Origin of the sequence: Pseudomonas sp. CFII68 (assembly GCF_000416195.1) — a bacterium.
Lineage (GTDB): Bacteria > Pseudomonadota > Gammaproteobacteria > Pseudomonadales > Pseudomonadaceae > Aquipseudomonas > Aquipseudomonas kilonensis.
Genome location: NZ_ATLN01000119.1, coordinates 1 through 48,986, shown reverse-complemented (window position 1 = coordinate 48,986; position 48,986 = coordinate 1). Strand labels below are relative to the sequence as shown.

Below are 48,986 nucleotides of genomic sequence, written 5' to 3'. Positions count from 1 at the left end.
GTGGGAGCGGGCTTGCTCGCGAAGAGGCCTGCTGCCCCACCATAAACCGCATCAGTTACTTAGATTGATCAGGCACCTCTTCCCCCTCTTTCACTTCCTCCAGCAACCGCCGCGGCAACACCACCTGCTGTGGATAAGTCTGCGCAAAATGCACCGCCGGGTGGTTATCCACAAGCTTCTTCAACTGCTGGTTGAACGCCCGGCTCACCGCATACTGCCCACCCGACACCGTACGAAACTGCGCCGTGAGCACCACGCCGTTGAGGTCCATCTTGTCCACGCCAAACACATCCAGCGGTCCTTGCAGGTTGAATTTCAGGAATGGGTCTTCGGCAATCGAACGCCCGGCCTCGCGAATCAGTTCGATGGCCTGGTCCACGTCGGTGTCATAGGTGAACTGCACAGAGAAGAACGCAAAGGCAAATTGCCGGGACTGGTTGGTCACGGCCTTGATCTGGCCGAACGGCACCGAATGCACGAAGCCCTTGCCGTCGCGCAGGCGCAGGGTGCGGATGGTCAGGCCTTCGACGGTGCCGGCGTGGCCGGAGCTGAGCACCACCCAGTCGCCGATGGACAGCGTGTCTTCGATGATGATGAACAGCCCGGTGATCACGTCCTGCACCAGTTGCTGGGAACCGAAACCGATCGCCAGCCCCACCACACCGGCACCGGCCAGCAACGGCGCGACGTTGATGCCCAGGTTGGCCATGGTGGTGATTGCGCAAATCACCACCAGGATGATTTTCGCCGCGTTGCGCAACAGCGGCAGGATGGTTTTGACCCGGGTGCTGGGTTGGCGCGCCCCGCGCTTGTTCAGCGGCGGTTTCAAGGCTTCCTGGATCGCCGTGTCGAGCACCACCCATGTGAGCCAGGTCATCAGGAAGATCAGGCCGATGCGGCTCAGGGAGTCGCTGATCGCCCGGCCGATGGCATTGCGCGAGGCGAACTCGAACAGGGAAATGCCCCAGATCCGCCCGAGGATCTCAATGAACGCCACCGCCACGACGATGCGCAGCAACGCGTGCAGCAAGCTCAGCAAACGGCCCTTGTAGGCGCTGTGGCGCTGGATGGCTTCGGCCTTGGGCGACTTGAAGACGTGCTGGAACACGGTGCTGAGGAACACCGTGGCGATCAGCAGGATGGTGGTGAACAACGCACAACGCAGGGCTTTCTGGTTGTCCTCGCCGACACCGATCAGGCTCACCGCCGACACCAGCACCATCAACAGGATCGGCCAATACCAGAGCCCGGAGAAAATCCGCAGCGACTCCTGCAAAGCCGGTTGCTTCAAGCGCTGGGCCAGCGGGCGGTTGCGGATCAGGTGCGCCACGGGCCGGCGCATGCGAATCACCAGCCAGCCAAAGATCACCGAGGCGAACAGGCCGGTGAACACTGCGATGCTGCTGGTGATGTTGCCGCCCAGTTGCCGGGCGATCTGCGGGCTGGTCAGGGCATCGCTGAGGGCGGCGAGAAAGCCGATCATGAACAATGGCCGGGGGCTGAAGCGCCGGATCATCGCCACCGCCCGGCGTTTGTGGCCAGCGTTGAACATCACGATCACGCACAGCAACACCGAAGTGGAGAAAATGCCGCTGCTGGTGGCGTAGGCGAAACACAGCGCCAGGGCGCGACCGACCGACACCTGCAGGAAGTGGCTGCCGTACAGGGTCAGCGGCAGGCAGACCAACGCCGCAGCGGTGTACGGCAGCAGATAACCGAGCAGGTCGCGCAGGCGCTGGCGGCTGCGCAACCAGCGGCGCCGGCCCAGATGGCGCAGCAGCAGCCGCGCGCCCGACCAGATCAGTGCGAAAGCGCCGATCCAGACGCTCGACAACAACAGGAAATCCCCCGCCACGCGCCAGGACGAACGGGACGTCTGGTCCACCAGCCGGTCCACCTCATCCACCGCCCGGTCCGCCCGCAGGCGCCAGGCATCCACCAGGCTCTGGTTGAGGTCGAGCTTGTCCTGGCGGCGCGGGTTCGGCGGGCGGTTCATCGGGCTTGGCAGTGCCAGGGACAGCGGCGGTCCCGTAGGCGCTGGTGCCGGTCATCGCCAGCAGGAACAGCAGCAATACAGTGCTCAATCGAGACAAAACGCGAGGCTCCTTCACACGGGATCGGTAAGGAACTGATCAATAACGAGCCGGCAAGTTCGCTCAGAAGGTCAATACACCCCCTTGTGGCAGGGATTTATGTGGGAGCAAGGCTTGCCCGCGATGGAGGCGCCGCGGTCTTTCAGAAATCGAGGCGCCTGTTCGCGGGCAAGCCTTGCTCCCACATAAATCCGCTCGCCACAGTGCTTCACCGTCGGTAAGACCATCGAAACTTTCCGGGCCGCGCAACAGTCATCACAAGACACAGGCAGTACGAGGTCATTGGCACGGGAGGGATACATGACGGCGATCCACATTGGCATTTGCGGCTGGCGCTACACGCCTTGGCGGGGGGATTGCTACCCCAAGGGGCTGACCCAGAAACGGCAATTGCAATTCGCCCCGCGAGCGGTCAACAGCATCGAAATCAATGGATCGTTCTACGCCCTGCAACGCCCCGAACGGTATGCCCAGTGGTATGCCGAGACCCTGCCCGGCGAGCGCCCGGCCGAAGGGGTGTTGCCATGAACCCTCCAGAAACCACCGAAGCGACCCACGAGCCGACCCGGCAACAGCCCCAGGATCTCGACCGGGTCAGCCACTTCACCGTGCTGACGGTCAACACCCACAAGGGCTTCACCGCCCTGAACCGGCGCTTCATCCTGCCGGAGCTGCGCGAGGCGGTGCGCAGTGTGTCCGCCGATGTGGTGTTCTTGCAGGAAGTCCACGGCACCCACGAACACCACCCCCAGCGCTACAGCAACTGGCCGAGCATGCCGCAGTACGAGTTCCTGGCCGACAGCCTCTGGCCGCAGTTCGCCTACGGGCGCAACGCGGTGTACCCGGCGGGCGACCATGGCAATGCGTTGCTGTCGAAATTCCAGATCATTCGCCACGACAACCTGGACATGTCCATCAGCGGCCATGAAAACCGCGGCATGCTCCACAGCGTGCTGCGCCTGCCGGGCGATGGACAGGATCTGCATGCCATATGCGTCCACCTGGGGTTGCGGGAGGGGCATCGTGTCGAGCAACTCAAGCTGCTTTGCCAGCGTTTGAGCGAACTGCCGCCCGACGCGCCCGTGATCGTCGCGGGCGACTTCAACGACTGGCGCGGCAAGGCCAGTGAACTGCTCGAACCCTGCGGCCTGCGGGAAGTGTTCGCCGAACAGTGGGGCAAACCGGCCCGCAGCTTTCCGGCACGCCTGCCGATCCTGCGCCTGGACCGCATCTACGTGCGCAACCTCAAGGCCCGTCATCCCAAGGTGTTGAGCGTACGACCCTGGTCGCACCTCTCCGACCACGCACCGCTGTCGGTGGAGATCGAATTATGAGCGCGACGATGAACAAGGCGACGGTTGAGCAGGTCGAGGCGCCACCCACCGAGCGCAATCCGGCGCTGACGGATATCGAATACGGCTGGCACGGCAACAATCGCGTCAAGCTGCTGGAGAACGGCGAGGAGTTTTTCCCCAGGGTCTTCGAGGCCATTCGCCGGGCCGAGACAGAAATCCTTATTGAGACCTTCATCCTGTTCGAGGATAAGGTCGGCATTGAACTGCGGGATCTGTTGGTCGAAGCCGCCGAGCGTGGGGTGCGGATCACTGTCAGCCTCGATGGCTTCGGCTGCGGTGAGTTGACCATCGATTTCCTGGCCTCATTGAGCGACGCCGGGGTGCGCTTGCAGATGTTCGACCCGGCGCCCCGGCGTCTGGGGATCCGCACCAACTGGTTCCGCCGCCTGCACCGCAAGATCGTGGTGGTGGACGGGGTGATTGCGTTTATCGGCGGGATCAATTTTTCCGCCGACCACTTGGGGGATTTCGGCGCCGAGGCCAAGCAGGACTATTCCGTGGAGGTCAAAGGCCCGGCGGTGGTGGATATCCACCACTTCGCGCTGTTGCAGAGTGGCCGGCCCGCCCGGGCCAAATACTGGTGGCAACGCCGCCGCAGCCGCCGCCACGCGCTGGCGTTCAACGACCATGACGGCCAGGTGCGCCTGATCTACCGGGATAACCACGAACACCAGACCGACATCGAAGAGGTCTACCTGCAAGTGCTGCGCAGTGCCCAGCGGCGGGTGGTGATCGCCAACGCCTATTTCTTCCCTGGCTACCGGTTGCTGCGCGAGATCCGCAACGCGGCACGGCGCGGCGTGGAAGTACGGCTGATCCTGCAGGGCCAGCCGGACATGATGATCGCCAAGCTCGCCGCGCGCATGCTCTACAGCTACCTGCTCAAGGCCGGCGTGGTGATCTACGAATACTGCGAGCGGCCGCTGCACGGCAAGGTCGCCTTGGTGGATGAGGACTGGAGCACGGTGGGTTCGAGCAACCTCGACCCGCTGAGCCTGTCGCTGAACCTGGAAGCCAATGTGCTGATCCGCGACCGGGCATTCAACCGCGAGTTGTTCGAGCGCCTCGACTACCTGAGCCGCAACCATTGCACCGCGATGCCCAAGGACCACGCCCCCCGGGGGCTGTTGTGGCGCATGACCATCGGTTTCATGGTGTTCCACTGTTTGCGCCATTTCCCGGCCTGGGCCGGCTGGTTGCCGGCTCATAAACCGCGTCTGAAACCTTTTTCGCCGCCGACGGCGGTCCGGAGCGAACCCCATGAACCCCTCTGAAGCGCACACCGCGCCGACAGATGCCCATGCGCCGGAGCAGGCCACGCCAAAATCTCGCTGGAGCCGCTGGAAAAGACCGCTGACCCTGGCGTTTTTCCTGCTGTTGATCGTGCTGTTCACCACCCTGGCCCGACGCATCGATTGGTCCGAGGTGTTAGCCACCTTGGCCGATTTCAAGGCGCGCACCTTGATCATTGCCGCCGCACTGACCGTCACCAGCTTCATTACCTATGCCTGTTTCGACCTGATCGGTCGCACCTACATCCGCCAGAAACTGGGTTGGCGGCAGATCTTGCCGGTGGGGGTGATCAGTTACGCGTTCAACCTCAACCTCAGCGCCTGGGTCGGTGGCATCGCCATGCGTTATCGGCTGTATTCGCGGCTGGGGGTCAGCAGCGGGAACATTGCCAAGATCCTCGGCCTGAGCCTGGCCACCAACTGGTTCGGCTACATGACCCTGGCCGGAGTGGTGTTCAGCAGCGGCCTGGTGACCATGCCACCGGGCTGGAAACTCAGCAGCGATGCGCTGCAAGGCGTCGGCGCGCTGTTGCTGTTGGTGAGCGCGGGTTACCTGGTGGCCTGTCGATTTTCCAAGCGCCGGGCGTGGACGATTCGCGGCATGGAAATCAACCTGCCATCGCTGCGCATGGCGGTGCTGCAACTGGCGTTGGGCGCGCTGAACTGGTCGTTGATGGCGGCGGTGATCTTCACGTTGCTGCCCGGCAAACTGGATTATCCGGTGGTGCTCGGGGTATTGCTGATCAGCAGCATCGCCGGGGTCATCACCCACATTCCGGCGGGGCTCGGGGTGTTGGAGGCGGTGTTCGTTGCGCTGCTGCAACATGAAGTGTCGCGGGGCAGCCTGCTGGCGGGGTTGATCGCCTACCGGGCGATCTACTTCATCTTGCCGTTGCTGATTACCGTGGTGATGTACCTGGTGATCGAGGCGAAGGCCAAGGCGTTGCGGGTCAAGCCTGGGCCCAAGTGATGGGTTGCCTGAATGATGAGTTGCTTGTGCTGACCCCTTCGCGAGCAAGCCCGCTCCCACAGGGATCTGTGCTGAATACGAATTCTGTGTTCGCCATAGATCCATTGTGGGAGCGGGCTTGCTCGCGAAGAGGCCCGCACAGACGATACAAAATCCAGATCACCGCTCCTGGATAATGCTCAACCGCTCTCCCACCACCATTTCCGTGATCCAGCCCACCAGGATCGAGGTGTAGGCCTGCTGTGACACGGGGTCGCTCAAGGCATGGTCGGCGCCGTCGATGATCCGGTGCGTCAGCGAATGGGTCTGCTGGCACGCCGCCCGGTAGCTCATGATGGTGGCATGGGGCACGTAGGCATCGGTCTCGGACTCCACCAGCAATACATCGCCGGTGAACTGCGAACACGCATGCAAGGCGCGATTGGTTCCGGCGTGCACCAGCGTGCTGCGGTAATCCAGCAGATCGGTCTTGTCCAGGTCGCGCTTGGGCGTGTGCCATTGCTCGTCGCGGTACAGCGCCGGCACCCGCAGGGCCAGCCAGCGCACCGGGCGCAGCGAAGTCAGGATCGAAGCCAGGTAGCCGCCATAACTGGTGCCCACCACGGCAATCGCCGAGGTATCCAAGGCCGGGTGCGCGAGCAGGCGGTCGTAGGCCGCCAACAGGTCTCGCAGGTTGTCCTCGCGGGTGACTCGCGCCAAGGGGATCCCCGCCCCGCCGGTGTGCCCACGCAAGTCGAAGGTCAGGCACACGCAACCCAGGCCGGCGATGCCTTTGGCCCGTTCCAGGTCCCGCTCCTGGCTGCCACCCCAGCCGTGCACGAACAGCACGCCAGGGACCTTCGACTTGGGACTCAGGAACGTCCCGTTCATGCGTTCATCGTCAATCTCGATCTGAATGGTTTCACTTCTAGCCGTCATAGGATTGAACCGTTACGTATTTGAGAAGGAAGTCGCCGTTGTGCGCCGCGCCGCGATAGACCTCCCTGGCGCCGGTTGGCGGTGGTTGGTCGAGGTAGGTTTCCACCGAGCAGACCCGCACCGCGCCGGTTTGCGGCGCTTCGACGAACACCTGCAACGCCGCCAGCTCGGCACTGCTGGCGCCGCCCATGCGCCACGACTGTTCCAACACGCCGCCACGGGGCTGGCCGGCGGTATCCAGGCCCTGGGCAATGTCGTAATTGCGCCGCGATGCAAAAAAGCTCGGGTAGGCCTGGTTGGCGGCGTCATCGAACACTTGCGCCAGCCGCACCGCCTCGCGCACATCATCGGGCAATTCGAGCCTGAGCAACTCGATATAGCCGCCCTGCACCACCAGCAGGTCCGACCCGCCGTACACCTCCAACCCTTCGCTGTCGTGGGTCAGGTGTTGCACACCGCAATAGCTCAGGACCTTGCCATTGATGAAGCTCTGGCCGACGCTCTGGGTCTTGACCTCGTTGAGGTGCTGTTCCAGCACCACCCCTTCGCGAAACAACGCCTGGGCGTCAGGCCCGGCGACAATTTCATCGAACTGCGCCAGGCTCTTGATCAGCCGTTGGCCACGTCCGGCACAGGCATGGATCGGCTTGAGGCGAATCGGCCCGGTGTACAGCAAGTGCTCGGCGGACGGGCGCGCATCCTTGAGCGAAAAGACCGTCACGCCATCGAGTACGGCGCCTCGCGTGAGCTTGGCAAACAGCGGCGACCAGCCTTTGGGCGCCACGGCGTCCTTATTCAACAGACCGTGGGTAATCGCCTTGGTGCAGATAAAATCATGCTCGACATACCCGCCCCACACGTCCTCCGGTCCTTTGACACCCAGGCGCATCGCGGCTTCGGCGCCGATCAGGGTTTGCGTGGGCAACAGATAAAGATCATGACCGGCCTGAGGGTCATGACTGTCGCCGTACTCCCATCCCAGGATCTGTGCCAGCCACTGGGCCAGTGCACGGTTGGTCTCGACCTCATGGCGCGGCGCTTGTGGATTGACCGAATAGGCCACTACCCGCTTGTTGCGATTGACTGGTGTCATGCGTTGCCCTTTTTCCTGCGCTCGATGGCTTTAGATAAGGGAAGGTGCAGAGATCAGGCCAACGAGGTGATGGCGATGAGGGTCAGCCAAGCGGGCACGTCGGGAGCAATTGATAGCACCGGGCCTGTTTCATTCTGCACGAGAGACGGCAGGCATCCGGCAAATTGCACGATCTCCAGCAGCATACGCCCCCTCCTGTGGCGAGGGAGTCTATGTGGGAGCAAGGCTTGCCCGCGATGAAGGCGCTGCGGTCTTTCAGAAATCGAGGCGCCTCCATCGCGGGCAAGCCTTGCTCCCACAAATCCCCTCGCCACAAAGGATCAGCGTCAGCCTTTGGGAACGCTCGACGGGCTTGCTCCAAACCGCGCCCGGTAATCGCTCGGCACCAACCCGGTGATTTTCTTGAACGTCGCGCGAAAGGCGCTCGGGTCCTGGTAACCGACGGTCCAGGCAATGTGGTCGATGGTGCCATTGGTGAACTCCAGCATTTCCCGGGCCTTGCCGACGCGCAGGTGCTGGCAGTATTCGGTGGGCTTGAGCCCGGTGGCGGCGCGAAACCTGCGCAGGAAAGTACGTTCTTCCAGACCGGCGCGTTCGGCCATCGCACCGAGGGAAACCTCCACCGCGCCGCTGCTTTGCAACCAATGCTGGACCTTGAGAATCGCCGGGTCGCCATGGCCGAGGATGGGCGCAAAGTTACTGCCGCACTGGCTCGCGCTGTCGCTGTGCTCGATCACCAGAAATTGCGCCGTACGCGTGGCGATGCTGGGCCCGAGCAGACGGTCTACCAGGCGCAGCCCCAGTTCCGACCAGGCCATCAGCCCGGCGGTGGTGATCAGGTCACCGTCGTCGACGATGGGTTTGTCGGCGTTGAGCTTGATCTTCGGGTAACGCGCGGCAAAGGTCTTGGCCGAAGTCCAGTGGGTGGTGGCGCTGCGCCCGTCAAGCAGGCCGCTTTCGGCCAGCAGGATCGAGCCCACGCAAACCCCGCCCAGCACTGTGCCGTCGGCATGCTGCGCCCGCAGCCAATCCATCAGCGCCTGAGAGACCAAGCCTGCACTGAAACCGGCAAGGGACGGTGGAATCAACAACGCCACCAGCTTGCCCGCCGGGCCGGTTTCGCTGTCGAACACCCGCAGCGGAGCCTCGCCCTCCTCTGCCCGCCAGTGACTCACCCGCAGCGTTGGCAACTGCACGCTGGCATGCTCGGCCGCGATCCGCTGCGCCACGGCAAACAGATCGGTCAAGCCATGCACCGCCGCCAGTTGCGCGCCAGGGTAAATGAGCACCCCAAGCTCGGCGACTGCCCTTTGCTGCGTCATTGTCAGTTTTCCCTCGCTTATTGTCGTTGTGGCCAATCCTCGAAGCGACGGCAAAAGCCAATACTGGCTTCACACCCAATCTGATCAAGGAAGCCCCCATGTCCAAGCAAGCGCTCATCGTAGTCGATATCCAGAACGACTACTTCCCCCAGGGCAAATGGCCGTTGGTCGGCGCCCACGCCGCCGCCGATAACGCCGCACGCTTGATCGAAGCCTTTCGCCAGGCCGGCGACAGTGTGGTGCATATCCGCCACGAATCCACCTCCGACGACGCCCCCTTCTTCACCCCAGGCTCCGAAGGCGCACAGTTGCACCCCAAGGTGCTCAACCGCGCCGACGAACCGGTGGTGCTCAAGCACTTCGTCAATTCGTTTCGCGAAACCGAACTGCAAGCCATCCTCGACCAGCATGGCGTCGAGCAACTGGTGGTGGTCGGCAGCATGAGCCACATGTGCGTTCACGGCGTGGTGCGGGCGGCGGCGGACCTGGGCTACGGCGTCACGGTGATTCATGATGCCTGCGCCACCCTCGACCTGGAATTCAACGGCGTCGTCGTGCCGGCTGCCCAGGTGCATGCGGCGTTCATGGCCGCGCTGGGTTTTGCCTACGCGAGTGTGGTGAGCACCGAGCAATTCCTGAGCGAAAAACAGGCGTAGGCGCAGCCATAAACAGCAAGCGAAAATGACTAGGCGTGTGTGAGCAGTTACGACGAGAATGGCCGGGTATTTTTCCCAAGAGCCAGCCGCATGAAACGCAAACGCCCGCCGCGCCTGGTCGAATCCCCGTTCCCGACCGCTACATCAGCGCCACGGCACCCGCCCACGTGGGATTGCCCAAGCGACGTATCCAGGCAGGGATTCCTGGGCACCATGATTTACGCTGCGGGGATGTTACTGGCCCTGCCCGTCTACGGGCTGGCAGTGTTTACCATGATGCTGTTCAAGGTCGAAGGTCTGTCGTCCATTCACATGAGAATGATCGAAGATCCGCTGATTCTAGCGCTCATGTTCATCAGCGCATTCGCGGCCGTCTGCGTGATCAACTGGCTCGTCTCCGGGCCCAAGGTGCTTGGCTTCTGCTTCGACGAACGCCAGCAACGCCTCACCTTCACCCAGCGCCGCCCTGCCCGGCAAACCACCGAAGAATGCGTGCCCTACAGCGATATCCATTCCATCAGGCCCTACATAACGACCGCTTCCGCCCACTTTTGTCACTTTGTGGTGTGCTTCGCCGGGGCCAATGGCAAGCCGATCGAACTTCGGTTTTCGGATGTAACGGTGCGGGACATGGCGTTCCATGCCGAGTGGTTGAGGCAGTCGATTGGCGAGAAGATGCAGGAAGTATTGGATCTGGATTTGTGAGCAAGACCTGGATCGCGCGGTGTCCTCGATCCACGAACCAGGCCTGCGCCAATCAATAAAAAGCCCCAAGGGCAAAGTGCGCTTGGGGCCTTTTTCAAACTATTGGCTGAGTAGTCTCAACCCGTCATCAGAACGGAATATCGTCATCAAAGCTGTCGAAATCCGGAGCTGGTTGCGGCGCGGCCTGTTGTGGGGCCGGGCGTTCGCGTTGTGGCTGTGGCGCCGACTGCGGACGAGGTGCCTGCTGACGCGGGGCCGGAGCCGACTGCTGGTAGTTGTTGCCACCTTGCTGCTGGTCGCCCTGTGGACGACCGCCCAGCAGTTGCATGGTGCCTTGCATGTCGACCACGATTTCGGTGGTGTAACGCTTGATACCGTCCTTTTCCCACTCGCGAGTCTGCAACTTGCCCTCGATGTACACCTGCGAACCCTTGCGCAGGTATTCGCCGGCGATCTCAGCCACCTTGCCGAACATCGACACGCGGTGCCATTCGGTCTTCTCGACCTTCTGGCCGGTCTGCTTGTCGGTCCACTGTTCGCTGGTCGCCAGACTCAGGTTGGTCACGGCGTTGCCGTTCGGCAGGTAGCGAACTTCGGGATCCTGGCCGCAAGTACCGACCAATATGACTTTGTTAACCCCACGGGCCATAACGTTCTCCTAGGCTTCGCACGTAGTCGGGGCCGGGTTGTTCACCAGGCGCTCGAGCGTCGCGCGATCCAATAATTCGGTGTCGAGTTTGATATACACGGCCGCTTCGTCGGCGACCACCACTGCATCGGTTACTCCAACGACGGCCTTCAGACGCTCGGTCAGGCCAGCCTCACGAATCGCCTCGGGCGATAAGGGCAAGCGCAGGCTCGTCACATAGGGAGGTTCGCGCATGGTAACAGCAAAGGCGAACCAAAGTGCAGCCAGCGCGGCACAACCCAGGAACACAACCGACAAACCGCCATGCTGGAACAGCCAGCCGCCGAGGATCCCGCCCAACGCCGAACCCAGGAACTGGCTGGTGGAATAGACCCCCATCGCCGTGCCCTTGCCGCCCGCCGGTGAAACCTTGCTGATCAGCGATGGCAGCGATGCTTCCAGCAGATTGAACGCGGTGAAGAACACCACCGTGCCGATCACCAGGGCCCGCAAGCTATCGCCGAACTGCCAGAAGAATAGCTCAGTGAGCATCAGCGTCATGACGGCGCCGAGCAAAACTCGTTTCATTTTGCGTCGTTTCTCGCCATAGATGATGAACGGAATCATGGCGAAGAACGAAATCAGCAGCGCCGTCAGGTAGACCCACCAGTGCTGCTCCTTGGGCAGGCCGGCCTTCTCGACCAGCGCCAGCGGCAAGGCTACGAAGCTGGACATCAGCATGGCGTGGAGCACGAAAATGCCCAGGTCCAGGCGCAACAGGTCCGGGTGCTTGAGCGTCGGGATCAAGGCTTGACGCGCCACCCCGGATTCCCGGTGCTGCAACGGGCCAGTGGCGTGCGGCACCATGAACGCCACGATCAGGATCCCCACCAATGCCATGGCACCGGTTGCCAGGAACAGGCCCGACAAACCAAAGGCGCGGGTCAGCAAGGGGCCCACGACCATGGCGACGGCGAACGACAGACCGATGGTCATGCCGATCATGGCCATGGCCTTGGTCCGATGCTGTTCGCGGGTCAAGTCTGACAACAGCGCCATGACAGCCGCGGAAATAGCCCCGGCGCCCTGTAGGATCCGTCCGGCGATCACGCCCCAGATCGAGTCGGCATTGGCCGCCAGCACACTGCCAAGGGCGAAGACGATCAACCCCAGGTAGATGACCGGACGCCGGCCGATGCGGTCGGAAATGACCCCGAACGGGATCTGGAAGATCGCCTGGGTCAGGCCATAGGCGCCAATCGCCAACCCGATGAGGGCCGGGGTCGCGCCAGCCAGGTCCATGCCATAGGTCGCCAGCACCGGCAACACCATGAACATGCCCAGCATACGGAAGGCGAACACCAGGGCCAGACCGCTTGCTGCGCGTGTCTCGCCACTACTCATGCGTTCGCTGTGGGGATCTTGCATGGAAAAACCTCATGTGAACCGGCGGCGATTCTACCAGTCCCATCGATTGAGAGGGTATATGGCGACCGTTTGCCGCGCAGTCTTCATGTATGGCTGCAATCGCACCTTCAATAGTGTGCATCCATCCAGTATTTGCCCGTATACTCCTACGTTTTCGACGCCCGCCGAGCGAGGCCACTTTGGACAAGATCCTGATTCGTGGGGCCCGTACCCACAACCTGAAGAACATCGACCTGACCCTGCCACGGGACAAGCTGATCGTCATCACCGGCCTGTCCGGATCCGGCAAATCATCCCTGGCCTTCGACACGTTGTACGCTGAAGGCCAGCGGCGCTATGTCGAATCGCTGTCGGCCTACGCCCGGCAGTTCCTGTCGATGATGGAAAAACCCGACGTCGACACCATCGAAGGCCTGTCGCCGGCGATTTCCATCGAACAGAAGTCGACCTCCCATAACCCCCGGTCGACGGTCGGCACCATCACCGAGATCTACGACTACCTGCGCTTGCTGTATGCGCGGGTCGGTATTCCCCGTTGCCCCGATCACGACATCCCCCTGGAAGCCCAGACCGTCAGCCAGATGGTCGACCTGGTGCTGGCCCAGCCGGAAGGCAGCAAGCTGATGCTGCTGGCGCCAGTGATTCGCGAGCGCAAGGGCGAACACCTGATGGTTTTCGAAGAACTGCGCGCCCAGGGCTTCGTGCGGGCCCGGGTCAACGGCAAGCTGTGCGAACTGGACGAATTGCCGAAGCTGGATAAACAGAAGAAGCATTCGATCGATGTGGTGGTCGACCGCTTCAAGGTCCGGGCCGACCTGCAACAGCGGCTGGCCGAGTCCTTCGAGACGGCGCTGAAACTGGCCGACGGTATCGCCCTGGTCGCACCAATGGACGACGAGCCTGGCGAAGAGATCATTTTCTCCGCGCGCTTCGCCTGCCCGATCTGCGGCCACGCCATCAGCGAGCTGGAACCCAAGCTGTTCTCCTTCAACAACCCGGCCGGCGCCTGCCCGACCTGCGATGGCCTGGGGGTCAAGCAGTTCTTCGACACCAAGCGGCTGGTCAATGGCGAGCTGACCCTGGCCGAAGGCGCGATTCGCGGCTGGGACAGGCGCAACGTCTATTACTTCCAGATGCTCGGTTCACTGGCAGCCCATTACAAGTTCAGCCTGGACATGCCGTTCAACGAGTTGCCCGCTGACCAGCAGAAATTCATCCTGCAGGGCAGTGGCTCGCAGAATGTCGACTTCAAGTACCTCAACGACCGCGGCGATATCGTCAAGCGCTCCCACCCGTTCGAAGGCATCGTGCCGAACCTGGAGCGACGCTACCGCGAGACAGAGTCAGCCAGCGTGCGCGAAGAACTGGCCAAGTTCCTCAGCACCCAGCCCTGCCCCGATTGCCGTGGCACCCGCCTGCGTCGCGAAGCGCGGCATGTGTGGGTCGGCGAGAAGACGCTGCCGGCGGTGACCAACCTGCCGATTGGCGACGCCACCGAGTATTTCGGCGGCTTGAAGCTCACCGGTCGTCGTGGCGAAATCGCCGACAAGATCCTCAAGGAAATCCGCGAGCGCCTGCAGTTCCTGGTAAACGTCGGCCTGGATTACCTGACCCTCGATCGCAGCGCCGACACCCTGTCCGGCGGCGAAGCCCAGCGTATCCGCCTCGCCAGCCAGATCGGCGCCGGCCTGGTGGGGGTGATGTACATCCTCGACGAGCCGTCCATCGGCCTGCACCAACGGGACAACGACCGACTGCTCGGAACCCTGAAGCATCTGCGGGACATCGGCAACACGGTGATCGTGGTCGAGCACGACGAGGACGCCATCCGCCTGGCCGACTACGTCGTCGACATCGGCCCGGGCGCGGGCGTGCATGGCGGGCATATCGTCGCCCAGGGCACCGCCGCCGAAGTCATGGCGCACCCTGATTCGCTGACGGGCAAATACCTGTCGGGCCGGGTCAAGATCAAGGTCCCGGCCAAACGTACGCCGCGCAACAAGAAATTGTCGCTGACCCTCAAGGGTGCTCGCGGCAACAACCTGCGCAACGTCGACCTGGAAATCCCGATCGGCCTGCTGACCTGCGTTACCGGCGTGTCCGGCTCCGGCAAATCGACGCTGATCAACAACACCCTGTTTCCCCTCAGTGCCACGGCCCTGAACGGCGCCACCACCCTGGAAGCGGCCGCCCACGACAGCATCAAGGGCCTGGAGCACCTGGATAAAGTCGTCGACATCGACCAAAGCCCCATCGGCCGTACCCCGCGCTCCAACCCGGCGACCTATACCGGGTTGTTCACACCGATCCGTGAACTGTTCGCCGGCGTGCCGGAGTCCCGCTCACGGGGCTACGGCCCGGGGCGTTTCTCGTTCAACGTCAAGGGCGGGCGCTGCGAAGCCTGCCAGGGCGATGGCCTGATCAAGGTGGAAATGCACTTCCTGCCCGACATCTACGTGCCGTGCGATGTGTGCAAGAGCAAGCGCTACAACCGCGAGACCCTGGAGATCAAGTACAAGGGCAAGAACATCCACGAAACCCTCGAGATGACCATCGAGGAGGCCCGAGTGTTCTTCGACGCGGTGCCGGCCCTGGCGCGCAAGCTCCAGACGCTGATGGATGTCGGCCTGTCGTATATCAAGCTGGGGCAGTCGGCAACGACGTTGTCCGGCGGTGAGGCCCAGCGGGTCAAGTTGTCCCGCGAGCTGTCCAAGCGCGACACCGGCAAGACCCTGTATATCCTCGACGAGCCGACCACAGGCCTGCACTTCGCCGATATCCAGCAATTGCTCGACGTGCTGCACCGCCTTCGCGACCACGGCAACACCGTGGTGGTGATCGAACACAACCTGGACGTGATCAAGACCGCTGACTGGCTGGTGGACCTGGGGCCGGAAGGCGGCTCCAAAGGCGGCCAGATCATCGCCGTGGGTACACCGGAACAAGTGGCCGAGATGAAGCAGTCCTACACTGGCTACTACCTCAAGCCGCTGCTGGAACGTGATCGGGACTGATTTCACCCGAGCACGAAAAAGCCCCTGTCATCTCATCGATGGCAGGGGCTTTTTTTGTTTGATCGTTCCCACGCTCTGCGTGGGAATGCAGCTTGGGACGCTCTGCGTTCCCTTTCCCAGCAATCAGAACTGCGATTGCAGGTAGTTCTCCAACCCGATCAACTTGATCAGACCCAACTGCTTCTCCAGCCAGTAGGTATGGTCTTCTTCGGTGTCGTTGAGCTGGATCCGCAGGATCTCGCGGGTCACATAGTCGTTGTGCTGCTCGCAGAGCTCGATGCCTTTGCACAGCGCAGCGCGGACTTTGTATTCCAGGCGCAGGTCGGCGGCGAGCATGTCGGGCACCGTGGTACCGACGTCGAGATCATCGGCACGCATGCGTGGCGTACCTTCGAGCATCAGGATCCGGCGCATCAGTGCATCGGCGTGCTGGGTCTCTTCTTCCATCTCGTGGTTGATACGTTCGTAGAGCTCGGTAAAACCCCAATCCTCGTACATCCGCGAATGGATGAAATATTGATCACGGGCTGCCAGCTCGCCGGTCAGCAACGTGTTGAGGTAATCGATTACGTCTGGGTGACCTTGCATCGCCCTACATCTCCACAAGCTTTTAAAGGTTGTAGTTTGAACCAAGCTGACCGCAAGGTCACTGTCTCAACGCTACAAAAGCGAAGAAAATCCGAGAAAACCGGGTTAAATAACGCAAAAACCGCCCTAATGAGGGCGGTTCTGCTTCTCGTTTAGACTTAGTTAAGCGCTACACCCAAGGCTTTTGCGATGCCCTCTCCATAGGCAACATCGGCCTTGAAGAAATGCTGCAACTGACGGTCAACCACATCTGCCGACACGCCCCCCATTGCACCGGCGATGTTGCTGATCAACAGCGCCTTCTGCTCCTCGCTCATCAAGCGGAACAGCGCACCGGCGTGACTGTAGTAGTCGGTGTCTTCGCGATGATCAAAACGGTCCGCCGCGCCACTGAGGGCCAGTGCTGGTTCTGCATAACGCGGGGCCTGCTTCGGTGCCTCCACGTAGCTGTTAGGCTCGTAGTTCGGTGCCGCCCCGCCATTGCTGCCAAACGCCATGGCACCGTCGCGCTGGTAGGTATTGACCGGACTGCGCGGCGCATTCACCGGCAATTGCTGGTGATTGGTGCCCACACGGTAGCGGTGCGCATCAGCGTAGGCGAAGACGCGACCCTGCAGCATACGGTCCGGCGAGAGACCAACCCCTGGCACCATGTTGCTCGGGCCGAACGCCGCTTGCTCGACTTCGGCAAAGTAGTTCAGCGGGTTACGGTTGAGCTCAAGCACACCGACTTCGATCAACGGGAATTCTTTCTGCGACCAGGTCTTGGTGACGTCGAACGGATTCTCGTAATGCGCTGCGGCCTGGGCCTCGGTCATGACCTGGATGCAAACGCTCCATTTCGGGAAATCACCGCGCTCGATGGCGCTGAACAAGTCACGCTGGGCGTAATCCGGGTCGGTACCCGCCAGGCGTGCTGCCTCTGCCGGCGCGAGGTTCTTGATCCCTTGCTGGGTCTTGTAGTGCCACTTCACCCAGCGGCGCTCACCCTGCGCGTTGATCAGGCTGTAGGTGTGACTACCGAAGCCGTGCATGTGGCGGTAGCCATCCGGAATGCCGCGATCAGAGAACAGAATGGTGACCTGGTGCAACGCCTCAGGCGAATGCGACCAGAAATCCCACATCGCCTGGGCGCTTTTCAGGTTGCTTTGCGGCAGACGTTTCTGGGTGTGGATGAAGTCTGGAAACTTCAACGGATCACGAATGAAGAATACCGGCGTGTTGTTGCCGACGATGTCCCAGTTACCTTCCTCGGTGTAGAACTTCAGGGCGAAACCGCGCGGGTCACGTTCAGTGTCGGCCGAACCACGCTCGCCACCCACGGTGGAGAACCGCAGGAAGGTGGGCGTCTGCTTGCCGACTGACTCGAACAACTTGGCGCTGGTGTACGGGGTAATGTCCTGGGTGACGGTGAATGTGCCGTAGGCGCCCGAGCCTTTGGCGTGCACACGGCGCTCAGGAATGTTCTCGCGATTGAAGTGAGCAAGCTTCTCGATCAGGTGGAAATCGTCGAGCAGCAGCGGGCCGCGCGGGCCGGCGGAACGAGAGTTCTGGTTATCGGCGACAGGAGCGCCGCTGGCGGTCGTAAGCGTTTTGGTCTGGCTCATGCTCAATCTTCCTAGGTCGGTCTTCGAACTGCCGGCTAATCGGCTGGAAAGGAGTATTGATCATATTAATGACAGTATCCAAATTCATTAAATCATGGACATCGATAGTCATTATCTAACACTGAATACTTGCCAATAGCCAAGCCGGTCGAAGCGGCTTACCTGCTTTTCCTTCAGGCAACAAAAAACCGGGCACAAGGCCCGGTTTTTTGTATGTTGCCGACTTACTCAGCGGATACAGCTTCACCGCTGGTAGCACGATCAACCAACTCGACGTACGCCATAGGCGCGTTGTCGCCAGCGCGGAAACCGCACTTGAGGATGCGCAGGTAGCCACCCTCACGGGTAGCGTAACGCTTGCCCAGGTCGTTGAAGAGCTTACCAACGATAGCTTTCGAACGAGTACGGTCGAAAGCCAGACGGCGGTTAGCCAGGCTATCTGTCTTGGCCAGAGTGATCAGCGGCTCAGCAACGCGACGCAGTTCTTTGGCTTTCGGCAGTGTAGTTTTGATCAGCTCGTGCTCGAACAGCGACACCGCCATGTTTTGGAACATGGCCTTGCGGTGCGAGCTGGTGCGGCTCAGGTGACGACCACTTTTACGATGACGCATGGTTCATTCCTTACCAAACACAACGTTCGGTGATTACGACGATCAGGCAGTCGCCTTGTCGTCCTTCTTAAGACTTGCAGGCGGCCAGTTGTCGAGGCGCATGCCGAGGGACAGACCGCGGGAGGCCAGAACGTCCTTGATTTCAGTCAAGGATTTCTTGCCAAGGTTCGGAGTCTTCAACAGCTCTACTTCGGTACGCTGAATCAGGTCGCCGATGTAGTAGATGTTTTCCGCCTTAAGGCAGTTAGCCGAACGTACAGTCAGTTCCAGATCGTCAACCGGGCGAAGCAGGATCGGATCGATCTCGTCTTCCTGCTCGACAACCACTGGCTCACTGTCACCTTTGAGGTCGACGAACGCAGCCAACTGCTGTTGCAGGATGGTTGCAGCACGGCGGATAGCCTCTTCAGGATCCAGGGTACCGTTGGTTTCCAGATCAATAACCAGCTTGTCCAGGTTGGTACGCTGTTCGACACGGGCGTTTTCCACCACGTATGCGATACGGCGAACTGGGCTGAACGAAGAGTCAAGCTGCAAGCGACCGATGCTGCGGCTTTCGTCTTCATCGCTCTGACGCGAGTCTGCCGGTTCATAACCACGACCACGAGCTACAGTGAGCTTCATGTTCAGGGCGCCGTTAGACGCCAGGTTAGCGATTACGTGATCGGGGTTAACGATCTCGACATCATGATCCAGCTGAATATCGGCAGCGGTAACCACCCCCGAACCCTTCTTCGACAAGGTCAGCGTAACTTCGTCACGACCGTGCAGCTTGATAGCCAGACCTTTAAGGTTCAACAGGATTTCAATTACATCTTCCTGTACACCTTCGATGGCGCTGTACTCGTGGAGCACACCGTCAATCTCGGCCTCGACTACTGCACAGCCGGGCATTGAGGACAACAGGATGCGGCGCAGCGCGTTGCCCAGGGTGTGGCCGAAACCACGCTCGAGAGGCTCGAGTGTGATCTTGGCGCGGGTTGGACTGACAACCTGCACATCAATATGGCGGGGTGTCAGGAACTCATTTACCGAAATCTGCATGGATGCACCTATTTTCTAGCCCTTACTTGGAGTAGAGCTCGACAATCAGGCTTTCGTTGATGTCGGCGGACAGATCACTGCGAGCAGGAACGTTCTTGAAAACGCCCGACTTCTTCTCAGTGTCTACTTCTACCCATTCTACGCGGCCACGTTGGGCACACAGATCGAGAGCTTGGACAATGCGAAGTTGGTTCTTTGCTTTCTCGCGAACAGCAACCACGTCACCAGCACGAACCTGGTAGGACGGAACGTTTACGGTCTGACCGTTAACGCTGATCGACTTGTGCGATACCAGCTGACGGGATTCGGCACGAGTAGAACCGAAACCCATACGGTATACAACGTTGTCCAGACGGCATTCGAGCAGTTGCAACAGGTTTTCGCCGGTTGCGCCTTTCTTGCCAGCAGCTTCTTTGTAGTAGCCGCTGAATTGACGCTCGAGAACGCCGTAGATACGACGGACCTTCTGCTTTTCACGCAGTTGGGTGCCGTAGTCGGACTGGCGACCGCGGCGTTGGCCGTGGATACCAGGTGCTGCTTCAATGTTGCACTTCGATTCGATCGCGCGCACGCCGCTCTTCAGAAAAAGATCGGTGCCTTCGCGACGAGCGAGTTTGCATTTTGGACCAATGTAACGAGCCATTCTTTACAATCTCCTGGATTACACGCGGCGCTTCTTCGGCGGACGGCACCCGTTGTGCGGGATTGGCGTCACGTCGGTGATGCTGGCGATCTTGTAGCCACAGCCGTTCAAAGCGCGGACTGCGGATTCACGACCTGGACCTGGACCTTTGACGTTGACGTCGAGGTTTTTCAGGCCGTATTCCAGCGCAGCTTGACCAGCACGTTCAGCAGCTACTTGAGCAGCGAACGGGGTGGACTTGCGGGAACCGCGGAAACCCGAACCACCGGAGGTAGCCCAGGAAAGAGCGTTACCTTGACGGTCGGTAATGGTCACGATGGTGTTGTTAAAAGAAGCATGGATGTGGGCGATGCCATCAACCACTGTCTTTTTAACTTTTTTACGAGGACGAGCAGCAGGTTTTGCCATGATTAAATTCCTGTCGATTCGCTGGGGCGATTACTTGCGGATCGGCTTACGCGGACCTTTACGGGTACGCGCGTTGGTCTTGGTACGCTGACCGCGTACTGGCAGACCACGACGATGACGCAGACCGCGATAGCAACCGAGGTCCATCAAGCGCTTGATTTTCATGTTGATTTCGCGACGCAGGTCACCTTCAGTGGTGAACTTCGCCACTTCGCCACGCAGCTGTTCAATCTGCTCGTCGCTCAGATCTTTGATCTTTGCCGCTGGGTTGACCCCAGTCACTGCACAAATTTTCTGTGCAGTAGTGCGACCAACACCATAGATGTAGGTCAGCGAGATAACAGTATGCTTGTTATCTGGAATGTTGACGCCTGCAATACGGGCCATTCAGTGGGACTCCAATTGACAGCTACCTACGCCCCGGAAGCCAAGAAATAGGGCGCGAGATAATATCGCTGTAATAACAAATAATCAACCCGGCAGCGCACTAGCTGCCGGGCTTAAGCACAATCACACTCAGCCTTGGCGCTGTTTGTGACGCGGTTCCGCGCTGCAAATTACCCGAACAACACCTTCGCGGCGAATAATCTTGCAGTTACGGCACAGCTTTTTCACCGATGCACGAACTTTCATCACCAACTCCTCGAACCTTATGGACGCTACTCAGCGCAACATGCCGCTGCCGTAGCCCTTCAGGTTGGCTTTCTTCATCAGGGATTCGTACTGGTGCGAAACGAGGTGCGATTGTACTTGGGACATGAAGTCCATCACAACCACGACCACGATCAGCAACGAGGTCCCGCCAAGGTAGAACGGTACGTTTGCCGCAACCACCAGGAACTGGGGAAGCAGGCACACGGCCGTCATGTAAAGAGCACCGAACAAGGTCAAACGAGTCAAAACGCCATCAATGTAGCGCGCCGACTGCTCACCTGGACGGATACCCGGAATAAAGGCACCGGACTTCTTCAGGTTTTCCGCTACGTCTTTCGGATTGAACATCAACGCCGTATAGAAGAAGCAGAAGAAAATAATCCCTGCACTAAACAGCAGAATATTCAACGGCTGACCAGGAGCGATCGACTGCGAGATGTCCTGCAACCAGCCCATACCTTCAGACTGGCCGAACCAGGCACCCAACGAAGCTGGGAACAGCAGGATGCTGCTCGCGAAAATAGCCGGAATAACGCCGGCCATGTTCACCTTCAACGGCAAGTGGCTGGTCTGCGCAGCAAACACCTTGCGGCCCTGCTGACGCTTGGCGTAGTGAACAGCAATACGCCGCTGACCACGCTCGATGAACACCACGAAACCGATAATCGCTACTGCCAACAGACCGATGGCAACCAGGGCGAAAATATTGATATCGCCCTGACGCGCAGACTCGAAAGACTGCCCGATTGCTCTCGGAAGACCGGCGACGATACCTGCGAAGATCAACATCGAGATACCGTTGCCAACACCACGCTCAGTAATCTGCTCACCCAGCCACATCATGAACATCGCGCCCGCCACAAAAGTGGTTACCGCAACGAAATGGAAGCCAAAGTCACCAGTGAACGCTACGCCCTGCCCCGCCAGACCGATGGACATGCCAACAGCCTGGACGAGAGCGAGGACGACAGTGAGGTAGCGGGTGTACTGGCTGATCTTGCGACGGCCAGCTTCACCTTCCTTCTTCAACTGCTCCAGCTGCGGGCTGACGGCGCTCATCAATTGCATGATAATCGATGCCGAAATGTACGGCATGATCCCCAGTGCAAAGATGCTCATCCGCTCCAGCGCGCCGCCGGAAAACATGTTGAACAAGCTAAGAATGGTCCCCTCATTCTGTCGAAACAGGTCCGCGAGTCGGTCCGGGTTGATACCTGGAACCGGGATGTGTGCGCCTATTCGGTAGACGATAATCGCCAGGAACAGAAAACGCAGACGAGCCCAGAGTTCAGACATACCGCCTTTGCCGAGCGCAGAGAGAGCACCTTGCTTAGCCATTTATTCCTCGAACTTGCCGCCAGCTGCTTCGATAGCCGCGCGCGCACCTTTGGTGGCGCCGATTCCCTTTCCGATGGTGACAGCACGAGCAACTTCGCCCGACAGCATGATTTTCACACGCTGAACGTTCTGGTTGATCACGTTGGCATCCTTCAGGGACTGCACGGTGACGATGTCGCCATCCACTTTGGCCAGCTCGGACAGACGCACTTCTGCGCGGTCCATGGCTTTCAGGGAAACGAAACCGAACTTCGGCAGGCGACGATGCAGCGGCTGTTGACCGCCTTCAAAGCCTGGAGCAATGGTGCCACCGGAGCGGGAGGTCTGACCTTTGTGGCCACGGCCACCGGTCTTGCCCAAACCACTACCGATACCACGGCCCGGACGATGCTTTTCACGACGGGAACCCGGCGCTGGACTCAGATCATTGAGTTTCATCGATTAACCCTCGACACGCAGCATGTAGTAAGCCTTGTTGATCATCCCGCGATTCTCGGGAGTATCCAGGACTTCTACAGTGTGACCGATGCGACGCAGACCCAAACCCTTAACACACAGTCTGTGGTTAGGGATGCGGCCGGTCATGCTTTTGATCAGCGTAACTTTTACGGTAGCCATGATCAGAAGATCTCCTTGACGCTTTTGCCACGCTTGGCGGCAATGGATTCAGGAGACTGCATTGCTTTCAAACCCTTGAAAGTGGCGTGAACCACGTTTACCGGGTTAGTCGAGCCGTAGCACTTGGCCAGAACGTTCTGAACGCCAGCAACTTCGAGGACAGCACGCATAGCGCCGCCAGCGATGATACCGGTACCTTCAGAAGCAGGCTGCATGTACACCTTCGAAGCGCCATGGGCGGACTTCATTGCGTACTGCAGAGTGGTGCCGTTCAGATCAACCTGGATCATGTTGCGGCGAGCAGCTTCCATTGCCTTCTGGATCGCAGCAGGCACTTCACGCGACTTGCCACGGCCGAAGCCAACACGGCCTTTACCATCACCCACTACGGTCAACGCAGTGAAAGTGAAGATACGGCCGCCTTTAACGGTTTTGGCTACGCGGTTAACTTGAACCAGCTTCTCGATGTAGCCTTCGTCGCGCTTTTGGTCGTTATTTGACATAACTTAGAACTCCAGCCCAGCTTCACGAGCAGCATCAGCCAGCGCCTTGACGCGGCCGTGGTACTTGAAGCCAGAGCGGTCGAAAGCCACCTGCGAGACGCCAGCGGCTTTAGCACGCGTAGCGACCAGCTGGCCAACCTTAGTGGCCGCGTCGATGTTGCCAGTGGCGCCATCACGCAGTTCTTTATCCAAAGTCGAGGCACTTGCCAGGACTTTGTTGCCGTCGGCCGAAATGACCTGGGCGTAGATGTGCTGCGACGAGCGGAACACGCAGAGACGCACGACTTCGAGTTCGTGCATTTTCAGGCGTGCTTTGCGAGCGCGACGCAGTCGAGTAACTTTTTTGTCGGTCATTTGCTATGCCCTACTTCTTCTTGGCTTCTTTACGACGGACGACTTCGTCCGCGTAGCGCACACCTTTGCCTTTGTACGGCTCTGGTGGACGGAAGTCGCGGATCTCGGCGGCCACTTGACCTACCAGCTGCTTGTCGATGCCCTTGATCAGGATATCGGTCTGGCTAGGAGTCTCAGCGGTGATGCCTTCCGGCAGTTCATAATCCACTGGGTGCGAGAAGCCAAGAGCCAGGTTCAGCACTGTGCCTTTTGCTTGCGCTTTGTAACCAACACCGACCAGCTGGAGCTTGCGCTCGAAGCCTTGGCTTACGCCTTGGACCATGTTGTTTACCAACGCACGAGTGGTACCAGCCATTGCGCGAGTCTGTTGATCGCCATTGCGAGCAGCGAAACGCAGCTCACCAGCTTCTTCAACAATCTCAACGGACGAATGGATGTTCAGTTGCAGAGTGCCCTTGGCACCCTTCACCGAAAGCTGTTGGCCTGCGAATTTGACTTCGACACCGGCTGGCAGCTTAACGGGGTTCTTAGCGACGCGTGACATGCTTATCCCCCCTTAGAACACAGTGCAAAGAACTTCGCCGCCGACACCGGCAGCGCGCGCAGCACGATCCGTCATCACACCTTTGTTGGTGGAGACGATAGACACACCGAGACCGCCACGAACTTTTGGCAGATCATCGACGGACTTGTACTGACGCAGGCCTGGACGGCTAACGCGCTTCACTTCCTCGATGACCGGACGGCCTTCGAAGTACTTCAGCTCGATGGACAGCAGAGGCTTGATTTCGCTGCTGATCTGATAACCCGCAATGTAACCTTCGTCCTTCAGGACTTTGGCAACAGCTACCTTCAAAGTAGAAGATGGCATGCTTACGACGGACTTTTCAGCCATCTGGGCATTACGGATACGAGTTAGCATGTCCGCTAACGGGTCCTGCATACTCATGGGCTAGACGCTCCTAATACACAAAAAATTAGCCTTTCGGCTAGTACGTGTCGCCGAGCGCATCCGTGCAATAAAAACACGGGCTCAGGCGAGCCGGGTATTCTAGACACACCCCACAAATGAATCAAGCCCCAAAAGGGGCTTGATTCAAGTTCAAGGCCACCGGCGGTCAGGATCTTGCGATCCCGAACGCCGCGACTTTGACAGTGCTTACCAGCTGGCTTTAACCAGACCTGGAACGTCACCACGCATTGCAGCTTGACGCAGCATGTTACGGCCGAGGCCGAACTTGCGGTACACGCCGTGCGGACGACCAGTCAGGCGGCAGCGGTTACGCATGCGCGAGGCGCTTGCGTCACGTGGCTGCTTCTGCAGGGCTACGGTAGCTTCCCAACGTGCTTCTGGACTTGCGTTCAGATCAACGATGATAGCTTTCAGCGCTGCACGCTTGGTGGCGTACTTGGCAACGGTGAGCTGACGCTTCAGCTCACGGTTCTTCATGCTCTTCTTGGCCATTTTCCTACTCCAATCAGTTGCGGAACGGGAATTTGAAAGCGCGCAGCAGTGCGCGACCTTCGTCATCCGTCCGAGCAGTGGTGGTCAGGGTAATGTCCAGACCGCGGAGAGCATCGATCTTGTCGTAATCGATTTCCGGGAAAATGATCTGCTCTTTAACGCCCATGCTGTAGTTACCACGACCATCGAAGGACTTGGCATTCAGGCCGCGGAAGTCGCGAACCCGAGGCAGGGAGATCGACAGCAGACGATCCAGGAACTCGTACATACGCTCACGGCGCAGGGTCACTTTGACGCCGATCGGCCAACCTTCACGGACTTTAAAGCCAGCGATGGATTTCCGAGCGTAAGTCACAACGACTTTCTGACCGGTGATCTTTTCCAGGTCGGCAACAGCGTGCTCGATGACTTTTTTGTCGCCGATCGCTTCGCCCAGACCCATGTTCAGGGTGATTTTGGTAACGCGCGGAACTTCCATCACGTTCGAAAGCTTAAGTTCTTCCTTAAGTTTCGGTGCGATTTCCTTCCGGTAAATCTCTTTTAGTCGTGCCATGGTCTTCTACCTAGCAGTGTTCAAGCATCAACCGCTTTTTGGGTCGACTTGAAGACACGAATTTTCTTACCGTCTTCTACTTTGAAACCAACGCGGTCAGCCTTGTTGGTTTCGCCGTTGAAGATGGCGACGTTGGAAGCGTGCAGTGGCGCTTCTTTCTCGACGATACCGCCTTGTACGCCCGACATCGGGTTTGGCTTGGTATGGCGCTTGACCAGGTTCAGACCACCAACAACCAGACGGTCATCAGCGAGAACCTTAAGCACCTTACCGCGCTTACCTTTGTCTTTGCCGGCGATCACGATGATCTCGTCGTCACGACGAATCTTTTGCATGTCGGATCTCCTTACAGCACTTCTGGGGCGAGCGAGACGATCTTCATGAACTTCTCAGTACGAAGTTCACGGGTCACTGGCCCAAAGATACGGGTGCCGATCGGCTCTTGCTTGTTGTTCAACAGAACAGCAGCGTTGCCATCAAAGCGGATAATGGAGCCATCTGCACGGCGAACACCGTGACGAGTGCGGACTACAACAGCAGTCATCACTTGGCCTTTTTTCACTTTACCGCGAGGAATTGCTTCCTTGACGGTAACCTTGATGATGTCACCGATACCAGCGTAACGACGATGGGAGCCACCCAGCACCTTGATGCACATAACGCGGCGAGCGCCGCTGTTATCGGCCACATCGAGCATGGATTGAGTCTGAATCATATAATTTCTCCGACCCCTAGTCCTTAGACTTCCACAGCGCGTTCGAGAACATCAACCAGCGCCCAAGACTTGGTCTTGGCCAAAGGACGAGTTTCACGAATAGTGACTTTGTCGCCGATGTGGCACTGATTGGTTTCGTCGTGCGCGTGCAGCTTAGTCGAACGCTTAACGTATTTACCGTAGATCGGGTGCTTAACGCGACGCTCGATCAGAACGGTGATGGTTTTGTCCATCTTGTCGCTGACAACACGGCCAGTCAGCGTACGGACAGTTTTTTCGGCTTCAGCCATGATTACTTACCTGCCTGCTGGTTGAGCACAGTTTTCACGCGAGCGATGTCACGCTTAACTTGCGAGAGCAGATGAGACTGCCCCAACTGGCCAGTTGCTTTCTGCATACGCAGATTGAACTGGTCGCGCAGCAGGCCGAGCAGTTGCTCGTTCAGCTGCTGTGCTGATTTTTCACGAAGTTCATTCGCTTTCATCACATCACCGTCCGTTTAACAAAGGAGGTGGCGAGCGGCAGCTTTGCAGCAGCCAGGGCGAAAGCCTCACGCGCCAGCTCTTCAGAAACACCCTCGATTTCATACAGGACTTTGCCTGGCTGAATCTGGGCAACCCAGTACTCCACGTTACCCTTACCTTTACCCATCCGAACTTCGAGTGGCTTCTTGGTGACAGGCTTGTCCGGGAATACACGGATCCAGATCTTGCCGCCACGTTTTACGTGACGGGTCAGAGCACGACGCGCTGACTCGATCTGACGAGCGGTGAGACGACCACGAGCAACAGACTTCAGCGCGAACTCGCCGAAGCTGACTTTGCTACCGCGCAATGCCAGGCCACGGTTGTGACCGGTCATCTGCTTGCGGAACTTCGTACGCTTTGGTTGCAACATTTGGCGTACCCCTTACTTAGCAGCTTTTTTACGAGGCGCTGGTGCTTGTGGTTTCAGTTCTTCTTGGCGACCACCAATTACTTCGCCTTTGAAGATCCAAACCTTTACACCGATCACACCGTAAGTGGTGTGAGCTTCGTAGTTGGCATAGTCGATGTCGGCACGCAGGGTGTGCAGTGGCACACGACCTTCGCGATACCATTCAGTACGTGCGATTTCAGCACCGCCGAGACGACCGCTCACTTGGATTTTGATGCCTTTGGCACCAATGCGCATTGCGTTCTGTACAGCGCGCTTCATAGCGCGACGGAACATTACGCGACGCTCCAGCTGCTGAGCTACGCTCTGCGCAACCAGCATACCGTCGAGCTCCGGCTTGCGGATCTCTTCGATATTGATGTGCACAGGCACACCCATTTGCTTGGTCAGGTCCTGACGCAGCTTCTCAACATCTTCACCTTTCTTCCCGATAACGATACCTGGACGAGCGGTGTGGATGGTGATACGTGCAGTCTGCGCCGGACGATGGATATCGATACGGCTTACGGACGCGCTTTTTAGTTTGTCTTGGAGATACTCACGCACCTTCAGATCAGCGAACAAGTAGTCCGCATAAGTCCGACCGTCTGCGTACCAGACGGAGGTGTGCTCCTTGACGATTCCCAGGCGAATGCCAATGGGATGTACTTTCTGACCCATCTCTTCGACTCCGTTACTTGTCAGCAACCTTGACAGTGATATGGCAAGACCGCTTGACGATGCGATCAGCACGGCCTTTGGCACGTGGCATGATGCGCTTCAGCGAACGCCCTTCGTTGACGAAAACGGTGCTGACCTTCAGGTCATCAACGTCTGCGCCTTCGTTATGCTCGGCGTTGGCTACGGCCGACTCCAGCACTTTCTTCATGATCTCGGCGGCTTTCTTACTGCTGAAAGCCAACAGGTTGAGCGCTTCGCCCACCTTCTTCCCGCGGATCTGGTCGGCGACCAAGCGGGCTTTCTGGGCGGAGATTCGAGCGCCCGACAACTTAGCGGCTACTTCCATTTCCTAACCCCTTAACGCTTGGCTTTCTTGTCTGCCACGTGCCCACGATAAGTGCGGGTACCGGCGAACTCGCCCAGTTTGTGGCCGACCATGTCTTCGTTAACGAGAACTGGGACGTGTTGACGACCGTTGTGTACTGCGATGGTCAGACCGACCATTTGTGGCAGGATCATCGAACGACGCGACCAGGTCTTAACTGGTTTGCGATCGTTCTTTTCCGCCGCCACTTCGATCTTCTTCAGTAGGTGAAGATCAATAAAAGGACCTTTTTTCAGAGAACGTGGCACTGTCGTATCCCTCTATTTACTTGCGACGACGGACGATCATTTTGTCGGTACGCTTATTACCACGAGTCTTCGCGCCCTTAGTCGGGAAGCCCCATGGCGATACCGGATGACGACCACCAGAGGTACGACCTTCACCACCACCATGTGGGTGGTCAACCGGGTTCATGGCAACACCACGAACGGTTGGGCGAACGCCACGCCAGCGCTTGGCACCAGCTTTACCCAACGAACGCAGGCTGTGCTCGGAGTTCGAGACTTCGCCCAGGGTCGCACGGCATTCAGCCAGTACTTTACGCATCTCACCAGAACGCAGACGCAGGGTCACGTAGACACCTTCACGAGCGATCAGCTGAGCCGAAGCACCAGCGGAACGAGCGATCTGTGCGCCTTTACCTGGCTTCAATTCGATGCCGTGTACGGTGCTACCAACTGGAATGTTACGCAGTTGCAGAGCGTTGCCCGGCTTGATCGGTGCCAGGGCACCTGCGATCAGCTGGTCGCCAGCACTCACGCCTTTAGGGGCGATGATGTAGCGGCGCTCGCCATCTGCGTACAGCAGCAGAGCGATGTGAGCAGTACGGTTTGGATCGTATTCGATACGCTCGACGGTGGCAGCGATGCCATCCTTGTCGTTGCGACGGAAGTCGACCAGACGATAATGCTGCTTATGACCACCACCGATGTGACGAGTGGTAATACGGCCATTGTTGTTACGACCACCAGACTTCGATTTTTTCTCGAGCAGCGGTGCGTGAGGAGCGCCTTTATGCAGCTCCTGGTTGACCACCTTGACCACAAAACGGCGGCCAGGGGAAGTCGGTTTGCATTTAACGATTGCCATGATGCACCCCTTCCTTACTCAGCACTGCTGCTGAAATCGAGATCTTGGCCTGGCTGAAGGGAGATAACTGCCTTCTTCCAGTCATTACGCTTGCCCAGACCGCGAGCAGTGCGCTTGCTTTTACCCAGAACGTTCAGGGTAGTCACGCGCTCTACTTTCACGCTGAACAGGCTTTCGACGGCCTTCTTGATTTCCAGCTTGGTTGCGTCGGTCGCAACCTTGAAAACGAACTGGCCTTTCTTGTCTGCCAGAACCGTAGCCTTCTCGGAAACGTGCGGGCCAAGCAGAACTTTAAATACGCGTTCCTGGTTCATCCCAGCAGCTCCTCGAATTTCTTCACGGCCGACACGGTGATCAACACCTTGTCGTATGCGATCAGACTGACCGGATCGGAACCCTGCACGTCACGAACGTCGACGTGTGGCAGGTTGCGAGCAGCCAGGTACAGGTTCTGATCAACAGCGTCAGACACGATCAGGACGTCAGTCAGGCCCATGCCATTCAGCTTGTTCAGCAGATCTTTGGTTTTCGGTGCTTCAACAGCGAAGTCCTGAACCACGACCAGACGATCAGTACGCACCAGCTCAGCAAGGATGGAACGCATTGCTGCGCGATACATCTTCTTGTTCAGCTTCTGGGAGTGATCCTGAGGACGAGCTGCGAAAGTGGTACCGCCGCCACGCCAGATTGGGCTACGGATAGTACCGGCACGAGCACGGCCAGTACCTTTCTGACGCCATGGGCGCTTGCCGCCACCGGAAACGTCGGAACGGGTCTTTTGCTGCTTGCTACCTTGACGGCCGCCGGCCATGTAGGCCACGACTGCTTGGTGAACCAGCGTCTCGTTGAATTCGCCGCCAAATGTCAGTTCGGAAACTTCGATCGCTTGAGCGTCATTTACATTTAATTGCATGTCAGCTTCCCCTTAACCGCGAGCCTTGGCTGCTGGACGTACAACCAAGTTGCCGCCAGTAGCGCCAGGAACAGCGCCCTTGACCAACAACAGATTGCGTTCAGCGTCCACGCGCACTACTTCGAGGGACTGCACGGTCACGCGCTCAGCGCCCATATGACCGGACATTTTTTTGCCCTTGAATACACGACCAGGAGTCTGGCACTGGCCGATAGAGCCTGGAACGCGGTGGGATACGGAGTTACCGTGGGTGTTATCTTGCCCGCGGAAGTTCCAACGCTTGATCGTACCCTGGAAGCCTTTACCCTTGGACTGACCGGTTACATCAACCAGCTGACCAGCGGCGAAGATTTCAGCGTTGATCAGATCGCCGGCCTGGTACTCGCCTTCTTCAAGGCGGAATTCCATTACGGTACGACCAGCGGCAACGTTCGCCTTGGCGAAGTGGCCAGCCTGAGCTGCTGTTACACGCGAAGCACGACGCTCGCCGACAGTGACTTGCACTGCACGATAGCCATCGGTCTCTTCAGTTTTGAACTGGGTGACGCGATTCGGCTCGATCTCAATGACCGTGACCGGAATGGAGACACCTTCTTCGGTGAAAATACGGGTCATACCGCATTTACGACCGACTACACCAATAGTCATGTTGTAAACCTCATGAGTGTACGGGGCTTTCACCCGCTATGGCCGCCCATTTCAGAGCGTTACACGACTAAGACCGAGTCTTAGCCGAGGCTGATCTGCACTTCCACACCGGCCGCAAGATCAAGCTTCATAAGTGCATCAACGGTTTTATCCGTTGGCTGGACGATGTCCAGAACGCGCTTATGAGTACGGATCTCGTACTGGTCGCGCGCGTCTTTGTTGACGTGCGGGGAGACCAGAACGGTGAACCGCTCTTTACGGGTAGGCAGTGGAATTGGACCACGCACTTGAGCACCAGTACGTTTCGCGGTTTCCACGATTTCCTGGGTGGATTGGTCGATCAGGCGATGGTCGAAAGCCTTCAACCTGATACGGATTTGCTGATTTTGCATTGGATTTCAGACTCCGGCTGCTATTCCCACCGAGCGCAATACGCCCGTTAAAAGGAGGCGCAATTCTATAGACGCCCCATATAGGTGTCAACCCAATAAAAAAGCCCCCGCTGGGCGGGGGCTTTTTCAACTCATCGAAGCCGACTCAAAAAGAGCTTACTCGATGATTTTGGCTACGACGCCAGCGCCGACGGTACGACCGCCTTCACGAATAGCGAAACGCAGACCGTCTTCCATTGCGATGGTCTTGATCAGGGTGACAACCATTTTGATGTTGTCGCCTGGCATTACCATTTCAACGCCTTCCGGCAGTTCGCAGTTACCGGTCACGTCAGTGGTCCGGAAGTAGAACTGTGGACGGTAGCCTTTGAAGAACGGAGTGTGACGACCGCCTTCTTCTTTGCTCAGAACGTACACTTCAGCTTCGAACTTGGTGTGCGGCTTGACCGAACCCGGCTTAACCAGAACCTGGCCACGCTCAACGTCGTCACGCTTGGTACCACGCAGCAGAACGCCGCAGTTCTCGCCAGCACGACCTTCGTCGAGCAGTTTACGGAACATTTCAACACCGGTGCAGGTGGTGACGGTGGTGTCACGCAGACCTACGATTTCCAGTGGATCCTGAACCTTGACGATACCGCGCTCGATACGACCAGTCACAACAGTACCGCGACCAGAGATCGAGAACACGTCTTCGATTGGCATCAGGAACGGCTTGTCGATAACACGAACTGGCTCTGGGATGTAGCTGTCCAGAGTTTCTACCAGACGCTTGACAGCGGTGGTACCCATTTCGTTGTCGTCTTGGCCGTTCAGAGCCATCAGAGCCGAACCGATGATGATTGGAGTGTCATCACCTGGGAAATCGTAAGTGCTCAGCAGGTCGCGCACTTCCATCTCAACCAGTTCCAGCAGCTCAGCGTCGTCAACCATGTCAGCCTTGTTCAGGAAGACAACGATGTACGGAACGCCTACCTGGCGGGACAGCAGGATGTGCTCACGGGTTTGAGGCATCGGACCATCAGCGGCCGAGCAAACCAGGATCGCGCCGTCCATCTGGGCAGCACCGGTGATCATGTTCTTCACATAGTCAGCGTGACCTGGGCAGTCAACGTGAGCGTAGTGACGAATCGAAGAGTTGTACTCAACGTGCGCGGTGTTGATGGTGATACCACGAGCCTTTTCTTCCGGAGCGCTGTCGATCTTGTCGAAAGCAACAACGGCCGAACCGAAAACTTCGGAGCAGACGCGAGTCAGAGCAGCAGTCAGAGTGGTTTTACCGTGGTCAACGTGACCAATGGTGCCAACGTTGACGTGCGGTAGGGAACGATCAAATTTTTCTTTAGCCACGACAATTAACTCCTTGCCTAAAGGGCTGAATCAGCCTTGTTTTTTGGTAACAGTCTCGACGATATGCGACGGGGCTGTATTGTATTTTTTGAATTCCATAGAGTAGCTTGCGCGACCCTGAGACATGGAACGAACATCGGTCGCGTAACCGAACATCTCGCCCAACGGAACCTCGGCACGAATAACCTTGCCGGAAACCGTATCTTCCATACCCAGAATCATGCCACGACGACGGTTAAGGTCGCCCATGACATCACCCATGTAGTCTTCAGGCGTAACGACTTCTACCGCCATGATCGGCTCGAGCAACTCACCACCGCCCTTCTGGGCCAGTTGCTTGGTTGCCATGGAAGCAGCCACCTTGAACGCCATCTCGTTGGAGTCGACGTCGTGGTAAGAACCATCAAACACAGTCGCCTTCAGGCCGATCAGCGGATAGCCGGCAACAACGCCGTTCTTCATCTGCTCTTCGATACCCTTCTGGATCGCCGGGATGTATTCCTTAGGAACCACACCACCTACGACTTCGTTCACGAATTGCAGACCTTCCTGACCTTCGTCAGCCGGTGCAAAACGGATCCAGCAGTGACCGAACTGGCCACGACCGCCGGATTGGCGAACGAACTTGCCTTCGATTTCACAGTTCTTCGTGATGCGCTCACGATAGGAAACCTGAGGCTTACCGATGTTGGCTTCGACGTTGAACTCACGGCGCATCCGGTCAACCAGGATGTCCAGGTGCAACTCGCCCATGCCGGAGATGATCGTCTGACCAGTCTCTTCATCAGTCTTGACGCGGAAAGACGGGTCTTCCTGAGCAAGCTTGCCCAGAGCGATACCCATTTTTTCCTGGTCGTCCTTGGTCTTAGGCTCAACGGCAACCGAAATAACCGGCTCCGGGAAGTCCATGCGAACCAGGATGATTGGCTTGTCGCCATTGCACAAGGTTTCACCAGTGGTGACGTCCTTCATGCCGATCAAGGCCGCGATGTCACCAGCGCGCACTTCCTTGATCTCTTCGCGGGCGTTTGCGTGCATTTGCACCATACGGCCTACGCGCTCTTTCTTGCCTTTTACAGAGTTGATCACGCCGTCGCCGGAGTTCAACACGCCCGAGTAAACACGGACAAAGGTCAAGGTACCCACGAATGGGTCGGTAGCGATCTTGAACGCCAGAGCCGAGAACGGCTCGTTGTCGTCTGCATGACGCTCCAGCTCGATAGTCTCGTCATCCGGGTCGGTACCCTTGATGGCAGGAATGTCGGTTGGCGCAGGCAGGAAGTCGATAACGGCGTCGAGAACCAGGGGAACACCCTTGTTCTTGAAGGAAGAACCGCAAACAGCCAGGACGATTTCACCAGCGATAGTACGCTGACGCAGAGCGGCCTTGATTTCCTCGTTGGTGAGTTCTTCACCCTCGAGGTACTTGTTCATCAGCTCTTCGTTGGCTTCGGCCGCAGCCTCAACCATGTTGCCGCGCCACTTCTCGGCTTCTTCCAGCAATTCAGCAGGAATATCCTTGCGAACAGGGACCATACCCTTGTCAGCATCGTTCCAGTAGACCGCTTGCATGTTGATCAGATCGATCTGACCCTGGAAGTTGTCTTCGGAACCGATAGCCAGCTGGATAGGCACTGGAGTGTGACCCAGGCGCTGCTTGATCTGAGCGATCACGCGCAGGAAGTTGGCACCAGCACGGTCCATCTTGTTTACGTAAACAAGACGTGGAACGCCGTATTTGTTGGCTTGACGCCATACGGTTTCCGACTGAGGCTCAACGCCCGAGGTACCGCAGAACACAACCACAGCGCCGTCGAGTACGCGCAGGGAACGTTCTACTTCAATGGTGAAGTCAACGTGGCCCGGGGTATCGATGACGTTGAAGCGGTGCTCGTCCTTGTACTGCTTCTCGGAACCCTTCCAGAAAGCGGTAATGGCAGCAGAAGTAATGGTAATACCACGCTCCTGCTCCTGCACCATCCAGTCGGTGGTCGCGGCGCCATCATGCACCTCGCCCATCTTGTGACTTTTGCCGGTGTAAAAAAGGACGCGCTCGGTGGTGGTGGTTTTACCAGCATCCACGTGAGCAACGATACCAATGTTACGGTAGCGGTTAATCGGTGTAGTACGAGCCATAAAGCCCTCGCAAATTGAGTGACGCTAAAATTAGAAGCGGTAGTGCGAGAAAGCCTTGTTGGCTTCAGCCATACGGTGCACGTCTTCACGCTTCTTAACTGCAGCACCTTTACCTTCAGCAGCGTCCAACAGTTCGCCAGCCAAACGCAGAGCCATGGACTTCTCGCCGCGCTTGCGGGCGAAGTCTACCAACCAGCGCATTGCCAGGGCGTTACGACGGGACGGACGAACTTCGACCGGAACCTGGTAAGTAGCACCGCCTACACGGCGCGACTTCACTTCGACCAGCGGAGCGATGGCGTCGAGAGCTTTCTCGAAGATTTCCAGGGGATCGCTGTTCTTGCGTTCCTTAACTTTGTCCAGTGCGCCATAAACGATACGCTCGGCAACGGCTTTCTTGCCGCTTTCCATTACGTGGTTCATGAACTTGGCGAGAATCTGGCTTCCGTATTTCGGATCGTCCAGAATCTCACGTTTGGCTGCTACGCGACGTCTTGGCATTGATAAGCCCTCAAACGGTCTTCAGGTTAGCCCGGGACCACCACATCCTAGGGATGTGCGCCCGACCTTACTCTTATCGACTCATAAAAATAAAAATCAGTTTTTTGCTACCAGAAACCACTACTTAGGCTTCTTGGTACCGTATTTCGAACGACCCTGGTTCCGGCCTTTGACGCCAGAGGTATCCAGAGAGCCGCGAACGGTGTGGTAACGAACACCTGGCAAGTCTTTTACACGACCGCCGCGGATCAGTACCACGCTGTGCTCTTGCAGGTTGTGGCCTTCACCGCCGATGTACGAGGAAACCTCGAAACCGTTGGTCAGACGCACACGGCATACTTTACGCAGTGCCGAGTTAGGTTTTTTCGGCGTGGTGGTATACACACGGGTGCATACGCCACGACGTTGCGGGCAGTTCTGCAGCGCAGGCACGTCGGATTTCTCGACGATACGCTTACGCGGCTGACGTACCAGCTGGTTGATAGTTGCCATCTACTAGCTCCACTGTTGTCTTGCGACGCTATTGTCTTACAAGAAAAGCAAAATGGCAGGAACGAATTCCCGCCAAATTTAGGGGATCAAGAGTCTAAAGAGGATCTTGTCCCCAGTCAAGGCAAGGCCCCGACCTCCCCGCCCGCCGGATCTCGACAATTTGTCTCGATCCGCCGAACGGGGTGACCAGGGCCAGGCACTCAATTACCGCAGAACTCAGTTACCACTCGAGTTCAGTGCTTCGGTCAGTGCAGCTTCCACTTCACTGGCGCTTACGCGCAACGGCTTGTCAGCTTCACGGCGACGCTTGCGTTCGCTGTGATAGGCCAAACCGGTACCGGCCGGGATCAGACGACCCACGACCACGTTTTCTTTCAGGCCACGCAGGTAATCGCGCTTGCCGGTTACCGCCGCTTCGGTCAGTACGCGAGTGGTTTCCTGGAAGGAAGCCGCCGAGATGAACGATTCGGTGGACAACGACGCCTTGGTGATACCCAGCAGAACGCGAGTGAACTTGGAGACAAACTTGTCTTCGCCGCTCAGACGCTCGTTCTCTACCAGTACGTGAGTCAATTCCATCTGGTCGCCCTTGATGAAACTGGAATCGCCGGATTCAGCGATCTCAACTTTACGCAGCATCTGACGCAGGATGGTCTCGATGTGCTTGTCGTTGATCTTCACGCCTTGCAGACGGTAAACGTCCTGGATCTCGTTCACGATGTACTTGGCCAGCGCACTCACACCCAGCAGACGCAGGATGTCGTGTGGATCGCTCGGACCGTCCGAGATAACTTCGCCGCGGTTTACCTGTTCGCCTTCGAACACGTTCAGGTGACGCCACTTCGGAATCAGCTCTTCGTACGGATCGGTACCGTCGTTCGGGGTGATAACCAGACGGCGTTTGCCCTTGGTCTCTTTACCGAACGCGATGGTGCCGCTGACTTCAGCCAGAATCGAGGCTTCTTTCGGACGACGGGCTTCGAACAAGTCGGCAACACGCGGCAGACCACCGGTGATGTCGCGAGTTTTCGAAGTCTCTTGCGGGATACGAGCGATAACATCACCGATCGCGATCTTCGCACCATCCGCTACACCGACCAGGGCGTTGGCTGGCAGGAAGTACTGAGCGATAACGTCAGTGCCTGGCAGCAACAGATCCTTGCCGTTGTCGTCGACCATCTTCACAGCAGGACGGATGTCCTTGCCGGCAGCTGGACGATCTTTCGCATCGAGTACTTCAATGTTGGTCATACCGGTCAATTCGTCGGTCTGACGCTTGATCGTGATGCCTTCTTCCATGCCCACGTAGGTCACGGTACCTTTCATTTCGGTAACGATCGGGTGAGTGTGCGGGTCCCACTTGGCCACGATGGCACCAGCGTCGACCTTGTCGCCTTCCTTCACCGAAATCACAGCACCGTACGGCAGCTTGTAGCGCTCGCGCTCACGACCGAAGTCGTCAGCGATGGCCAGCTCACCGGAACGGGACACAGCAACCAGGTGACCATCCACTCGCTCAACGTGCTTCAGGTTGTGCAGACGGACGGTACCGCCATTCTTCACCTGAACGCTGTCGGCCGCGGAGGTCCGGCTTGCCGCACCACCGATGTGGAACGTACGCATCGTCAGCTGGGTACCCGGCTCACCGATGGACTGGGCAGCGATAACGCCGACCGCTTCACCGATGTTCACCTGGTGACCACGTGCCAGGTCGCGACCGTAGCACTTGGCGCAGATGCCATAGCGGGTTTCACAGCTGATCGGCGAACGTACGATCACTTCGTCGATGCTGTTGAGTTCGATGAACTCGACCCACTTCTCGTCAACCAGGGTGCCCGCAGGAACGATGACGTCCTCGGTACCCGGCTTGAATACGTCACGGGCGATGACACGACCCAATACGCGCTCACCCAACGGCTCTACAACGTCACCGCCTTCAATGTGCGGAGTCATTACCAGGCCATGTTCGGTGCCGCAATCGATCTCGGTCACGACCAGATCCTGGGCAACGTCTACCAGACGACGAGTCAGGTAACCGGAGTTCGCGGTTTTCAACGCGGTATCCGCAAGACCCTTACGAGCACCGTGAGTGGAGATGAAGTACTGGAGTACGCTCAAACCTTCACGGAAGTTCGCGGTAATCGGGGTCTCGATGATGGAACCGTCCGGCTTGGCCATCAGGCCACGCATACCGGCGAGCTGACGGATCTGCGCAGCAGAACCCCGTGCGCCCGAGTCGGCCATCATGTACATCGAGTTGAAGGATTCCTGGTCGACTTCGTTGCCATGACGGTCGATGACTTTCTCTTTCGAGAGGTTGGCCATCATCGCCTTGGAAACTTCGTCGTTCGCCTTGGACCAGAGGTCGATCACTTTGTTGTACTTCTCGCCCTGGGTTACCAGGCCGGAGGCGTACTGACTTTCGATCTCTTTCACTTCTTCGGTAGCAGCACCGATGATGCGGGCTTTTTCATCCGGGATAACGAAGTCGTTAACACCGATGGAAACGCCGGAAATGGTCGAATAGGCAAAACCGGTGTACATCAACTGGTCAGCGAAGATCACGGTCTCTTTCAGACCAACCACGCGGTAGCACTGGTTGATCAGCTTGGAGATCGCCTTTTTCTTCATCGGCAGGTTGACGACGTCGTAGGACAGACCTTTTGGCACAACCTGGAACAACAGCGCACGGCCGACGGTAGTGTCGACAATACGAGTGTTGGTCACGCTGCCACCATCACGATCGTTCACAGTTTCGTTGATCCGCACCTTGACCTTGGCGTGCAGTGCGGCTTCGCCGGCACGGAACACACGGTCAACTTCTTGCAGATCCGCGAACACACGACCTTCGCCCTTGGCGTTGATCGCTTCACGCGTCATGTAGTACAGACCCAATACAACGTCCTGCGACGGAACGATGATTGGCTCACCGTTGGCTGGCGACAGAATGTTGTTGGTCGACATCATCAACGCACGCGCTTCCAACTGGGCTTCCAGTGTCAGCGGTACGTGCACGGCCATTTGGTCGCCGTCGAAGTCGGCGTTGTACGCAGCACAGACCAACGGGTGCAGCTGGATAGCCTTACCTTCGATCAGTACCGGTTCAAACGCCTGGATACCCAGACGGTGAAGGGTCGGTGCACGGTTGAGCAGAACCGGGTGTTCGCGAATCACTTCGGCGAGAACGTCCCAGACCTCTGGCAGCTCGCGCTCGACCATCTTCTTGGCGGCCTTGATGGTAGTCGCGAGACCACGCATTTCCAGCTTGCCGAAAATGAACGGCTTGAACAGCTCCAGAGCCATTTTCTTAGGCAGACCGCACTGGTGCAGACGCAGGGTCGGGCCTACGGTAATTACCGAACGACCGGAGTAGTCAACACGCTTACCGAGCAAGTTCTGACGGAAACGACCCTGCTTACCCTTGATCATGTCAGCCAGGGATTTCAGAGGACGCTTGTTGGAACCGGTGATAGCGCGGCCACGACGACCGTTGTCGAGCAGTGCATCGACCGCTTCCTGCAACATACGCTTTTCGTTGCGCACGATGATGTCCGGAGCGGACAGATCAAGCAGGCGCTTCAAGCGGTTGTTACGGTTGATCACTCGACGATACAGATCGTTGAGGTCGGAAGTCGCGAAACGACCGCCATCGAGCGGAACCAGTGGACGCAGGTCTGGCGGCAGAACCGGCAGAACGGTCAGCACCATCCACTCTGGCAGGTTGCCGGAACCCTGGAAGGCTTCCATCAACTTCAGACGCTTGGACAGCTTCTTGATCTTGGTTTCGGAGTTGGTTTGCGGAATTTCTTCGCGCAGACGGCCAATCTCGTGCTCCAGGTCGATCGCGTGCAGCAGTTCGCGAACAGCTTCGGCACCCATGCGGGCATCGAAATCGTCGCCGAACTCTTCCAGCGCTTCGAAGTACTGCTCGTCGTTGAGCAGCTGACCTTTTTCAAGGGTGGTCATGCCTGGATCGATAACGACATAGCTCTCGAAGTAGAGAACGCGTTCGATATCACGCAGGGTCATGTCCATCAGCAAGCCGATACGGGACGGCAGCGATTTCAGGAACCAGATGTGGGCAACCGGCGAGGCCAGTTCGATGTGCGCCATGCGCTCACGACGAACTTTTGCCAGCGCGACTTCAACGCCGCACTTCTCGCAGATCACACCACGGTGTTTCAAGCGCTTGTACTTACCGCACAGGCACTCGTAATCCTTGACCGGACCAAAGATCTTGGCGCAGAACAGGCCGTCACGCTCAGGTTTGAACGTACGGTAGTTGATGGTTTCCGGCTTTTTAACTTCACCGAACGACCACGAACGGATCATCTCAGGCGAGGCCAATCCAATACGGATGGCGTCGAACTCTTCGACTTGACCCTGGTTTTTCAGCAAATTCAGTAGGTCTTTCAAGGCCTTTCCTCCTGGCGGAGCAGAGAGCGGGCAAAACAGCCCCGCTCTCGATTCGCGTCACGTGTTATTCGGTTTCCAGATCGATATCGATGCCGAGGGAACGAATTTCCTTGATCAACACGTTGAAAGACTCGGGCATGCCCGGCTCCATACGGTGATCGCCGTCCACGATGTTTTTGTACATCTTGGTCCGGCCGTTCACATCGTCCGACTTCACTGTGAGCATTTCTTGCAGAGTGTATGCAGCACCGTACGCTTCCAGTGCCCAGACCTCCATCTCCCCGAAACGCTGACCACCGAACTGCGCCTTACCACCCAGCGGCTGCTGGGTAACCAGGCTGTAAGAACCGGTAGAACGAGCGTGCATCTTGTCGTCTACCAAGTGGTTCAGCTTCAGCATGTACATGTAGCCAACGGTAACCGGGCGCTCGAACTTGTTGCCGGTACGGCCGTCGAACAGCTGCATCTGGCCGCTTTCTGGCAGGTCTGCCAGTTTCAGCATGGCCTTGATTTCGCTTTCCTTGGCACCGTCGAACACCGGAGTAGCCATTGGAACGCCGCCGCGCAGGTTCTTCGCCAGATCCAGGATTTCCTGGTCGGTGAAGGTGTCCAGCTCTTCGTTGCGGCCGCCGATCTCGTTGTAGATCTCGTGCAGGAACTTACGCAGGTCAGCGACCTTGCGCTGCTCTTCGATCATACGGTTGATCTTCTCGCCCAAGCCCTTAGCCGCGAGGCCCAGGTGGGTTTCAAGGATCTGACCAACGTTCATACGCGAAGGTACGCCCAACGGGTTGAGGACCACATCGACCGGGGTGCCATTGGCATCGTGCGGCATGTCTTCAACCGGCATGATCACGGAGACCACACCCTTGTTACCGTGACGACCGGCCATCTTGTCGCCCGGCTGGATGCGGCGACGGATTGCCAGGTAAACCTTGACGATTTTCAGCACGCCTGGAGCCAGGTCATCGCCCTGCTGCAGTTTGCGCTTCTTGTCTTCGAACTTGTCGTCCAGCAGACGGCGGCGATCAACGATATAGGCCTGGGCCTTCTCGAGCTGCTCGTTCAGAGCATCTTCAGCCATGCGCAGTTTGAACCACTGGCCATGCTCAAGACCGTCGAGAACTTCGTCGGTGATTTCCTGACCTTTCTTCAGGCCGGCGCCGCCTTCGGCTTTGTGGCCGACCAGAGCGGAGCGCAGACGCTCGAAAGTTGCGCCTTCGACGATACGGAACTCTTCGTTCAGGTCCTTGCGGATCTCGTCGAGTTGAGTCTTCTCGATGGACAGTGCACGAGCATCACGCTCAACGCCGTCGCGAGTGAAGACCTGTACGTCGATGACGGTACCCTTGGTGCCGGTAGGCACGCGCAGGGAGGTGTCTTTAACGTCGCTGGCTTTTTCACCGAAGATGGCACGCAGCAGTTTTTCTTCCGGAGTCAGCTGGGTCTCGCCTTTCGGAGTGACCTTGCCCACCAGGATGTCGCCTGCGCCTACTTCAGCACCTACGTAAACGATACCGGCTTCGTCCAGCTTGTTCAGTGCAGCTTCACCCACGTTCGGGATGTCCGCAGTGATTTCCTCTGGGCCAAGCTTGGTGTCACGGGCCACACAGGTCAGTTCCTGGATGTGGATCGTGGTGAAGCGGTCTTCCTGAACCACACGCTCGGACAGGCAGATGGAGTCTTCGAAGTTGAAGCCGTTCCATGCCATGAACGCGATGCGCATGTTCTGACCCAACGCCAGTTCACCCATATCGGTGGACGGACCGTCGGCCATGATGTCGCTGCGCTGAACCCGATCACCCTTGCTCACCAGCGGACGCTGGTTGATGCAGGTGTTCTGGTTGGAGCGGGTGTACTTGGTCAGGTTGTAGATGTCGACACCGGCTTCGCCAGTTTCAACTTCGTCATCGGCAACACGAACCACGATACGGCTGGCGTCGACGGAGTCGATCACGCCACCACGACGAGCCACGACGCAAACGCCGGAGTCACGGGCAACGTTACGCTCCATGCCGGTACCTACCAGCGGCTTGTCGGCACGCAGGGTGGGTACAGCTTGACGCTGCATGTTCGAACCCATCAACGCACGGTTGGCGTCGTCGTGCTCGAGGAACGGGATCAGCGACGCTGCAACCGAAACTACCTGCTTCGGCGATACGTCCATCAAGGTGACGTCTTCCGGCGCCTTGACGGTGAACTCGTTCAAGTGACGAACAGCGACCAGCTCGTCGACCAGGACCTTCTTATCGTTCATCGTGGCCGAAGCCTGAGCGATCACGTGATCTGCTTCTTCGATGGCGGACAGGAACACGATCTCGTCGGTCACCAGGGCGTCTTTCACCACACGGTACGGGCTCTCGAGGAAGCCGTACTGGTTGGTGCGCGCATAGGCAGCCAGGGAGTTGATCAGACCGATGTTCGGACCTTCCGGCGTTTCGATCGGGCATACACGACCGTAGTGCGTCGGGTGTACGTCACGAACTTCGAAGCCTGCACGCTCACGGGTCAGACCGCCCGGGCCGAGTGCGGAGACACGACGCTTGTGGGTGATCTCGGACAGCGGGTTGTTCTGGTCCATGAACTGGGACAGCTGGCTCGAACCGAAGAACTCCTTCACCGCCGCAGCCACAGGCTTGGCGTTGATCAGGTCTTGCGGCATCAGGCCTTCGCTTTCAGCCATCGACAGACGTTCCTTGACCGCACGCTCTACGCGCACCAGGCCAACACGGAACTGGTTCTCGGCCATCTCGCCTACACAGCGAACACGACGGTTACCCAGGTGGTCGATGTCATCGACGATGCCTTTGCCGTTACGGATGTCGACCAGGGTCTTGAGGACCGCGACGATGTCGTCCTTGTTCAGCACACCCGAACCTTCGATCTCGGTACGACCGATACGACGGTTGAACTTCATCCGGCCGACCGCAGACAGGTCATAACGCTCAGGGCTGAAGAACAGGTTGTTGAACAGGGTCTCGGCTGCATCCTTGGTTGGCGGCTCGCCAGGACGCATCATGCGATAGATCTCGACCAGGGCTTCCAGTTGGTTGCCGGTGGAGTCGATCTTCAGCGTGTCGGAGATGAACGGACCGCAGTCGATGTCGTTGGTGTACAGCGTCTCGATGCGAACGACCTGGGCCTTGGCGATTTTTGCCAGGATCTCGGTGTTCAGCTCGGTGTTGCACTCCGCCAGGATTTCGCCGGTGGCCGGATGCACGATGACCTTGGCCGTGGTGCGACCCAGGACGTAGTCCAGAGGCACCTGCAGCTCTTTGATCCCGGCTTTTTCCAGCTGGTTGATGTGGCGAGCGGTGATACGACGACCCTGCTCGACAATAACCTTGCCTTTGTCATCCTGGATATCGAGGACAGCGATTTCACCGCGCAGGCGCTGAGGCACCAGTTCCAGGCTGAGGTTTTCACCTTGCACATGGAAGACGTTGGTGGTGTAGAACGCGTCCAGCACTTCTTCGGTGGTATAGCCGAGCGCGCGCAGCAGTACCGATGCAGGCAGCTTGCGACGACGGTCGATACGCACGAATACGCAGTCTTTCGGGTCGAACTCGAAGTCCAACCACGAACCGCGGTAAGGAATGATGCGCGCGGAGTAAAGCAGTTTGCCGGAGCTGTGCGTCTTGCCACGGTCGTGGTCGAAGAACACGCCCGGAGAACGGTGCAGCTGGGAAACGATTACACGCTCGGTACCGTTGATTACGAAGGTACCGTTCTCAGTCATCAGGGGAATTTCACCCATGTAGACTTCTTGCTCTTTGATGTCCTTGATCGCTTTGTTCGACGATTCTTTGTCGAAAATGATCAGGCGCACTTTTACCCGCAAAGGTACGGCGTAAGTAACACCGCGCAATACGCATTCTTTGACATCAAATGCCGGTTCGCCCAGGCGATAACCGACGTACTCCAGCGCAGCATTGCCGGAGTAGCTGATGATCGGGAAAACGGATTTGAAGGCCGCATGCAGGCCCACGTCGCGGAACTGATCTTTAGTCGCTCCCGCTTGCAAGAATTCACGATACGAATCCAGCTGGATGGCCAGGAGGTACGGCACATCCATGACGTCCGGCAACTTGCTAAAGTCCTTGCGGATACGTTTTTTCTCAGTATATGAGTAAGCCATCAGCGTTCCCCAGCTTGGTCACCTGCTTGTTTGGCCCCTCCCGACGGGAGCAGCCAGAAAATCGTGCAAACCCCATGGTTTGCGCCACCACATCGGGTGGTTACAGCTCGCGATCAGCACCGACCCAGTCGGCTGCCAATAACGGAAAAAGGCCGGTGGCAAGAGCCACCAGCCATCAGCCTGTCGCTTAACGCTCGGGCTGGAGACGCAAAGTCGATGCTTACTTCAGCTCGACTTTAGCGCCTGCTTCTTCCAGAACTGCTTTGGCTTTGTCAGCTGCGTCTTTGGCAACAGCTTCCAGAACCATGGCAGGAGCGCCGTCAACTACAGCCTTGGCTTCTTTCAGGCCCAGACCGGTCAGTTCACGTACTGCCTTGATCACGTTTACTTTCTTCTCGCCAGCTTCGGTCAGCATGACGTTGAATTCGGTTTGCTCTTCAGCAACGGCAGCAGCAACAGCTGGACCAGCGGAAGCAGCAGCAGCGGTAACACCGAATTTTTCTTCGAAAGCTTTGATCAGCTCAACAACTTCCATTACGGACATGTTGCCAACGGCTTCGAGGATATCGTTTTGAGAGATAGACATGACTCTAAATTCCTGGATTGGGGGACGGCCTACGCGACCATCGAAATAAACAAAAAACGCGAAAAGGAGTGTCGAGCCTTAGGCTGCGGCAGCTTCTTTCTGGTCGCGCAGTGCCGCCAGAGTACGAGCCAATTTGCTGGTTGCGCCTTGAATCACGCTCATCAGCTGGGAAATTGCTTCGTCACGGGTCGGCAGAGTTGCCAGTACGTCGATCTGGTTAGCTGCGAGGAACTTGCCCTCGAACGCAGCTGCCTTAATCTCGAACTTGTCCTGACCTTTGGCGAATTCCTTGAACAAACGGGCAGCAGCGCCAGGATGTTGGGTGGAGAACGCGATCAAGGTCGGGCCGGTGAACACGTCGTTGAGGACACTGTATTCAGTGTCAGCAACAGCGCGCTTGAGCAGGGTGTTACGTACAACACGTACGTAAACGCCAGCTTCACGAGCCTCTTTACGGAGTCCGGTCATAGCGCCTACTGTTACGCCACGGGCATCAGCCACGACAGCGGACAGAGCAGCTTTGGCAGCCTCGTTGACTTCAGCGACGATGGCCTTCTTGTCTTCGAGTTTAATTGCCACGGGTTTAACTCCTGCTTGTTACCGTTTCATCCGGTCGAAACCGAATGTCGTTTTGGTGTCTGATTCGGTAAGGAACCGGGAGCACCATCTGCGTAGGCTTGTGGTTTAAGACTTGCGTCGCCTACGGTCTTGGACAGCCCCCGCCAGGCAGGGACCCCAATTTTTTGATTGGCGCAATTACTTGCGCCAACCTGAGTCTTACGCGTCGAGCGAGCTCTGATCGATAACCAGACCTGGGCCCATAGTGGTGCTCAGGGTAACGCGCTTGACGTAGATACCTTTCGAAGAAGCTGGCTTGATACGCTTCAGATCAGCGATCAGGGCTTCAACGTTTTCCTTCAGCTTGACGGCGTCGAAGCCGATCTTGCCAACGGAAGTGTGGATGATGCCGTTTTTGTCGGTGCGATAACGAACCTGACCAGCCTTGGCGTTTTTAACCGCGGTGGCTACGTCTGGCGTTACGGTGCCGACTTTAGGGTTAGGCATCAGACCACGTGGACCGAGGATCTGACCCAACTGACCTACAACGCGCATGGCATCCGGGGATGCGATCACTACGTCATAGTTCAGGTCGCCGCCCTTCATTTCAGCAGCCAGATCGTCCATGCCTACGCGATCAGCACCAGCAGCCAGAGCAGCTTCAGCTGCTGGGCCCTGGGTGAAGACAGCTACACGAACGGTCTTGCCAGTGCCGTGTGGCAGCACAGTAGCGCTACGAACGACCTGGTCGGATTTACGTGGGTCAACGCCCAGGTTTACAGCAACGTCGAACGACTCGCTGAACTTGACAGTCGACAGCTCAGCCAGCAGAGCGGCGGCGTCTACAAAGTTGTAGGCCTTGCCTGCTTCGATTTTGCCGGCGATAGCCTTTTGACGCTTGGTCAGCTTAGCCATTACACACCCTCCACGTTAAGGCCCATGCTACGAGCAGAACCGGCGATAGTACGCACGGCTGCATCCATATCAGCTGCAGTCAGATCCGCGTTTTTGGTTTTCGCGATTTCTTCCAGCTGAGCACGGGTAACGGTGCCAACCTTAACGGTGTTTGGACGAGCGGAACCGCTGGTCAAACCTGCAGCCTTCTTCAGCAGAACCGAAGCTGGGGTGCTTTTTGTTTCGAAAGTGAAGCTACGGTCGCTGTAGACAGTGATGATCACTGGAGTCGGCAGACCTGGCTCAAGACCCTGAGTACGGGCGTTGAAGGCCTTGCAGAATTCCATGATGTTCACGCCGTGCTGACCCAGGGCAGGACCAACAGGTGGGCTTGGGTTAGCCTGAGCGGCCTTCACTTGCAGCTTGATGTAAGCGGTAATTTTCTTGGCCATGAGGCACTCCAATTACGGGTTCGAACGCCTCGAAAGGCTCCCCGGTTACTTGCGCGTTTATCCCAGTGACGACAAAACCCCACAGCCTTGGGCTGCGGGGTTGGGATGCCTGCTCAATCAGACCTTTTCGACCTGACTGAACTCTAGCTCTACCGGAGTAGAGCGACCGAAAATGAGCACTGCCACTTGGATCCGGCTCTTTTCGTAGTTAACTTCTTCAACCGTGCCATTGAAATCAGCGAATGGACCGTCGGTGACGCGTACAACCTCACCTGGTTCAAACAGTGTCTTCGGCTTCGGCTTGTCGCTACCATCAGCGACGCGACGCAGAATCGCTTCTGCCTCTTTATCTGTGATCGGCGCAGGCTTGTCGGCGGTACCGCCAATGAAGCCCATCACCCGAGGGGTATCCTTGACCAAGTGCCAAGTCCCTTCGTTCATGTCCATCTGTACCAGCACGTAGCCCGGAAAGAACTTACGTTCACTTTTGCGCTTCTGACCATTACGCATCTCAACCACTTCTTCAGTGGGGACCAGAATTTCGCCAAAGCCATCTTCCATGCCAGCCAGCTTTACGCGCTCTACCAGCGAGCGCATAACATGCTTCTCGTAACCCGAGTAAGCATGCACAACGTACCAACGCTTAGCCACGGGACACCCTTAGCCAACAATCAAGGAAACAAGCCAGCCGAGCAGGGAATCGAGCCCCCACAACAGCAACGCCATTACCAGAACAACAGCCACAACGATCAACGTGGTCTGCGTGGTTTCTTGGCGAGTCGGCCATACGACTTTACGAATTTCAGTGCGAGCTTCCTTAGCGAGTACAAAGAAAGACTTGCCCTTGGCTGTCTGCAGACCTACAAAGGCAGCAACAGCAGCAATGGCGAGCAATGCAAGTACGCGGTACAGGATCGGCGAAGCAGAATAATACTGATTGCCAACAACGCCAATAACCACCAAAGCGACTACCACTAGCCACTTGAGCAGATCGAAGCGAGAGCCTTGAGCTTCAGCTTTAGGAGTCATCTATGAAGATCCTGTGAAAAGAAAGCCAGACACACTGAGTGAATCTGGCAGGTCAGGAGGGAATCGAACCCCCAACCTACGGTTTTGGAGACCGTCGCTCTGCCAATTGAGCTACTGACCTAAAACAAAATCAGGCCGACCATTATGCCGGCCCGAAAAAGACATTACAACTGTTTACTCGATGACTTTGGCTACGACGCCAGCGCCGACGGTACGACCGCCTTCACGGATAGCGAAACGCAGACCATCTTCCATCGCAATGGTCTTGATCAAGGTAACAGTCATCTGAATGTTGTCACCTGGCATTACCATTTCAACGCCTTCTGGCAGCTCGCAGTTACCAGTCACGTCAGTCGTACGGAAGTAGAACTGTGGACGGTAGCCTTTGAAGAACGGAGTATGACGACCGCCTTCTTCCTTGCTCAGAACGTAAACTTCTGCGGTGAACTTGGTGTGCGGCTTGACGGTGCCTGGCTTGACCAGAACCTGGCCACGCTCAACGTCGTCACGCTTGGTGCCGCGCAGCAGCACGCCGCAGTTCTCGCCAGCACGACCTTCATCGAGCAGCTTGCGGAACATTTCAACGCCAGTGCAGGTAGTTTTCTGAGTATCGCGCAGACCGACGATCTCAACTTCTTCCTGGATACGGACGATGCCACGCTCAACACGACCAGTCACAACAGTACCGCGACCGGAGATCGAGAATACGTCTTCGATTGGCATCAGGAACGGCTTGTCGATAGCACGCTCCGGCTCTGGGATGTAGCTGTCCAGAGTTTCCACCAGCTTCTTGACAGCAGTGGTGCCCATTTCGTTGTCGTCTTGGCCGTTCAGAG

General features: G+C 57.8%; 55 protein-coding genes, 1 tRNA gene and 2 pseudogenes. 7 read left to right on the top strand and 51 right to left on the bottom strand.

The window, feature by feature from the left end; all coding sequences use genetic code 11:
- Window positions 1-55: 55 nt before the first annotated feature.
- Window positions 56-2,093 (bottom strand): annotated as a pseudogene (locus CFII68_RS05025) (mechanosensitive ion channel family protein).
- A gap of 300 nt (window positions 2,094-2,393) precedes the next feature.
- Here CFII68_RS05025 and CFII68_RS05030 point away from each other — a divergent pair.
- The 4 genes and pseudogenes from CFII68_RS05030 to CFII68_RS05045 all read left to right on the top strand — a co-directional run.
- Window positions 2,394-2,591: pseudogene (locus tag CFII68_RS05030) on the top strand (DUF72 domain-containing protein); the annotation flags it as partial.
- A 26-nt stretch (window positions 2,592-2,617) separates the two neighbouring features.
- The gene (locus tag CFII68_RS05035; protein WP_018612265.1) at window positions 2,618-3,427 is read left to right on the top strand and encodes an endonuclease/exonuclease/phosphatase family protein; all 810 of its coding nucleotides are present in this window, start codon (window positions 2,618-2,620) and stop codon (window positions 3,425-3,427) included.
- A complete protein-coding gene (gene clsB / locus CFII68_RS05040) occupies window positions 3,424-4,722 on the top strand; it encodes a cardiolipin synthase ClsB (protein ID WP_018612263.1) in 1,299 nt (432 codons plus the stop codon). The genes CFII68_RS05035 and clsB overlap by 4 nt, the downstream gene beginning before the upstream one ends.
- Window positions 4,709-5,710, top strand: coding sequence for a lysylphosphatidylglycerol synthase domain-containing protein (locus tag CFII68_RS05045; RefSeq protein WP_018612261.1), 1,002 nt, complete (start codon window positions 4,709-4,711; stop codon window positions 5,708-5,710). Before clsB ends, CFII68_RS05045 begins: the two co-directional genes overlap by 14 nt.
- Before the next feature lie 159 nt (window positions 5,711-5,869).
- Here CFII68_RS05045 and CFII68_RS05050 read toward each other — a convergent pair whose 3' ends face one another.
- The 4 genes from CFII68_RS05050 to CFII68_RS05060 form a co-directional block, all read right to left on the bottom strand.
- Window positions 5,870-6,628 (bottom strand): S9 family peptidase, encoded by a 759-nt coding sequence (locus CFII68_RS05050; protein ID WP_018612260.1) that lies wholly within the window; start codon window positions 6,626-6,628, stop codon window positions 5,870-5,872.
- Window positions 6,618-7,721, bottom strand: coding sequence for a DUF3182 family protein (locus CFII68_RS05055; RefSeq protein WP_018612258.1), 1,104 nt, complete (start codon window positions 7,719-7,721; stop codon window positions 6,618-6,620). The genes CFII68_RS05050 and CFII68_RS05055 overlap by 11 nt, the downstream gene beginning before the upstream one ends.
- Before the next feature lie 53 nt (window positions 7,722-7,774).
- The gene (locus CFII68_RS28010; protein ID WP_018612256.1) at window positions 7,775-7,906 is read right to left on the bottom strand and encodes a hypothetical protein; all 132 of its coding nucleotides are present in this window, start codon (window positions 7,904-7,906) and stop codon (window positions 7,775-7,777) included.
- A 141-nt stretch (window positions 7,907-8,047) separates the two neighbouring features.
- On the bottom strand, window positions 8,048-9,043 hold the full coding sequence (locus CFII68_RS05060; protein ID WP_018612254.1) for a GlxA family transcriptional regulator: 996 nt from the start codon (window positions 9,041-9,043) through the stop codon (window positions 8,048-8,050).
- Window positions 9,044-9,141: 98 nt separating this feature from the next.
- On the opposite strand from CFII68_RS05060, the gene CFII68_RS05065 reads away from it, so the two are divergent.
- Window positions 9,142-9,699: a cysteine hydrolase family protein gene (locus tag CFII68_RS05065; RefSeq protein WP_018612252.1), complete on the top strand. Its 558-nt coding sequence runs from the start codon at window positions 9,142-9,144 to the stop codon at window positions 9,697-9,699.
- Between the two features lie 90 nt (window positions 9,700-9,789).
- Window positions 9,790-10,404: a hypothetical protein gene (locus CFII68_RS05070; RefSeq protein WP_177325056.1), complete on the top strand. Its 615-nt coding sequence runs from the start codon at window positions 9,790-9,792 to the stop codon at window positions 10,402-10,404.
- 127 nt (window positions 10,405-10,531) lie between these two features.
- On the opposite strand, the gene CFII68_RS05075 is transcribed toward CFII68_RS05070, so the two are convergent.
- Complete coding sequence (locus CFII68_RS05075) at window positions 10,532-11,053, bottom strand: single-stranded DNA-binding protein (RefSeq protein WP_003206078.1); 522 nt, start codon at window positions 11,051-11,053, stop codon at window positions 10,532-10,534.
- Between the two features lie 9 nt (window positions 11,054-11,062).
- On the bottom strand, window positions 11,063-12,460 hold the full coding sequence (locus CFII68_RS05080; RefSeq protein WP_018612247.1) for an MFS transporter: 1,398 nt from the start codon (window positions 12,458-12,460) through the stop codon (window positions 11,063-11,065).
- Window positions 12,461-12,639: 179 nt separating this feature from the next.
- Between CFII68_RS05080 and uvrA the strand changes: the two genes are divergently transcribed.
- On the top strand, window positions 12,640-15,474 hold the full coding sequence (gene uvrA / locus CFII68_RS05085; RefSeq protein WP_014340469.1) for an excinuclease ABC subunit UvrA: 2,835 nt from the start codon (window positions 12,640-12,642) through the stop codon (window positions 15,472-15,474).
- Window positions 15,475-15,597: 123 nt separating this feature from the next.
- On the opposite strand, the gene bfr is transcribed toward uvrA, so the two are convergent.
- The 44 genes from bfr to CFII68_RS05300 form a co-directional block, all read right to left on the bottom strand.
- Window positions 15,598-16,062 (bottom strand): bacterioferritin, encoded by a 465-nt coding sequence (gene bfr / locus CFII68_RS05090; RefSeq protein ID WP_014340470.1) that lies wholly within the window; start codon window positions 16,060-16,062, stop codon window positions 15,598-15,600.
- A 158-nt stretch (window positions 16,063-16,220) separates the two neighbouring features.
- On the bottom strand, window positions 16,221-17,669 hold the full coding sequence (locus CFII68_RS05095; RefSeq protein WP_018612243.1) for a catalase: 1,449 nt from the start codon (window positions 17,667-17,669) through the stop codon (window positions 16,221-16,223).
- A gap of 224 nt (window positions 17,670-17,893) precedes the next feature.
- Complete coding sequence (gene rplQ / locus CFII68_RS05100; RefSeq protein WP_003186009.1) at window positions 17,894-18,280, bottom strand: 50S ribosomal protein L17; 387 nt, start codon at window positions 18,278-18,280, stop codon at window positions 17,894-17,896.
- A gap of 42 nt (window positions 18,281-18,322) precedes the next feature.
- Entirely contained in the window at window positions 18,323-19,324 is a 1,002-nt protein-coding gene (rpoA, locus tag CFII68_RS05105; RefSeq protein ID WP_003186012.1) for a DNA-directed RNA polymerase subunit alpha, read from the bottom strand.
- Window positions 19,325-19,346: 22 nt separating this feature from the next.
- Complete coding sequence (gene rpsD / locus CFII68_RS05110) at window positions 19,347-19,967, bottom strand: 30S ribosomal protein S4 (protein ID WP_003176404.1); 621 nt, start codon at window positions 19,965-19,967, stop codon at window positions 19,347-19,349.
- A gap of 18 nt (window positions 19,968-19,985) precedes the next feature.
- Entirely contained in the window at window positions 19,986-20,375 is a 390-nt protein-coding gene (rpsK, locus tag CFII68_RS05115) for a 30S ribosomal protein S11 (RefSeq protein ID WP_002555466.1), read from the bottom strand.
- 30 nt (window positions 20,376-20,405) lie between these two features.
- Window positions 20,406-20,762 (bottom strand): 30S ribosomal protein S13, encoded by a 357-nt coding sequence (rpsM, locus tag CFII68_RS05120; protein WP_003186020.1) that lies wholly within the window; start codon window positions 20,760-20,762, stop codon window positions 20,406-20,408.
- Window positions 20,763-20,891: 129 nt separating this feature from the next.
- Window positions 20,892-21,008 (bottom strand): 50S ribosomal protein L36, encoded by a 117-nt coding sequence (gene rpmJ, locus CFII68_RS27155; RefSeq protein ID WP_002555468.1) that lies wholly within the window; start codon window positions 21,006-21,008, stop codon window positions 20,892-20,894.
- A 30-nt stretch (window positions 21,009-21,038) separates the two neighbouring features.
- Window positions 21,039-22,367: a preprotein translocase subunit SecY gene (gene secY, locus CFII68_RS05125; RefSeq protein WP_018612224.1), complete on the bottom strand. Its 1,329-nt coding sequence runs from the start codon at window positions 22,365-22,367 to the stop codon at window positions 21,039-21,041.
- Window positions 22,368-22,805 carry a 50S ribosomal protein L15 gene (gene rplO / locus CFII68_RS05130; RefSeq protein ID WP_003186032.1) on the bottom strand — a complete coding sequence of 146 codons (438 nt, stop codon included), beginning with the start codon at window positions 22,803-22,805 and terminating at the stop codon, window positions 22,368-22,370. It lies immediately after the preceding gene.
- A 3-nt stretch (window positions 22,806-22,808) separates the two neighbouring features.
- Window positions 22,809-22,985: a 50S ribosomal protein L30 gene (gene rpmD, locus CFII68_RS05135; RefSeq protein WP_010438202.1), complete on the bottom strand. Its 177-nt coding sequence runs from the start codon at window positions 22,983-22,985 to the stop codon at window positions 22,809-22,811.
- Window positions 22,986-22,987: 2 nt separating this feature from the next.
- Complete coding sequence (rpsE, locus tag CFII68_RS05140) at window positions 22,988-23,488, bottom strand: 30S ribosomal protein S5 (protein WP_003186035.1); 501 nt, start codon at window positions 23,486-23,488, stop codon at window positions 22,988-22,990.
- Between the two features lie 3 nt (window positions 23,489-23,491).
- Window positions 23,492-23,842: a 50S ribosomal protein L18 gene (gene rplR / locus CFII68_RS05145; RefSeq protein WP_003186037.1), complete on the bottom strand. Its 351-nt coding sequence runs from the start codon at window positions 23,840-23,842 to the stop codon at window positions 23,492-23,494.
- Window positions 23,843-23,852: 10 nt separating this feature from the next.
- A complete protein-coding gene (gene rplF / locus CFII68_RS05150) occupies window positions 23,853-24,386 on the bottom strand; it encodes a 50S ribosomal protein L6 (RefSeq protein ID WP_003186039.1) in 534 nt (177 codons plus the stop codon).
- A 12-nt stretch (window positions 24,387-24,398) separates the two neighbouring features.
- A complete protein-coding gene (gene rpsH / locus CFII68_RS05155; protein WP_003186040.1) occupies window positions 24,399-24,791 on the bottom strand; it encodes a 30S ribosomal protein S8 in 393 nt (130 codons plus the stop codon).
- A gap of 210 nt (window positions 24,792-25,001) precedes the next feature.
- Window positions 25,002-25,307: a 30S ribosomal protein S14 gene (gene rpsN / locus CFII68_RS05160; protein WP_003186042.1), complete on the bottom strand. Its 306-nt coding sequence runs from the start codon at window positions 25,305-25,307 to the stop codon at window positions 25,002-25,004.
- A 13-nt stretch (window positions 25,308-25,320) separates the two neighbouring features.
- Complete coding sequence (rplE, locus tag CFII68_RS05165) at window positions 25,321-25,860, bottom strand: 50S ribosomal protein L5 (protein ID WP_003186044.1); 540 nt, start codon at window positions 25,858-25,860, stop codon at window positions 25,321-25,323.
- A 20-nt stretch (window positions 25,861-25,880) separates the two neighbouring features.
- Window positions 25,881-26,195 (bottom strand): 50S ribosomal protein L24, encoded by a 315-nt coding sequence (gene rplX / locus CFII68_RS05170; RefSeq protein ID WP_007896770.1) that lies wholly within the window; start codon window positions 26,193-26,195, stop codon window positions 25,881-25,883.
- An 11-nt stretch (window positions 26,196-26,206) separates the two neighbouring features.
- On the bottom strand, window positions 26,207-26,575 hold the full coding sequence (gene rplN / locus CFII68_RS05175; RefSeq protein WP_002555479.1) for a 50S ribosomal protein L14: 369 nt from the start codon (window positions 26,573-26,575) through the stop codon (window positions 26,207-26,209).
- Between the two features lie 23 nt (window positions 26,576-26,598).
- On the bottom strand, window positions 26,599-26,865 hold the full coding sequence (gene rpsQ, locus CFII68_RS05180) for a 30S ribosomal protein S17 (RefSeq protein ID WP_003176419.1): 267 nt from the start codon (window positions 26,863-26,865) through the stop codon (window positions 26,599-26,601).
- A 2-nt stretch (window positions 26,866-26,867) separates the two neighbouring features.
- A complete protein-coding gene (rpmC, locus tag CFII68_RS05185) occupies window positions 26,868-27,059 on the bottom strand; it encodes a 50S ribosomal protein L29 (protein ID WP_002555481.1) in 192 nt (63 codons plus the stop codon).
- Window positions 27,059-27,472 carry a 50S ribosomal protein L16 gene (gene rplP / locus CFII68_RS05190; protein ID WP_003186052.1) on the bottom strand — a complete coding sequence of 138 codons (414 nt, stop codon included), beginning with the start codon at window positions 27,470-27,472 and terminating at the stop codon, window positions 27,059-27,061. The genes rpmC and rplP overlap by 1 nt, the downstream gene beginning before the upstream one ends.
- Window positions 27,473-27,484: 12 nt before the next feature.
- The gene (gene rpsC, locus CFII68_RS05195; RefSeq protein WP_003176422.1) at window positions 27,485-28,171 is read right to left on the bottom strand and encodes a 30S ribosomal protein S3; all 687 of its coding nucleotides are present in this window, start codon (window positions 28,169-28,171) and stop codon (window positions 27,485-27,487) included.
- Between the two features lie 13 nt (window positions 28,172-28,184).
- Window positions 28,185-28,517: a 50S ribosomal protein L22 gene (gene rplV / locus CFII68_RS05200; RefSeq protein ID WP_003103908.1), complete on the bottom strand. Its 333-nt coding sequence runs from the start codon at window positions 28,515-28,517 to the stop codon at window positions 28,185-28,187.
- 11 nt (window positions 28,518-28,528) lie between these two features.
- Window positions 28,529-28,804, bottom strand: coding sequence for a 30S ribosomal protein S19 (gene rpsS, locus CFII68_RS05205; protein ID WP_002555486.1), 276 nt, complete (start codon window positions 28,802-28,804; stop codon window positions 28,529-28,531).
- 16 nt (window positions 28,805-28,820) lie between these two features.
- On the bottom strand, window positions 28,821-29,645 hold the full coding sequence (rplB, locus tag CFII68_RS05210; protein WP_003186055.1) for a 50S ribosomal protein L2: 825 nt from the start codon (window positions 29,643-29,645) through the stop codon (window positions 28,821-28,823).
- 14 nt (window positions 29,646-29,659) lie between these two features.
- Window positions 29,660-29,959, bottom strand: a complete 300-nt coding sequence (gene rplW / locus CFII68_RS05215) for a 50S ribosomal protein L23 (RefSeq protein ID WP_002555488.1) — start codon at window positions 29,957-29,959, stop codon at window positions 29,660-29,662.
- Window positions 29,956-30,558 carry a 50S ribosomal protein L4 gene (gene rplD, locus CFII68_RS05220; RefSeq protein ID WP_003186057.1) on the bottom strand — a complete coding sequence of 201 codons (603 nt, stop codon included), beginning with the start codon at window positions 30,556-30,558 and terminating at the stop codon, window positions 29,956-29,958. The genes rplW and rplD overlap by 4 nt, the downstream gene beginning before the upstream one ends.
- 12 nt (window positions 30,559-30,570) lie before the next feature.
- A complete protein-coding gene (rplC, locus tag CFII68_RS05225; RefSeq protein ID WP_003186059.1) occupies window positions 30,571-31,206 on the bottom strand; it encodes a 50S ribosomal protein L3 in 636 nt (211 codons plus the stop codon).
- Window positions 31,207-31,286: 80 nt separating this feature from the next.
- Window positions 31,287-31,598 carry a 30S ribosomal protein S10 gene (rpsJ, locus tag CFII68_RS05230; protein WP_003186070.1) on the bottom strand — a complete coding sequence of 104 codons (312 nt, stop codon included), beginning with the start codon at window positions 31,596-31,598 and terminating at the stop codon, window positions 31,287-31,289.
- Between the two features lie 156 nt (window positions 31,599-31,754).
- On the bottom strand, window positions 31,755-32,948 hold the full coding sequence (gene tuf / locus CFII68_RS05235) for an elongation factor Tu (protein ID WP_003186071.1): 1,194 nt from the start codon (window positions 32,946-32,948) through the stop codon (window positions 31,755-31,757).
- Between the two features lie 30 nt (window positions 32,949-32,978).
- Complete coding sequence (gene fusA / locus CFII68_RS05240) at window positions 32,979-35,084, bottom strand: elongation factor G (RefSeq protein ID WP_018612014.1); 2,106 nt, start codon at window positions 35,082-35,084, stop codon at window positions 32,979-32,981.
- 30 nt (window positions 35,085-35,114) lie between these two features.
- Window positions 35,115-35,585, bottom strand: a complete 471-nt coding sequence (rpsG, locus tag CFII68_RS05245) for a 30S ribosomal protein S7 (RefSeq protein WP_003186074.1) — start codon at window positions 35,583-35,585, stop codon at window positions 35,115-35,117.
- Between the two features lie 120 nt (window positions 35,586-35,705).
- On the bottom strand, window positions 35,706-36,077 hold the full coding sequence (gene rpsL / locus CFII68_RS05250; RefSeq protein ID WP_002555494.1) for a 30S ribosomal protein S12: 372 nt from the start codon (window positions 36,075-36,077) through the stop codon (window positions 35,706-35,708).
- Window positions 36,078-36,293: 216 nt separating this feature from the next.
- Complete coding sequence (rpoC, locus tag CFII68_RS05255) at window positions 36,294-40,493, bottom strand: DNA-directed RNA polymerase subunit beta' (RefSeq protein ID WP_018611969.1); 4,200 nt, start codon at window positions 40,491-40,493, stop codon at window positions 36,294-36,296.
- A gap of 64 nt (window positions 40,494-40,557) precedes the next feature.
- Window positions 40,558-44,631, bottom strand: coding sequence for a DNA-directed RNA polymerase subunit beta (gene rpoB / locus CFII68_RS05260; RefSeq protein WP_018611968.1), 4,074 nt, complete (start codon window positions 44,629-44,631; stop codon window positions 40,558-40,560).
- 220 nt (window positions 44,632-44,851) lie between these two features.
- Window positions 44,852-45,217: a 50S ribosomal protein L7/L12 gene (gene rplL, locus CFII68_RS05265; protein ID WP_003206098.1), complete on the bottom strand. Its 366-nt coding sequence runs from the start codon at window positions 45,215-45,217 to the stop codon at window positions 44,852-44,854.
- 78 nt (window positions 45,218-45,295) lie between these two features.
- Window positions 45,296-45,796: a 50S ribosomal protein L10 gene (gene rplJ, locus CFII68_RS05270; protein ID WP_003206099.1), complete on the bottom strand. Its 501-nt coding sequence runs from the start codon at window positions 45,794-45,796 to the stop codon at window positions 45,296-45,298.
- A gap of 198 nt (window positions 45,797-45,994) precedes the next feature.
- Window positions 45,995-46,690, bottom strand: a complete 696-nt coding sequence (gene rplA / locus CFII68_RS05275) for a 50S ribosomal protein L1 (RefSeq protein ID WP_003186095.1) — start codon at window positions 46,688-46,690, stop codon at window positions 45,995-45,997.
- Entirely contained in the window at window positions 46,690-47,121 is a 432-nt protein-coding gene (gene rplK / locus CFII68_RS05280) for a 50S ribosomal protein L11 (protein ID WP_003176435.1), read from the bottom strand. The genes rplA and rplK overlap by 1 nt, the downstream gene beginning before the upstream one ends.
- Window positions 47,122-47,238: 117 nt before the next feature.
- A complete protein-coding gene (gene nusG / locus CFII68_RS05285) occupies window positions 47,239-47,772 on the bottom strand; it encodes a transcription termination/antitermination protein NusG (RefSeq protein WP_003186097.1) in 534 nt (177 codons plus the stop codon).
- 9 nt (window positions 47,773-47,781) lie between these two features.
- Window positions 47,782-48,150 (bottom strand): preprotein translocase subunit SecE, encoded by a 369-nt coding sequence (gene secE / locus CFII68_RS05290; RefSeq protein ID WP_003206102.1) that lies wholly within the window; start codon window positions 48,148-48,150, stop codon window positions 47,782-47,784.
- Between the two features lie 45 nt (window positions 48,151-48,195).
- A tRNA-Trp gene (locus CFII68_RS05295) sits at window positions 48,196-48,271 on the bottom strand.
- A gap of 53 nt (window positions 48,272-48,324) precedes the next feature.
- Window positions 48,325-48,986: EF-Tu/IF-2/RF-3 family GTPase (locus CFII68_RS05300; RefSeq protein ID WP_033062859.1), on the bottom strand; the 662-nt coding region annotated here is incomplete at its 5' end.

What these genes read in the sequence shown, in the direction of transcription:
- CFII68_RS05035 (WP_018612265.1), top strand. Translation starts at nt 2,618, where the DNA reads ATGAACCCTCCAGAAACCACCGAAGCGACCCACGAGCCGACCCGGCAA.
- clsB (WP_018612263.1), top strand. Translation starts at nt 3,424, where the DNA reads ATGAGCGCGACGATGAACAAGGCGACGGTTGAGCAGGTCGAGGCGCCA.
- CFII68_RS05045 (WP_018612261.1), top strand. Translation starts at nt 4,709, where the DNA reads ATGAACCCCTCTGAAGCGCACACCGCGCCGACAGATGCCCATGCGCCG.
- CFII68_RS05050 (WP_018612260.1), bottom strand. Translation starts at nt 6,628, where the DNA reads ATGACGGCTAGAAGTGAAACCATTCAGATCGAGATTGACGATGAACGC.
- CFII68_RS05055 (WP_018612258.1), bottom strand. Translation starts at nt 7,721, where the DNA reads ATGACACCAGTCAATCGCAACAAGCGGGTAGTGGCCTATTCGGTCAAT.
- CFII68_RS28010 (WP_018612256.1), bottom strand. Translation starts at nt 7,906, where the DNA reads ATGCTGCTGGAGATCGTGCAATTTGCCGGATGCCTGCCGTCTCTCGTG.
- CFII68_RS05060 (WP_018612254.1), bottom strand. Translation starts at nt 9,043, where the DNA reads ATGACGCAGCAAAGGGCAGTCGCCGAGCTTGGGGTGCTCATTTACCCT.
- CFII68_RS05065 (WP_018612252.1), top strand. Translation starts at nt 9,142, where the DNA reads ATGTCCAAGCAAGCGCTCATCGTAGTCGATATCCAGAACGACTACTTC.
- CFII68_RS05070 (WP_177325056.1), top strand. Translation starts at nt 9,790, where the DNA reads ATGAAACGCAAACGCCCGCCGCGCCTGGTCGAATCCCCGTTCCCGACC.
- CFII68_RS05075 (WP_003206078.1), bottom strand. Translation starts at nt 11,053, where the DNA reads ATGGCCCGTGGGGTTAACAAAGTCATATTGGTCGGTACTTGCGGCCAG.
- CFII68_RS05080 (WP_018612247.1), bottom strand. Translation starts at nt 12,460, where the DNA reads ATGCAAGATCCCCACAGCGAACGCATGAGTAGTGGCGAGACACGCGCA.
- bfr (WP_014340470.1), bottom strand. Translation starts at nt 16,062, where the DNA reads ATGCAAGGTCACCCAGACGTAATCGATTACCTCAACACGTTGCTGACC.
- CFII68_RS05095 (WP_018612243.1), bottom strand. Translation starts at nt 17,669, where the DNA reads ATGAGCCAGACCAAAACGCTTACGACCGCCAGCGGCGCTCCTGTCGCC.
- rplQ (WP_003186009.1), bottom strand. Translation starts at nt 18,280, where the DNA reads ATGCGTCATCGTAAAAGTGGTCGTCACCTGAGCCGCACCAGCTCGCAC.
- rpoA (WP_003186012.1), bottom strand. Translation starts at nt 19,324, where the DNA reads ATGCAGATTTCGGTAAATGAGTTCCTGACACCCCGCCATATTGATGTG.
- rpsD (WP_003176404.1), bottom strand. Translation starts at nt 19,967, where the DNA reads ATGGCTCGTTACATTGGTCCAAAATGCAAACTCGCTCGTCGCGAAGGC.
- rpsK (WP_002555466.1), bottom strand. Translation starts at nt 20,375, where the DNA reads ATGGCAAAACCTGCTGCTCGTCCTCGTAAAAAAGTTAAAAAGACAGTG.
- rpsM (WP_003186020.1), bottom strand. Translation starts at nt 20,762, where the DNA reads ATGGCCCGTATTGCAGGCGTCAACATTCCAGATAACAAGCATACTGTT.
- rpmJ (WP_002555468.1), bottom strand. Translation starts at nt 21,008, where the DNA reads ATGAAAGTTCGTGCATCGGTGAAAAAGCTGTGCCGTAACTGCAAGATT.
- secY (WP_018612224.1), bottom strand. Translation starts at nt 22,367, where the DNA reads ATGGCTAAGCAAGGTGCTCTCTCTGCGCTCGGCAAAGGCGGTATGTCT.
- rplO (WP_003186032.1), bottom strand. Translation starts at nt 22,805, where the DNA reads ATGAAACTCAATGATCTGAGTCCAGCGCCGGGTTCCCGTCGTGAAAAG.
- rpmD (WP_010438202.1), bottom strand. Translation starts at nt 22,985, where the DNA reads ATGGCTACCGTAAAAGTTACGCTGATCAAAAGCATGACCGGCCGCATC.
- rpsE (WP_003186035.1), bottom strand. Translation starts at nt 23,488, where the DNA reads ATGTCAAATAACGACCAAAAGCGCGACGAAGGCTACATCGAGAAGCTG.
- rplR (WP_003186037.1), bottom strand. Translation starts at nt 23,842, where the DNA reads ATGACCGACAAAAAAGTTACTCGACTGCGTCGCGCTCGCAAAGCACGC.
- rplF (WP_003186039.1), bottom strand. Translation starts at nt 24,386, where the DNA reads ATGTCACGCGTCGCTAAGAACCCCGTTAAGCTGCCAGCCGGTGTCGAA.
- rpsH (WP_003186040.1), bottom strand. Translation starts at nt 24,791, where the DNA reads ATGAGTATGCAGGACCCGTTAGCGGACATGCTAACTCGTATCCGTAAT.
- rpsN (WP_003186042.1), bottom strand. Translation starts at nt 25,307, where the DNA reads ATGGCCAAGAAGAGCATGAAGAACCGTGAGCTGAAGCGTCAGCTCACC.
- rplE (WP_003186044.1), bottom strand. Translation starts at nt 25,860, where the DNA reads ATGGCACGACTAAAAGAGATTTACCGGAAGGAAATCGCACCGAAACTT.
- rplX (WP_007896770.1), bottom strand. Translation starts at nt 26,195, where the DNA reads ATGCAAAAGATTCGTCGTGACGACGAGATCATCGTGATCGCCGGCAAA.
- rplN (WP_002555479.1), bottom strand. Translation starts at nt 26,575, where the DNA reads ATGATTCAGACTCAATCCATGCTCGATGTGGCCGATAACAGCGGCGCT.
- rpsQ (WP_003176419.1), bottom strand. Translation starts at nt 26,865, where the DNA reads ATGGCTGAAGCCGAAAAAACTGTCCGTACGCTGACTGGCCGTGTTGTC.
- rpmC (WP_002555481.1), bottom strand. Translation starts at nt 27,059, where the DNA reads ATGAAAGCGAATGAACTTCGTGAAAAATCAGCACAGCAGCTGAACGAG.
- rplP (WP_003186052.1), bottom strand. Translation starts at nt 27,472, where the DNA reads ATGTTGCAACCAAAGCGTACGAAGTTCCGCAAGCAGATGACCGGTCAC.
- rpsC (WP_003176422.1), bottom strand. Translation starts at nt 28,171, where the DNA reads ATGGGTCAGAAAGTACATCCCATTGGCATTCGCCTGGGAATCGTCAAG.
- rplV (WP_003103908.1), bottom strand. Translation starts at nt 28,517, where the DNA reads ATGGAAGTAGCCGCTAAGTTGTCGGGCGCTCGAATCTCCGCCCAGAAA.
- rplB (WP_003186055.1), bottom strand. Translation starts at nt 29,645, where the DNA reads ATGGCAATCGTTAAATGCAAACCGACTTCCCCTGGCCGCCGTTTTGTG.
- rplW (WP_002555488.1), bottom strand. Translation starts at nt 29,959, where the DNA reads ATGAACCAGGAACGCGTATTTAAAGTTCTGCTTGGCCCGCACGTTTCC.
- rplD (WP_003186057.1), bottom strand. Translation starts at nt 30,558, where the DNA reads ATGCAATTAAATGTAAATGACGCTCAAGCGATCGAAGTTTCCGAACTG.
- rplC (WP_003186059.1), bottom strand. Translation starts at nt 31,206, where the DNA reads ATGACTATTGGTGTAGTCGGTCGTAAATGCGGTATGACCCGTATTTTC.
- rpsJ (WP_003186070.1), bottom strand. Translation starts at nt 31,598, where the DNA reads ATGCAAAATCAGCAAATCCGTATCAGGTTGAAGGCTTTCGACCATCGC.
- fusA (WP_018612014.1), bottom strand. Translation starts at nt 35,084, where the DNA reads ATGGCTCGTACTACACCGATTAACCGCTACCGTAACATTGGTATCGTT.
- rpsG (WP_003186074.1), bottom strand. Translation starts at nt 35,585, where the DNA reads ATGCCAAGACGTCGCGTAGCAGCCAAACGTGAGATTCTGGACGATCCG.
- rpsL (WP_002555494.1), bottom strand. Translation starts at nt 36,077, where the DNA reads ATGGCAACTATCAACCAGCTGGTACGTCAGCCGCGTAAGCGTATCGTC.
- rpoB (WP_018611968.1), bottom strand. Translation starts at nt 44,631, where the DNA reads ATGGCTTACTCATATACTGAGAAAAAACGTATCCGCAAGGACTTTAGC.
- rplL (WP_003206098.1), bottom strand. Translation starts at nt 45,217, where the DNA reads ATGTCTATCTCTCAAAACGATATCCTCGAAGCCGTTGGCAACATGTCC.
- rplA (WP_003186095.1), bottom strand. Translation starts at nt 46,690, where the DNA reads ATGGCTAAGCTGACCAAGCGTCAAAAGGCTATCGCCGGCAAAATCGAA.
- rplK (WP_003176435.1), bottom strand. Translation starts at nt 47,121, where the DNA reads ATGGCCAAGAAAATTACCGCTTACATCAAGCTGCAAGTGAAGGCCGCT.
- secE (WP_003206102.1), bottom strand. Translation starts at nt 48,150, where the DNA reads ATGACTCCTAAAGCTGAAGCTCAAGGCTCTCGCTTCGATCTGCTCAAG.